62 protein-coding genes and 5 tRNA genes (2 of these 67 running past the window's edge) are annotated in these 55,666 nt (G+C 57.7%); 6 read left to right on the top strand and 61 right to left on the bottom strand.

Going from position 1 to position 55,666, the window contains the following annotated elements; all coding sequences use genetic code 11:
* Together DOLE_RS03795 and DOLE_RS03790 are read left to right on the top strand one after the other, a co-directional pair.
* Positions 1–90 carry the 3' end of a WYL domain-containing protein gene (locus DOLE_RS03795; protein WP_041280335.1) on the top strand. It extends 1,149 nt beyond the left edge of the window, so the window shows 90 of its 1,239 coding nt (coding positions 1,150–1,239); its start codon lies beyond the left edge, outside the window; its stop codon occupies positions 88–90.
* A gap of 183 nt (positions 91–273) precedes the next feature.
* Positions 274–1,317 carry a GGDEF domain-containing protein gene (locus DOLE_RS03790; protein ID WP_012174163.1) on the top strand — a complete coding sequence of 348 codons (1,044 nt, stop codon included), beginning with the start codon at positions 274–276 and terminating at the stop codon, positions 1,315–1,317.
* A gap of 43 nt (positions 1,318–1,360) precedes the next feature.
* On the opposite strand, the gene rplQ is transcribed toward DOLE_RS03790, so the two are convergent.
* From rplQ to DOLE_RS03565, 47 genes are all read right to left on the bottom strand, one after another.
* Entirely contained in the window at positions 1,361–1,987 is a 627-nt protein-coding gene (gene rplQ / locus DOLE_RS18745; protein ID WP_012174162.1) for a 50S ribosomal protein L17, read from the bottom strand.
* A gap of 8 nt (positions 1,988–1,995) precedes the next feature.
* Complete coding sequence (locus DOLE_RS03780) at positions 1,996–3,015, bottom strand: DNA-directed RNA polymerase subunit alpha (protein WP_012174161.1); 1,020 nt, start codon at positions 3,013–3,015, stop codon at positions 1,996–1,998.
* A gap of 113 nt (positions 3,016–3,128) precedes the next feature.
* Entirely contained in the window at positions 3,129–3,755 is a 627-nt protein-coding gene (gene rpsD / locus DOLE_RS03775) for a 30S ribosomal protein S4 (protein ID WP_012174160.1), read from the bottom strand.
* A 61-nt stretch (positions 3,756–3,816) separates the two neighbouring features.
* Positions 3,817–4,203, bottom strand: coding sequence for a 30S ribosomal protein S11 (rpsK, locus tag DOLE_RS03770; RefSeq protein ID WP_012174159.1), 387 nt, complete (start codon positions 4,201–4,203; stop codon positions 3,817–3,819).
* Positions 4,204–4,228: 25 nt separating this feature from the next.
* Complete coding sequence (rpsM, locus tag DOLE_RS03765) at positions 4,229–4,612, bottom strand: 30S ribosomal protein S13 (protein ID WP_012174158.1); 384 nt, start codon at positions 4,610–4,612, stop codon at positions 4,229–4,231.
* 21 nt (positions 4,613–4,633) lie between these two features.
* Positions 4,634–4,747, bottom strand: a complete 114-nt coding sequence (gene rpmJ, locus DOLE_RS17865; protein WP_083766515.1) for a 50S ribosomal protein L36 — start codon at positions 4,745–4,747, stop codon at positions 4,634–4,636.
* 58 nt (positions 4,748–4,805) lie between these two features.
* Positions 4,806–5,024, bottom strand: a complete 219-nt coding sequence (gene infA, locus DOLE_RS03760; RefSeq protein WP_012174157.1) for a translation initiation factor IF-1 — start codon at positions 5,022–5,024, stop codon at positions 4,806–4,808.
* 41 nt (positions 5,025–5,065) lie between these two features.
* Complete coding sequence (gene secY / locus DOLE_RS03755) at positions 5,066–6,355, bottom strand: preprotein translocase subunit SecY (RefSeq protein ID WP_012174156.1); 1,290 nt, start codon at positions 6,353–6,355, stop codon at positions 5,066–5,068.
* Positions 6,355–6,798, bottom strand: a complete 444-nt coding sequence (gene rplO, locus DOLE_RS03750; RefSeq protein ID WP_012174155.1) for a 50S ribosomal protein L15 — start codon at positions 6,796–6,798, stop codon at positions 6,355–6,357. Before rplO ends, secY begins: the two co-directional genes overlap by 1 nt.
* Positions 6,785–6,982 carry a 50S ribosomal protein L30 gene (gene rpmD / locus DOLE_RS03745; protein WP_041280334.1) on the bottom strand — a complete coding sequence of 66 codons (198 nt, stop codon included), beginning with the start codon at positions 6,980–6,982 and terminating at the stop codon, positions 6,785–6,787. Before rpmD ends, rplO begins: the two co-directional genes overlap by 14 nt.
* 14 nt (positions 6,983–6,996) lie before the next feature.
* Positions 6,997–7,494, bottom strand: coding sequence for a 30S ribosomal protein S5 (gene rpsE, locus DOLE_RS03740; protein ID WP_012174153.1), 498 nt, complete (start codon positions 7,492–7,494; stop codon positions 6,997–6,999).
* A 76-nt stretch (positions 7,495–7,570) separates the two neighbouring features.
* Positions 7,571–7,945: a 50S ribosomal protein L18 gene (rplR, locus tag DOLE_RS03735; RefSeq protein ID WP_012174152.1), complete on the bottom strand. Its 375-nt coding sequence runs from the start codon at positions 7,943–7,945 to the stop codon at positions 7,571–7,573.
* Between the two features lie 17 nt (positions 7,946–7,962).
* On the bottom strand, positions 7,963–8,493 hold the full coding sequence (gene rplF / locus DOLE_RS03730) for a 50S ribosomal protein L6 (protein ID WP_012174151.1): 531 nt from the start codon (positions 8,491–8,493) through the stop codon (positions 7,963–7,965).
* Positions 8,494–8,509: 16 nt separating this feature from the next.
* On the bottom strand, positions 8,510–8,908 hold the full coding sequence (gene rpsH / locus DOLE_RS03725; protein ID WP_012174150.1) for a 30S ribosomal protein S8: 399 nt from the start codon (positions 8,906–8,908) through the stop codon (positions 8,510–8,512).
* 73 nt (positions 8,909–8,981) lie between these two features.
* Complete coding sequence (locus tag DOLE_RS17860; RefSeq protein WP_456297504.1) at positions 8,982–9,152, bottom strand: type Z 30S ribosomal protein S14; 171 nt, start codon at positions 9,150–9,152, stop codon at positions 8,982–8,984.
* A gap of 75 nt (positions 9,153–9,227) precedes the next feature.
* A complete protein-coding gene (gene rplE / locus DOLE_RS03715) occupies positions 9,228–9,767 on the bottom strand; it encodes a 50S ribosomal protein L5 (protein WP_012174148.1) in 540 nt (179 codons plus the stop codon).
* Between the two features lie 29 nt (positions 9,768–9,796).
* A complete protein-coding gene (rplX, locus tag DOLE_RS03710) occupies positions 9,797–10,123 on the bottom strand; it encodes a 50S ribosomal protein L24 (protein WP_012174147.1) in 327 nt (108 codons plus the stop codon).
* 29 nt (positions 10,124–10,152) lie between these two features.
* A complete protein-coding gene (gene rplN, locus DOLE_RS03705) occupies positions 10,153–10,521 on the bottom strand; it encodes a 50S ribosomal protein L14 (protein WP_012174146.1) in 369 nt (122 codons plus the stop codon).
* 21 nt (positions 10,522–10,542) lie between these two features.
* Positions 10,543–10,800 carry a 30S ribosomal protein S17 gene (gene rpsQ / locus DOLE_RS03700; protein WP_012174145.1) on the bottom strand — a complete coding sequence of 86 codons (258 nt, stop codon included), beginning with the start codon at positions 10,798–10,800 and terminating at the stop codon, positions 10,543–10,545.
* 33 nt (positions 10,801–10,833) lie between these two features.
* The gene (rpmC, locus tag DOLE_RS03695; protein ID WP_012174144.1) at positions 10,834–11,022 is read right to left on the bottom strand and encodes a 50S ribosomal protein L29; all 189 of its coding nucleotides are present in this window, start codon (positions 11,020–11,022) and stop codon (positions 10,834–10,836) included.
* Positions 11,022–11,435, bottom strand: a complete 414-nt coding sequence (gene rplP / locus DOLE_RS03690; RefSeq protein WP_012174143.1) for a 50S ribosomal protein L16 — start codon at positions 11,433–11,435, stop codon at positions 11,022–11,024. The genes rpmC and rplP overlap by 1 nt, the downstream gene beginning before the upstream one ends.
* Before the next feature lie 24 nt (positions 11,436–11,459).
* Positions 11,460–12,110, bottom strand: coding sequence for a 30S ribosomal protein S3 (rpsC, locus tag DOLE_RS03685; RefSeq protein ID WP_012174142.1), 651 nt, complete (start codon positions 12,108–12,110; stop codon positions 11,460–11,462).
* A 15-nt stretch (positions 12,111–12,125) separates the two neighbouring features.
* Positions 12,126–12,470, bottom strand: a complete 345-nt coding sequence (rplV, locus tag DOLE_RS03680; protein WP_012174141.1) for a 50S ribosomal protein L22 — start codon at positions 12,468–12,470, stop codon at positions 12,126–12,128.
* Positions 12,471–12,526: 56 nt separating this feature from the next.
* The gene (rpsS, locus tag DOLE_RS03675; protein ID WP_012174140.1) at positions 12,527–12,805 is read right to left on the bottom strand and encodes a 30S ribosomal protein S19; all 279 of its coding nucleotides are present in this window, start codon (positions 12,803–12,805) and stop codon (positions 12,527–12,529) included.
* 46 nt (positions 12,806–12,851) lie between these two features.
* Positions 12,852–13,679, bottom strand: coding sequence for a 50S ribosomal protein L2 (gene rplB, locus DOLE_RS03670; RefSeq protein WP_012174139.1), 828 nt, complete (start codon positions 13,677–13,679; stop codon positions 12,852–12,854).
* Positions 13,680–13,691: 12 nt separating this feature from the next.
* Positions 13,692–13,979, bottom strand: a complete 288-nt coding sequence (gene rplW / locus DOLE_RS03665) for a 50S ribosomal protein L23 (protein WP_012174138.1) — start codon at positions 13,977–13,979, stop codon at positions 13,692–13,694.
* The gene (gene rplD / locus DOLE_RS03660; protein ID WP_012174137.1) at positions 13,979–14,596 is read right to left on the bottom strand and encodes a 50S ribosomal protein L4; all 618 of its coding nucleotides are present in this window, start codon (positions 14,594–14,596) and stop codon (positions 13,979–13,981) included. The genes rplW and rplD overlap by 1 nt, the downstream gene beginning before the upstream one ends.
* Positions 14,597–14,645: 49 nt before the next feature.
* The gene (rplC, locus tag DOLE_RS03655; protein WP_012174136.1) at positions 14,646–15,272 is read right to left on the bottom strand and encodes a 50S ribosomal protein L3; all 627 of its coding nucleotides are present in this window, start codon (positions 15,270–15,272) and stop codon (positions 14,646–14,648) included.
* Positions 15,273–15,300: 28 nt separating this feature from the next.
* Positions 15,301–15,606 carry a 30S ribosomal protein S10 gene (rpsJ, locus tag DOLE_RS03650; RefSeq protein ID WP_012174135.1) on the bottom strand — a complete coding sequence of 102 codons (306 nt, stop codon included), beginning with the start codon at positions 15,604–15,606 and terminating at the stop codon, positions 15,301–15,303.
* Between the two features lie 43 nt (positions 15,607–15,649).
* Positions 15,650–16,843: an elongation factor Tu gene (gene tuf / locus DOLE_RS03645; protein ID WP_012174124.1), complete on the bottom strand. Its 1,194-nt coding sequence runs from the start codon at positions 16,841–16,843 to the stop codon at positions 15,650–15,652.
* Positions 16,844–16,931: 88 nt separating this feature from the next.
* Entirely contained in the window at positions 16,932–17,402 is a 471-nt protein-coding gene (rpsG, locus tag DOLE_RS03640; RefSeq protein WP_012174134.1) for a 30S ribosomal protein S7, read from the bottom strand.
* Between the two features lie 60 nt (positions 17,403–17,462).
* Complete coding sequence (rpsL, locus tag DOLE_RS03635; protein ID WP_012174133.1) at positions 17,463–17,834, bottom strand: 30S ribosomal protein S12; 372 nt, start codon at positions 17,832–17,834, stop codon at positions 17,463–17,465.
* Positions 17,835–17,974: 140 nt separating this feature from the next.
* Positions 17,975–22,318 carry a DNA-directed RNA polymerase subunit beta' gene (gene rpoC / locus DOLE_RS03630; RefSeq protein ID WP_012174132.1) on the bottom strand — a complete coding sequence of 1,448 codons (4,344 nt, stop codon included), beginning with the start codon at positions 22,316–22,318 and terminating at the stop codon, positions 17,975–17,977.
* Positions 22,319–22,321: 3 nt separating this feature from the next.
* Positions 22,322–26,428, bottom strand: coding sequence for a DNA-directed RNA polymerase subunit beta (rpoB, locus tag DOLE_RS03625; protein WP_012174131.1), 4,107 nt, complete (start codon positions 26,426–26,428; stop codon positions 22,322–22,324).
* A 181-nt stretch (positions 26,429–26,609) separates the two neighbouring features.
* On the bottom strand, positions 26,610–26,996 hold the full coding sequence (gene rplL / locus DOLE_RS03620) for a 50S ribosomal protein L7/L12 (protein WP_012174130.1): 387 nt from the start codon (positions 26,994–26,996) through the stop codon (positions 26,610–26,612).
* Positions 26,997–27,056: 60 nt separating this feature from the next.
* Positions 27,057–27,581 carry a 50S ribosomal protein L10 gene (gene rplJ, locus DOLE_RS03615; protein WP_012174129.1) on the bottom strand — a complete coding sequence of 175 codons (525 nt, stop codon included), beginning with the start codon at positions 27,579–27,581 and terminating at the stop codon, positions 27,057–27,059.
* 231 nt (positions 27,582–27,812) lie between these two features.
* The gene (gene rplA, locus DOLE_RS03610) at positions 27,813–28,517 is read right to left on the bottom strand and encodes a 50S ribosomal protein L1 (RefSeq protein ID WP_012174128.1); all 705 of its coding nucleotides are present in this window, start codon (positions 28,515–28,517) and stop codon (positions 27,813–27,815) included.
* Positions 28,518–28,529: 12 nt separating this feature from the next.
* The gene (gene rplK, locus DOLE_RS03605; RefSeq protein ID WP_012174127.1) at positions 28,530–28,955 is read right to left on the bottom strand and encodes a 50S ribosomal protein L11; all 426 of its coding nucleotides are present in this window, start codon (positions 28,953–28,955) and stop codon (positions 28,530–28,532) included.
* Between the two features lie 17 nt (positions 28,956–28,972).
* Positions 28,973–29,503 (bottom strand): transcription termination/antitermination protein NusG, encoded by a 531-nt coding sequence (gene nusG / locus DOLE_RS03600; protein WP_012174126.1) that lies wholly within the window; start codon positions 29,501–29,503, stop codon positions 28,973–28,975.
* 17 nt (positions 29,504–29,520) lie between these two features.
* Positions 29,521–29,913, bottom strand: a complete 393-nt coding sequence (gene secE, locus DOLE_RS18545) for a preprotein translocase subunit SecE (protein ID WP_012174125.1) — start codon at positions 29,911–29,913, stop codon at positions 29,521–29,523.
* A 79-nt stretch (positions 29,914–29,992) separates the two neighbouring features.
* Positions 29,993–30,068 (bottom strand) — tRNA-Trp (locus DOLE_RS03590).
* A gap of 48 nt (positions 30,069–30,116) precedes the next feature.
* On the bottom strand, positions 30,117–30,266 hold the full coding sequence (gene rpmG / locus DOLE_RS17855; RefSeq protein WP_083766514.1) for a 50S ribosomal protein L33: 150 nt from the start codon (positions 30,264–30,266) through the stop codon (positions 30,117–30,119).
* Between the two features lie 25 nt (positions 30,267–30,291).
* A complete protein-coding gene (gene tuf / locus DOLE_RS03585; protein ID WP_012174124.1) occupies positions 30,292–31,485 on the bottom strand; it encodes an elongation factor Tu in 1,194 nt (397 codons plus the stop codon).
* 95 nt (positions 31,486–31,580) lie between these two features.
* Positions 31,581–31,658, bottom strand: a tRNA-Thr gene (locus tag DOLE_RS03580).
* Positions 31,659–31,679: 21 nt separating this feature from the next.
* Positions 31,680–31,755: transfer RNA gene (locus tag DOLE_RS03575), tRNA-Gly, on the bottom strand.
* A 3-nt stretch (positions 31,756–31,758) separates the two neighbouring features.
* Positions 31,759–31,844: transfer RNA gene (locus DOLE_RS03570), tRNA-Tyr, on the bottom strand.
* A 14-nt stretch (positions 31,845–31,858) separates the two neighbouring features.
* Positions 31,859–31,934 (bottom strand) — tRNA-Thr (locus DOLE_RS03565).
* A gap of 300 nt (positions 31,935–32,234) precedes the next feature.
* Between DOLE_RS03565 and DOLE_RS03560 the strand changes: the two genes are divergently transcribed.
* The 4 genes from DOLE_RS03560 (at position 32,235) to DOLE_RS03545 (ending at position 37,000) form a co-directional block, all read left to right on the top strand.
* A complete protein-coding gene (locus DOLE_RS03560; protein WP_012174123.1) occupies positions 32,235–34,022 on the top strand; it encodes a lytic transglycosylase domain-containing protein in 1,788 nt (595 codons plus the stop codon).
* 298 nt (positions 34,023–34,320) lie between these two features.
* Positions 34,321–35,937: a fumarate hydratase gene (locus DOLE_RS03555; RefSeq protein WP_012174122.1), complete on the top strand. Its 1,617-nt coding sequence runs from the start codon at positions 34,321–34,323 to the stop codon at positions 35,935–35,937.
* 21 nt (positions 35,938–35,958) lie between these two features.
* On the top strand, positions 35,959–36,684 hold the full coding sequence (locus tag DOLE_RS03550) for a 4-vinyl reductase (protein ID WP_012174121.1): 726 nt from the start codon (positions 35,959–35,961) through the stop codon (positions 36,682–36,684).
* Between the two features lie 61 nt (positions 36,685–36,745).
* Positions 36,746–37,000, top strand: a complete 255-nt coding sequence (locus DOLE_RS03545) for a putative signal transducing protein (protein WP_012174120.1) — start codon at positions 36,746–36,748, stop codon at positions 36,998–37,000.
* Positions 37,001–37,135: 135 nt separating this feature from the next.
* Here the strand turns inward: DOLE_RS03545 and DOLE_RS03540 are convergent, their stop codons facing one another.
* The 14 genes from DOLE_RS03540 to radC all read right to left on the bottom strand — a co-directional run.
* On the bottom strand, positions 37,136–38,512 hold the full coding sequence (locus DOLE_RS03540; protein ID WP_012174119.1) for an O-antigen ligase family protein: 1,377 nt from the start codon (positions 38,510–38,512) through the stop codon (positions 37,136–37,138).
* Positions 38,513–38,551: 39 nt separating this feature from the next.
* Positions 38,552–41,182 (bottom strand): hypothetical protein, encoded by a 2,631-nt coding sequence (locus DOLE_RS03535; RefSeq protein WP_153304346.1) that lies wholly within the window; start codon positions 41,180–41,182, stop codon positions 38,552–38,554.
* A 207-nt stretch (positions 41,183–41,389) separates the two neighbouring features.
* The gene (locus tag DOLE_RS03530; RefSeq protein WP_012174117.1) at positions 41,390–41,842 is read right to left on the bottom strand and encodes an archease; all 453 of its coding nucleotides are present in this window, start codon (positions 41,840–41,842) and stop codon (positions 41,390–41,392) included.
* Positions 41,843–41,881: 39 nt separating this feature from the next.
* Positions 41,882–42,910: a virulence RhuM family protein gene (locus DOLE_RS03525; RefSeq protein WP_012174116.1), complete on the bottom strand. Its 1,029-nt coding sequence runs from the start codon at positions 42,908–42,910 to the stop codon at positions 41,882–41,884.
* 1,657 nt (positions 42,911–44,567) lie between these two features.
* Positions 44,568–46,514 carry a molybdopterin biosynthesis protein gene (locus DOLE_RS03520; RefSeq protein ID WP_012174113.1) on the bottom strand — a complete coding sequence of 649 codons (1,947 nt, stop codon included), beginning with the start codon at positions 46,512–46,514 and terminating at the stop codon, positions 44,568–44,570.
* 91 nt (positions 46,515–46,605) lie between these two features.
* The gene (locus DOLE_RS03515; RefSeq protein ID WP_012174112.1) at positions 46,606–47,841 is read right to left on the bottom strand and encodes a molybdopterin molybdotransferase MoeA; all 1,236 of its coding nucleotides are present in this window, start codon (positions 47,839–47,841) and stop codon (positions 46,606–46,608) included.
* Positions 47,842–48,252: 411 nt separating this feature from the next.
* Entirely contained in the window at positions 48,253–49,257 is a 1,005-nt protein-coding gene (gene bioB / locus DOLE_RS03510) for a biotin synthase BioB (RefSeq protein WP_012174111.1), read from the bottom strand.
* Positions 49,251–49,883: a dethiobiotin synthase gene (gene bioD, locus DOLE_RS03505; RefSeq protein ID WP_012174110.1), complete on the bottom strand. Its 633-nt coding sequence runs from the start codon at positions 49,881–49,883 to the stop codon at positions 49,251–49,253. The genes bioB and bioD overlap by 7 nt, the downstream gene beginning before the upstream one ends.
* Positions 49,880–51,037 carry an 8-amino-7-oxononanoate synthase gene (gene bioF, locus DOLE_RS03500; protein WP_012174109.1) on the bottom strand — a complete coding sequence of 386 codons (1,158 nt, stop codon included), beginning with the start codon at positions 51,035–51,037 and terminating at the stop codon, positions 49,880–49,882. The genes bioD and bioF overlap by 4 nt, the downstream gene beginning before the upstream one ends.
* On the bottom strand, positions 51,034–52,332 hold the full coding sequence (gene bioA / locus DOLE_RS03495) for an adenosylmethionine--8-amino-7-oxononanoate transaminase (RefSeq protein WP_012174108.1): 1,299 nt from the start codon (positions 52,330–52,332) through the stop codon (positions 51,034–51,036). The genes bioF and bioA overlap by 4 nt, the downstream gene beginning before the upstream one ends.
* A 45-nt stretch (positions 52,333–52,377) precedes the next feature.
* A complete protein-coding gene (locus DOLE_RS03490; RefSeq protein WP_012174107.1) occupies positions 52,378–53,460 on the bottom strand; it encodes a hypothetical protein in 1,083 nt (360 codons plus the stop codon).
* A 133-nt stretch (positions 53,461–53,593) separates the two neighbouring features.
* Positions 53,594–54,784 (bottom strand): phosphoglycerate kinase, encoded by a 1,191-nt coding sequence (locus DOLE_RS03485; protein WP_012174106.1) that lies wholly within the window; start codon positions 54,782–54,784, stop codon positions 53,594–53,596.
* Positions 54,785–55,005: 221 nt separating this feature from the next.
* On the bottom strand, positions 55,006–55,275 hold the full coding sequence (locus DOLE_RS03480) for a hypothetical protein (protein ID WP_012174105.1): 270 nt from the start codon (positions 55,273–55,275) through the stop codon (positions 55,006–55,008).
* Positions 55,259–55,666, bottom strand: partial view of a RadC family protein gene (gene radC / locus DOLE_RS03475; RefSeq protein ID WP_012174104.1) — the 3' portion only. The gene runs 354 nt beyond the window's last position; only the last 408 of its 762 coding nucleotides appear in the window; the start codon falls outside the window, past its right edge; the stop codon is at positions 55,259–55,261. The genes DOLE_RS03480 and radC overlap by 17 nt, the downstream gene beginning before the upstream one ends.

Below are 55,666 nucleotides of genomic sequence, written 5' to 3'. Positions count from 1 at the left end.
GTGACCTGTGTGGAAGCACTCTCCGAATCCCGGCAAAAACAACAGACGTTCCGGCTGGATCGTATTGAGGCTTTAACGTTTGTCGCCTGATGGTCTTTGCGGTGCGGCCAAAACAACCACGCCTTAAGCTTCAAACCGGATTTGTTCGGATTCATACCTGGCGTGACGCCGGCCCGACCGGCTTTAATCTTGACACTCCGCAGGTTTTTCCCCATAATCAGGCAGTTTGCGGCCGAACGGCGATATCGGATAAAACGGACGGGGAGCGGGGCCATGAATGACGAGATATCCCTCTATCAGCGGTTGAGGGAAAATGAGGAGACCGCGAAAAAATTCTACGAGGTGGAAAAAAAGATCCTTTCCATTCTGCGGTTCAAGGACCTTTTCGACGCCCTGCTGGCCGAGATCAAGGGCCAGTTCAACCTTCCCTACGTCTGGCTTTCCATCATTGAAAACAGCGAGGCCCATCACCTGATTGAGTCGATCGACGACATGGACCCCGAGCTCAAGGCCAGCATCAACATCATCGACAGAAGCGCCTTTTTTGCGTTGATCGGCCAGCAGACCGAACCAATCCTGGCCAATGACGGGCTGAAGCCCTTTTTCAAGCTGCTGCCCGCGGACCGGCACTACCTGGTCAAGTCCATGGCCATTGCCCCTATCATGATGGACGGTGAGATCGTGGGCAGCCTCAACCAGGGGGACGCGGCCCAGGACCGGTTTGAGCCGGGCATGGACACCTCCCTGCTGGAACAGCTGGCCACGAAGGTGTCACTCTGCCTCTCCAACGTGGCGGCCCATGAAAAGCTCAAGTTTCTGGCCTACCATGACCCCCTCACCGGCCTGCTCAACCGCCGGGTGATGGAGACGGCCCTGGCCCGGGAGACGGCCCGGGCCGGCCGTTACAACCTGCCCCTGTCCGTTGTCTTTCTGGACCTGGACTACTTCAAGAAGGTCAACGACACCCACGGCCATGAAACCGGGGACGCCCTGCTCAAGCACCTGGCCGACCAGTTGGTGCATCAATGCCGGGGCACCGACATCGTGGCCCGGTTTGCCGGAGATGAGTTTGTGATCATTCTGCCGGAAACAGACGCCGACCATGCCACGGCCCTGATGCACCGCATTCAGGAGCACCTGGCCGCATCCCCGCTGGTGTGCGGCGAGACCCCGATTCCCGTTGTCATCACCTTTGGCGTGGCCTCCACCATGGATCCCGATCCTCCGAAAGATGACCCGGCCGCGCTCCTGAAAAAGGCTGATGAACGGCTCTACGAGAAAAAGGCGGCCCGCCAAAACAAAGAGGGCCGCGCTTAATTTCCGCGCAAGCCCTCTTATCAATCCGTTATTCTGCTAATCTCTACTCGGTTTTCGGCGGAGCCTCTTCTGAAGCCCCATCGTCTTCAACGGGCGTATCCGCCGCCGGCACTTCAGGTTCCTCCGGTGCGGCCTCTGCTTCAGGAGCAGCCGCCTCGGCTTCCGGTTCGGCAGCCTTCGCCGGCGCCGATTCCTCAGCCGCAGGGGCGGGCGTATCCGCTGCCGCCTCTTTCTCAACAGCGGGCGCTGACGGGGTCGGGGCCGGTTTTGCCGCCGTTTTGGCCGGTTTCTTCTTCTTTTTCTCCGTCGTCTCGGTCAGCGACACCAGTTCAATCAATGTGACCGGGGCCGCGTCGCCGGGGCGGGCGCCGATCTTGGTCAGCCGGGTATACCCGCCTTCCCGTGAACCAAACCGCTCAGCCGCCTCGGCAAACAGCTTGTGCACCACGTTTTTTTCCCGAACAATGGCCATGACCTGGCGCCGGGCGTGCAGGTCACCGCGCTTGGCAAGGGTGATCACATGGTCCGCCCACCGCCGCAACTCCTTGGCCTTGGCATCCGTGGTCTGTATTTTTTCGTGCTTCAGCAGAGAGGTCACCATGTTGCGGAACATCGCGTTCCTGTGACTGCCGGTTCTGCCAAGTTTTACACCACTCTTACGATGTCTCATCGGTCGATCTACTCCCCTTCCTTATTGTCTTCCGCCGGCGGCACAAACCCTTCCAGGTCCATGCCAAGGGAAAGGCCCATCTCGGCCAGCAGTTCCTTGATTTCGTTCAATGACTTTCTGCCGAAGTTTTTGGTCTTCAGCATCTCCGACTCGGTCTTCTGGACCAGTTGATAAAGCTTGTCGATTTCGGCGTTCTTCAGGCAGTTGGAGCTGCGGACGGAAAGTTCGAGCTCGTTGACGCTGCGGTACAGGTTTTCGTTGAACACCTTGCCGCCGCTGTCGTCTTTCCGGCCGGCATGCTCGGGCTCGGCGCTTTCATCAAAATTGATGAAAACATTCATCTGCTCTTTCATGATCTTGGCGGCAAAGGCCACCGCGTCCTCGGGCAGCACGCTGCCGTCGGTCCACACTTCCAGGGTCAGCTTGTCAAAATCGGTCTTCTGCTTGACCCGGGAGTTGCCCACCACGTAATTGACCCGGCGAATCGGGGAGAACATGGCATCAATGGGAATGGTGTTGACCGGCGTCTCCTCATCCTTGTTGGCCTCGGCCAGCGCGTATCCCCGGCCCACCTTTACCGTCATCTCCATCTTCAGGGTGGCGCCTTCGGAAAGGGTGGCGATGTGAGACTCCGGGTTCAGGATTTCCACCCGCCCGTCGGGGCTGGCGATGTCACCGGCGGTCACCACCCCGGGTCCCGCGGCGTCGATACGAATGGTCTTGGCCGCCGCCGTGCTGGTCTTCAGCCGCACCTCTTTGAGGTTCAGTATGATCTCGGACACATCCTCCAGTACACCTTCAACCGTGGAGTATTCATGCATCACATTGTCGATCTTCACGGACGTAATCGCGGCGCCGTGCAGCGAGGAGATGATGATGCGCCGCAACGCGTTGCCGATGGTAATGCCAAATCCCCGGCCCAACGGCTCGCAGATAAACTTTCCATAAAAAGGGGTGGCAGCCTCAACCTGAATCTTGTCCGGCTGAATCATTTCCTGCCAGTTCATATACATCAATTCATTTTCCATGATGATCTCCACAATTGGTTGTAAAGAGACATGTCGCCGTTACCGGGCCGGCCCCGCACAGAGCCCTCAAGCCGAACGGGAAACCCGCACGCGCCGGGGGACACAAAAGGGGCTTACTTGGAGTAAAGCTCAACAATAAGCTGTTCCTGAATGGGGATGGTGATATCCTCACGAACAGGCAGATTCTTTACAACACCGCGTTTGTTCTCCTTTTCCAGGGAGAGCCACTGGGGAACGCCCCGCCGTTCCACCGCCGCAAGGGACTCATCAATCACCTGCATGTTGCGACTTTTTTCTCTGACCTCGATCACGTCCCCGGGCGAAAGTACATAGGATGGAATGTCCACATTCTTGCCGTTGACCAGAAAGTGGTTGTGCCGTATCAGCTGGCGGCCCTGGGTACGGGAATTTACAAAACCGAGACGATAGACCGCATTGTCGAGCCGGGATTCCAGCAGTACCAGAAGGGTGCTGCCGGTGATGCCTTTCCGGCGGTCCGCTTCCGCGAATACTCTGCGGAACTGGCCTTCGGACAGGCCGTACATGCGCTTTACCTTCTGTTTTTCACGAAGCTGTATGCCGTAACCGGAGAATTTTGGACGCAACTGGCCGTGCTCTCCCGGCGGATATCCCCGCCGATCAAAGGCGCACTTGTCGGAAAAGCAACGGTCCCCTTTCAGAAACAGCTTCAGATTTTCACGTCGGCAAAGCCTGCACACCGATTCTCTGTATCGTCCCAAATCACTTCCTCCTTGCAAAAAGCAGTTCGCTTTTTTTCAATCTGTATATTTTTTGCCCCATTTACACCCGGCGCCGCTTGGGAGGCCGGCAGCCGTTGTGAGGAATGGGGGTTACGTCCCGAATCATGGTCACGGTAAGCCCGGCGGCCTGAAGGGCGCGTAGCGCCGATTCCCGGCCCGGCCCCGGTCCCTTGACATAGACTTCAACCGTCTGCAAGCCCTGGGCCATGGCCTTCTTCACCGCGTCCTCGGACGCCATCTGGGCGGCAAAGGGCGTGCTCTTGCGCGACCCCTTGAATCCGCGGCCCCCGGCCGACGACCAGGAGATCACGTTACCGGCCACATCGGTAACGGTCACGATGGTATTGTTAAAGGTGGACTGAATATGGACCACCCCGCTTGCAATATTCTTTCTTACCTTTTTCTTGGTCTGGACTCGTTTCGCCATTTATACCAATCCCGATTCTATGAGTTTACTTTTTCTTTGCTGCACCCTTTTTCTTCACGGCCGTCCGCTTGGGCCCTTTTCGCGTACGGGCATTGGTGCTGGTGCGCTGGCCGTGGCACGGAAGCGATTTTCGATGGCGAAGGCCCCGATAGCACCCCAGGTCCATGAGCCGCTTGATGTTCATGGAAACCTCGGTGCGCAGTTCGCCCTCCACCTTGTGCTCGTTGGTGACGGCGTTTCTGATCGCGTTGATTTCAGTCTCGGTGAGCTGGTCCACCTTGGTGTCATAGTCGATGCTCAACTTATTGAGTATCTGACGTGACGTGGAACGGCCGATGCCATATATATAGGTAAGCCCTATCTCGACCCGTTTTCGCTTTGGTAAATCTACACCCGCAATTCTTGCCAAACCCGAATCCTCCTGTTTGTCTTATCCCTGACGTTGGTTATGCCGTTTGTTGACACAAATCACCCGGATAACGCCTTTACGCCTGACAACCTTGCAGTTGCGGCATATTTTCTTGACCGACGCTCGTACCTTCATGGCTCACGCTCCTCTATTTTCAACCGGCCCATTGCCGATATATTAACGCTGCTGCACTCTACTTTTCCCTGTAGGTGATCCGCCCGCGGGTCAGATCATAGGGAGAAAGCTCAACCGTCACCTTATCTCCCGGCAGAATCTTGATAAAATGCATCCGCATTTTGCCGGAAATATGGGCCAGCACCTGGTGCTTGTTTGCCAGCTCCACCTTAAACATCGCGTTGGGCAGTGTTTCTAAAACCGTGCCCTCAACTTTTATTGCCTCTTCTTTTGCCATCTGCCTTGCAAGCCTCCATCACCGGCGCGAATTCCGCGCGCCTACCGGCGTCCCCGAATGCCCTTTTTCAGAAAACCTTCGTAACTGCGCTGGATCATGTGGGACTCCATCTGGGCCGTGGTGTCGATGGCCACGCCGACAACAATCAGCAACGCCGTGCCGCCGAAATAGAACGGCACGTTGAACTGCGAAATCAATATGGTGGGCAGCACGCACACTGCCGCTACATAGGTGGCACCGCCCAGGGTGATCCGGGTCAGCACCCGGTCGATATAATCGGCGGTCCGTTTTCCCGGCCGAATGCCTGGAATGTAGCCGCCCTGTTTTTTCATATTTTCCGCGACGTCATCCGGTTTAAAGGTGACCGCCGTGTAAAAATAACAGAAGAAAAAAATCAGGGCCACGAAAAAAACATTGTAAATCCAGTGACCCGGCATCAGCACCGCAGACATGTCCTGAACAAACGGCACATCAACAAATCCTGCCATGGTGGCCGGGAACATCATGATCGACGACGCAAAAATAGGCGGAATAACGCCAGACGTGTTGATCTTCAGGGGCAGGTGGGTACTCTGGCCCCCATACATTCTCCGTCCCACCACCCGCTTGGCGTACTGGATCGGAATCCGGCGCTGGCCCTGCTCCATGAAAATAATGACGCCCACCACCGCCACCATGAACACCAGAAGGATGAGAACCCCGAAGATGCCCATGTCTCCGGTGGAGATCATGCGGGAAGTATTAATAATAGCCGCCGGCAGACGGGCCACGATGCCGGCAAAGATGATCAGCGAAATCCCGTTGCCGATCCCCTTTTCCGTGATCTGTTCGCCCAGCCACATGATAAAGGCGGTGCCCGCGGTCAGGGTGATGACGGTCATCAGGCGAAAAGACCAGCCCGGATCAATCACCGCGCCCATCTTCTCAATGCCCACGGCCATGAGAAAACCCTGAATGATACTCAGCACCACGGTACCGTACCGGGTGTACTGGGTGAGCTTCTTCCGGCCCTGCTCGCCCTCTTTCTTCAGCTGCTCCAGGTAAGGAACGGCCACGGTGAGCAGTTCCAGAATAATGGCCGCGCTGATGTAGGGCATGATGCCCAGGGCAAAGACCGAGAGCTGCTCCAGGGCGCCGCCGGAAAACATGTTGAACATACCCAGCATGCCGCCCTTGTGGGCCTCGAAAATGCGGGCCAGGGCCTCCCTGTCGATTCCCGGCGTGGGAATCATGACACCGATACGGTAAACCGCAAGCATGGACAGGGTGAACAGGATCCGTCGCTTGAGCTCCGGAATCTTGAATATGTTCTGATAACCGCGTGCAAACATCAGGAGATCACCTCAATGGCGCCGCCGGCCGCTTCAATCTTTTCGCGGGCCGAGCGGCTGACATGGGATACCTTGACCGTGAGCGGATAGGCGATATCGCCCTTTCCCAGCAGCTTGATGCCGTCCACGCGTCCCTTTACCAGTCCTTTTGCCTTCAACGCCTCGCCGTCCACCACGCTGCCGCTTTCAAACCGGGCGAGATCGCGAATGTTGACCACGGCGATATCTTTGGCAAAAATATTAACAAACCCCCGCTTGGGCAGGCGCCGGTGCAGGGGCATCTGACCGCCCTCAAACCCCGGACGCACGCCACCGCCGGACCGGCTGTTATGGCCCTTGTTTCCTCTTCCTGCCGTGGTGCCGTTGCCGGACCCGGGGCCGCGCCCCAGGCGCTTTCTGGCCTTTGTGGACCCCGGCGCGGGAGATAAATTACTCAGATCCATCAGCACTCTCCTCTACGCGCAATAAATGCGACACCTTTCGAATCATTCCCTGGACCGTCGGCGTGTCCTGCAGACAGACCGTTCGATTCACCTTGGTCAGCCCCATGGCCCGCAGCACCTTCCGGTGCTTTTCCGGCCGCCCGATCATGCTTTTGGCCAATGTCACTTTGATAGAACCAGACATATCAACATCCTTTTCTACAGCTCTTCCACCGGTATACCCCGCCGGGCTGCGATCTGATCACGGGTCTGCAACTGCTGCAACCCCCGAATGGTGGCCTTAACTACGTTGTGCGAATTGTGGGTTCCCATGCACTTGGTTAAAATATCCGTCACACCGGCGGCCTCCAGCACGGCACGCACGGCACCGCCGGCAATCAGGCCGGTTCCTCTTGCGGCAGGCTTGAGCATGACACGTCCGGCGCCGAATCTTCCGATAATCTTAAAGGGAATGGTGCCTTCCACCAGGGGAACGGAAACCATGTCCCGCTTGGCCTTCTCAGCGCCTTTGCGGATCGCCTCGGGAACCTCGTGGGCTTTTCCCAGGCCGCAGCCCACGTTGCCGTTTCCATCGCCTACCACCACAACGGCACTGAAACGGAACTTGCGCCCGCCCTTGACCACCTTCGACACCCGCCGAATGTGGACCACGTTATCGATAAACTGGCTCTCTTCCTTATTGGTCTCTTTAAACAACTGCCTGCCTCCTCATGCATCGCTGTTTGATATGCCGGCCCGGGCATCCGCCCTGTTTTCCACCGGCATGCACGAATTAAAAATTCAGGCCGCCTTCACGGGCCCCGTCGGAAACCGCCTTGACCCGCCCGTGATATACAAATCCGCCCCTGTCGAACACCACCGAGGAGATGCCTTTGTCCTTGGCGCGCCCGGCAATCAGTTTGCCCACGAACACCGCCACCTCGGACTTGTTCTTGCCCGACAGTTCCGTATTGTTCTTCACATCCGGTTCATTACTGGATGCGGTCACAAAGGTCACGCCCTTTGTGTCGTCGATCAGCTGCGCGTATATGTGCCGCGCGCTTCTGAATATGCTCAACCGCGGCCGCTCCGGGGTACCCGCAATCTTTTTCCGGATTCTGGCCTTTCTTTTTAACCGCAACTCCTGTTTTTTGTTTGCAGCACCCATCTTTCATCCTCTACATTCTATTTAGTCTTGCCGGCCTTGCGCTGAATATGCTCATCGGTGTACTTGATGCCCCGCCCCTTGTAGGGCTCCGGCGGTCGCAACTTGCGAATGGACGCCGCCGTCTGTCCCAGCAGCTCCTTGTCGATAGAAGCAAGGGTCAGCACGTTCTTTTCCACCTTGGCGGTAACGCCGTCGGGAAGCTCAAAATTGATCGGATGGGAATATCCGATGTTCAACACCACCGTCTGGCCGTTGAGCTCCACCCGGTAGCCGATGCCGTTAATCTCCAGGCTGCGGGAGAACCCGGTGCTGACGCCCTGAACCATATTGTTGACCAGGGAACGGTAGAGGCCCTGCAGCGCCAGAACCTTTCTGTTCTCGCTGCCCGCCACTACGTGAATGTGATCCTCTTTGATCTCCAGGTCCACATCGCCCTGCACGGTCCGCGACAGGACTCCCTTGTCGCTGGACACGGTAATACACCTGTCGGTGTATGACACCTTTACCTTATCCGGAACCTGAATCGGTTTTTTTCCTATTCGCGCCATCCACTACACCCCTTGTTTACCAGACATTGCAGAGGACTTCGCCTCCCACGTTTTCCTTTATGGCCTGTTTGTCCGTCATCACCCCCCGGGAGGTGGACAGAATGGAAATGCCCAGGCCGTTGAGTACCGGTGCCATATCCTTGTTTTTCGTGTAAACCCGGCGCCCGGATTTACTGACGCGCTCGATGCCGTAAATGGCATGGGTGTTGTGCTTGTCGTATTTCAAGTAAACGCGCAGCACCCCCTGCAGATCGTCGTCGATCACTTTGTAGTTCTTGACATACCCGCTGGCCTTGAGAATATCCGCTATACGGGTCTTCAGTTTTGAATTGGGCATGTCGACGCTGGCATGCTTTGCTTTTCCGGCATTGCGTATCCGGGTCAGCATATCCGCAATCGGGTCGGTCACTTTCATGTTATCTTCTCCGTCCTTCGTTTTCTTTCTGACGGCAGGCGATCTGCCGTATTCACGCCGGATGCGCCGGCGACTACCAACTCGACTTGGTCACTCCCGGGAGCTTGCCCATGGAGGCCATGGACCGGAAGCAGATACGGCAGATGCCGAATTTTCTGATAAAGGCCCTGGGCCGACCGCATATGGGACACCGGTTGTACTTTCTTGCGCTGAACTTAGGCTCCCTGCTTGCTTTTACGACCAACGATGTTCTTGCCAAAATAGCCTCCTTGAAAATTCCATCCGGCGACGTATCCGCGCCGGCGCATACCTTCTTTGCCTAATTCTTGAACGGCATTCCCATCAGCCGCAGCAGTTCACGGGCCTCGTCATCTTTCTGCACCGATGTCACGATGGTAATGTTGAGTCCCTTTATCTTATCGATCTTGTCATACTCAATCTCGGGAAAGATAATCTGTTCCCGCACACCCAGGGTGTAGTTGCCCTGCCCGTCAAAAGCCTGGCCCGAAATTCCCCTGAAATCACGCACCCGGGGAAGCGCGATGTTCACCAGCTTGTTGAAAAAATCGTACATCCGTTCATGGCGAAGGGTGACCATGCAGCCCACGGGCATGCCCTGCCGCAGCTTGAAGGCGGCAATAGACTTTCTCGCCCGCCGGATCACCGGCTGCTGGCCGGAGATGAGCTTGAGCTCCTCCACGGCCGAATCGATGATCTTGATGTTGCTGATGGCCTCTCCCAGCCCCATGTTCAGCACGATCTTCTCGAGCTTGGGAATCTGCATCACATTTTTATATCCAAAGGTTTCCTGAAGCTTTGGTACCACCTCTGTGGTATAAAATTCCTTAAAAGACGACATTGTTTTTCTCCGCGGCGCCGGACAGCCCGTTAATCAATGAGTTCTTTGCACTTGCCGCACATGCGTACCTTGCGGCCATCTTCCAGCTCTTTCATCTTGATCCGCACAGGCGTTACGCACTTGCCGCACATCAGCATCACGTTGGAACGATCGATGGGGGCCTCTCTTTCAATGATACCACCCTGCCGATTGCTGACATTGGGCCGCGTATGGCGCTTGATCATGTTGATGTTCTCCACCACCAGCCGGTTCTTTTCCCGGTTGACGGAAAGCACTTTTCCGATCTTGCCCTTGTCCTTGCCGGCAACGACCTTGACCTTATCGTTCTTCTTGATATTCACTTTTTCTTTCTGCATGGGGTCCCTCTTCGCCAGAACAACCTTTTTTACAGCACTTCCGGTGCCAGGGAAACAATCTTCATGAACCGTTTGGCCCGAAGCTCCCTTGCCACCGGACCGAAAATACGGGTTCCCAGGGGCTCATTGTTGCCGGAGATCAGCACCGCTGAATTTTCATCAAAACGGATATAGGAGCCATCAGGCCGCTTGATCTCTTTTTTGGTGCGCACAATGACGGCCTTGAGCACATCGCCCTTTTTCACCTTCGAGTTGGGAATCGCCTCCTTGACAGAGACCACAATCACGTCTCCCACCGTGGCGTATCTTCGCCGGGAGCCGCCCAACACCTTGATACAATAGACAATTTTAGCGCCTGAGTTGTCGGCCACCTTCAGTCGTGTCTCGGTCTGGATCATCTTCGTGTCCTTCTATGTAAATTAAACAGCCTTTTCCACAACATTGACGACGCGCCAGTGCTTTGTCCGGCTGAGGGGCCGGGACTCCGTGATGATCACCTTGTCGCCCACGGCGCACTGGTTCTGCTCGTCATGGGCCGCGAACTTGGCTGTCCGGCGTACGTACTTCTTGTACTCCTGGTGCTTGACCAGCCGCTCCACCGCGACGATAACCGTCTTGTCCATCTTGTCGCTGACGACGGTCCCCTCAAACTGTCTCTTCAATCCTCTTGTCTTCATGGCGTAACTGTTCTCTTCCTCGTTGATCCGGGACTACCGGTTATAGGCGCTTAACACCGTCTTGACCCTGGCAATATCCTTCTTGGTCTTCTCCAACATGCTGGTGTTGTCCAGCTGGCCGGTTTCGTGCCGAAACCGCAGGTTGAAGTAGGCGGCCTTCAATTCGACAAGCTTCTGTTTTGCCTCGTCGGCACTCAATGCCTTGATTTCATCTGGTTTCATCAAGCCGTCTCCCTTTTTACAAACTTGGTCTTCACGGGAAGCTTGTGGGCGGCCAGGCGAAAGGCCTCGCGGGCCAGTTCATCGGGCACCCCGTCCATCTCGTAAAGGATCCGGCCCGGCCGAATCACCGCGGCCCATCCTTCAGGCGCGCCCTTGCCCTTGCCCATTCGCACTTCAGCGGGCTTCTTGGTAAACGGCTTGTCCGGGAAAATCCGTATCCAGGTCTTTCCCGCACGTTTGATATACCGGGTCATGGCGATACGAGCCGCCTCAATCTGCCGGGCGGTAATCATGCCGCACTCGGTGGCCTGCAGGCCGAATTCACCGAAACTCAAGGTGCTTCCGGCAAGGCGGGTCCCCGTTCTTCTTCCCCGCTGTTGTTTTCTGAATTTAACTTTCTTTGGACTCAGCATAATTCATTGCTCCGCGACTGCCTGTCAGTTCTTCTTTCGTTCATCCTTGAGCACTTCGCCCTTGAAAATAAACACCTTGACGCCAATACGGCCATAGGTGGTACTGGCCTCTACAAACCCGTAATCCACATCGGCCCGCAGGGTGTGAAGCGGCACCCGGCCTTCCCGGTACCACTCCCGGCGGGCCATTTCAGCGCCGCCCAGGCGGCCGGAGCAGATGATCTTGATGCCCTTGACGCCGAACCGCATGGCCGAAGAGACCCCGCGTTTCATGGCGCGCCGGAAGGCCACACGCCGTTCCAGTTGACCGGCAACGTTTTCGGCCACCAGCTGGGCCACGGTTTCGGGTTTTTTTACTTCCTGAATGTCGATGGCCAGATCCTTGCCGGCAACGACCTTCTGGCGGATTTCGTTTTTCAGCTGTTCGATCTCATTGCCCTTCTTCCCGATGACGATACCGGGCCGTGCGGCAAATATACGCAGACGAATGCGGTTCAACGACCGTTCGATCTCCACCTTGGCGATACCGGCATGGTGAAGCTTCTTCTTCACGAATTCGCGCAGTTTGAAATCTTCAAGAATAAAATCCGCATATTCCTTGTCGGCGTACCAGCGTGACTGCCAGGTTTTGACAATGCCCAGCCGCAACCCCTCAGGATTTACTTTCTGACCCAATACCGTTTCCTCCTCTTAGTTTTTGGCTGCTTTTTCAGCCAGAACAACCGTGATATGGCTTGTCCGTTTCAATATTCGGGTGGCTCTTCCCCGTGCCCTGGGCCGAAAACGCTTCAGTGTAGGCCCCTGGTCCACAAGCACGTTGAGAATGACCAGGCCGTCCACATCCATATTCTTTTCTTCGGCATTGGCCACGGCGGAGCGAAGCGCCTTCTCGACCAGTCCGGCACCCTTGTTGGGCATGAACCTGAGCGTGTTGAGCCCCTTTTCGACAGACTTCCCCTTGATGCCGTCCACCAGCATGCGAACCTTCTGGGGACCGATCCGTAAATATCTTGCTGTTGCGCTTACCTGCTCCATCTCAACCATTCCTTAACTGTTTAGTCACCGCCACTTCAGTTTCCGGCGTTTCTTTCCTACCTGACCTTGCTCTTTTTCGAACCGGCATGGCCATAAAAGGTACGGGTAGGAGAAAACTCGCCAAGCTTGTGGCCTACCATGTTTTCCGTCACGAACACGGGAATGAACTTTTTCCCGTTATGCACCGCAAAGGTCAGCCCCACCATCTCAGGGGTAACGGTAGACCGCCGGGACCAGGTCTTGATGATATGACTGCTCTTGGTGTTGCGGGCAATCACGATCTTATTTTCAAGCTTTTCATCTACAAACGGCCCTTTTTTCAACGACCTTGGCATCTTGTCCTTCTCCTTGCTCCGCTAGACGTTATTCGTGTCCGTCGCGTTATTTTGATCGTCTCTTGACAATAAACTGATCGGTTCTCTTGTTGTTGCGTGTCCTGACACCCTTGGACTGCTGGCCCCAGGGAGAACAGGGATGACGGCCGCCCGAGGACTTGCCTTCACCACCACCCATGGGATGATCCACGGGGTTCATGGCCACGCCGCGAACACGGGGCCGCTTGCCCAGCCACCGGTTTCTGCCGGCCTTGCCGATGGAAACATCGTCGTGTTCCACATTTCCCACCCGGCCGATGGTGGCCTTGCAGGTGGCCAGCACTTTGCGCATCTCGCTGGAGGGGAGCCGCAGCAGCACATAGCGGGCCTCCTTTGCCATCACCTTTGCATAGCCGCCGGCGCTGCGGACGATCTGCCCGCCCTTGCCCAGCCGCAGTTCGATATTGTGCACTTCCGTGCCCAGGGGAATGCTGGCCAGGGGCATGGCATTGCCGGGCTTGATTTCCGAAGCCTGGCCGCTCATCACAGTGTCGCCCACCTTCAGGTTCACCGGCGCCAGAATATAGCGTTTCTCACCATCAGCGTAAAAAAGCAGGGCAATCCGGGCCGACCGGTTGGGGTCATACTCGATGGCCGCCACCTTTGCGGGAATGTCATCCTTGTTGCGCTTGAAGTCGATGACCCGATAGTGCCGCTTGTGGCCGCCGCCCCGATGCCGGCAGGTGATCCGTCCATTGACATTCCGCCCACCGGTTTTCCGCAACGGTTCGATGAGACCCTTTTCGGACGGCCGGTCGGCGGTTATCTCTTCAAATGTAGAATATTCCTGGAACCTGCGCCCGGGAGAAGTCGGTTTTACTTTTCTGATACCCATTGTCTGCCTCCGCTATACACCCTCAAAAAAATCGATACGTTCCCCCGGCATCAGGGTCACTACCGCTTTTTTCCAATCTTTCCGCTTGCCGATATTCCGGCCCATGCGTTTTTTCTTTCCCTTTACGGTGGCGGTATTGACGGCGGCCACCTTGGCGTTGAACACCTGCTCCACCGCGCGCTTAATCTCCACCCGGTTGGCCCGCCGGTCGACCTCAAAGGTCACCTGGTTGGCCGTCTCCTTCTGAAGGGTCGTCTTCTCGGTGGTCACCGGACGCCGGATTAAATCATGATAAACCATTACAAAAGCCTCCCCTCTATCATCTTGATCGCCGCCTCGGGCAGAACGAGATTCTTGTATTTAAGAATGTCGTAAACATTCAGCCCCTCGCATTTGAGCACCTTTACCTTCGGCACGTTGCGGGCCGACTTTTCAAGGGTCTCACTGCCGTCGGAGATGACCAGGGCGTTGGCGGCACCCAGCGCATTGATGGCACCGACAAAGTCCTTTGTCTTGATCCTGTCGAACCGGAACTGGTCCACAACGGTCAGGGTGTTGTCCCGCAGCTTGCTGGTCAGTGCCATTTTCAGCGCCAGTTTCCTGACTTTCTTGGGCACACTGTAATCAAAGGAGCGGGGATGGGGACCGAAAACAACGCCCCCGCCTTTCAGCAGCGGCGACTTGACATCGCCCCGCCGGGCACGGCCCGTGCCCTTCTGGCGAAAAAGTTTGGCCCGGCTGCCCGCCACATCGGACCGCCCCTTGGTGGAAGCGGTTCCCGAACGCCTGCGCGCCAGCTGCATTTTTACCACCTCGTGCAGAACGCTCGACTTGACCTCCACATCGAAGATGCTGTCGGGAAGTTCTGCCTGAGAAACCGTTTCCCCGTTCATATTTTTTATATCTACAACCGCCATAATATCCTCGTCCACCGCTTGTTAAGCGACACAAAACGCCGCCTGCCAATCAGGCGTTGATTTTCCGAATCTCCACCAGTCCGTTGTTGCTGCCGGGAACCGCGCCCTTGATCAGGATCAGGTTGGTTTCCGGTTGAATATCAAATATTTTCAAATTTTTGGTCGTAATGCGTGTATTGCCGTAACGGCCGGGCAGCTTCCTGCCCTTGAATACCTTACTGGGCCAGGCGCTGGTGCCGATGGAACCGGGTACCCTGTGGCTGTGGCAGCCGTGGGTATCCTTGCCGCCGGCAAATCCGTGCCGTTTTACAACACCGGCAAAACCACGCCCCTTCATCAGTCCGGCCACATGCACCTTCTCTCCGGCTGAAAACAGTTCGGCGTTGATCACCTGGCCCAGGGTATACGCGGAAGGATCGTCCACCGCCATTTCCCTGACGTAGGCAAACCCCACACCGCCGCTCTTTTTGAAATGGCCGGCCAGCGGCTTGTTGATCTTGCTGGCCTTTTTTTCCAAAAACCCCAGCTGAAGGGCGCTGTAGCCGTCGGTTTCAACAGTCTTGATCTGGGTCACCACGCAGGGGCCGGCTTCAATCACCGTAACCGGGACATACTCTCCCTGGTCGGAAAAGACCCCTGTCATTCCTATCTTTCGTCCAATAATTCCTCTGCACATGGCCGTCTGTTTCCTTACACTGCCCTTGCTACAATTTGATGGCGACATCCACACCCGGAGACAGGTCAAGCTTCATCAACGCGTCCACCGTCTGTTGAGTCGGTTCAATAATATCCAGCAGCCGCTTATGGGTCCGCATTTCAAACTGCTCCCGGGACTTCTTGTCCACGTGGGGCGACCGCAGCACGCAGAACTTGTTGATCCGCGTGGGAAGGGGGATGGGTCCCACGATCCGGGCCCCGGTTTTCCGGGCCGTATCAACGATGTCCAGTGCCGACTGGTCCAGCAGCTTATGATCGTACGCCTTGAGCTTAATCCTGATCTTGGTATTCATAGCCTGTTTTTACTTCCCATGCAGCCCAACGGCTGGCTAGTCGTTATTCGATAATTTCACTGACAACGCCGGCGCCCACGGTACGCCCGCCCTCACGGACGGCAAACCGCAGTTCCTTTTCCATGGCGATGGGGGTGATCAGCTCACCGGTAATCGTCACGTTGTCGCCCGGCATCACCATCTCCACGTTCTCCGGCAGGCTCAGAATGCCCGTCACGTCCGTTGTACGAAAATAAAACTGCGGACGGTACCCGGTGAAAAACGGCGTATGACGCCCGCCTTCCTCTTTGCTCAGAATGTATACCTCGGCCTTGAACTTGGTGTGCGGCGTAATGCTCTTGGGCGCCGCCACTACCTGGCCCCGCTCCACTTCGTCGCGCTTGGTGCCCCGCAGCAGCAGGCCCACGTTATCGCCGGCGCGGCCTTCGTCCAGAAGCTTCCGGAACATCTCAACGCCCGTGCACACCGTCTTGGCCGTATCCCGAATACCCACCAGCTCGATCTCTTCACCCACCTTCACGATACCGCGCTCGATACGGCCCGTCACCACCGTGCCACGGCCGGAAATGCTGAACACGTCCTCAATGGGCATCAGGAAGGGCTTGTCCGTATCCCGCTCCGGAACCGGAATGTAAGAGTCCAGGGCCGCCAGCAGCTCAAATATGCACTTGGCCTCGTCGCTGGCCGGATCGTCGCTCTCCAGGGCCTTCAACGCGCTGCCCCGAATGATCGGGGTGTCGTCCCCCGGAAAATCATACTTATCCAGAAGCTCCCGAAGCTCCAGCTCCACCAGCTCGATCAGCTCCTCGTCGTCCACCATGTCGCACTTGTTCAAAAACACCACGATCTTGGGCACACCCACCTGACGCGCCAGCAGAATGTGCTCACGGGTCTGGGGCATGGGACCGTCGTCCGCGCCCACCACCAGGATCGCCCCGTCCATCTGGGCCGCGCCGGTGATCATGTTCTTAATGTAGTCCGCGTGGCCCGGGCAGTCCACATGCGCGTAATGTCGCGTATCCGACTCGTACTCCACGTGGGCCGTCGCAATGGTGATACCGCGCTCGCGCTCTTCCGGCGCCTTGTCGATCTTGTCAAACGCCACGTACTCGCCCCAGCCCTTCAGGCTGCAGTGCTTCGTGATCGCCGCGGTCAGCGTCGTCTTGCCGTGGTCGATATGGCCGATCGTACCTACGTTTACATGCGGCTTTTTTCGCTCAAACTTTGCCTTTGCCATAATGCTGCCCCCTTTTTACATGCACTCGCTGATTATAAAATGTTTAATATTTGTAATGACATATATGAAAATCTTTCGCCCCCGGCGTCTACCACCGATAGTGGGCAAAAGCCTTGTTCGCCTCCGCCATCTTATGGGTGTCTTCCCGTTTCTTGACCGAAGCGCCCCGCTGCCCGGCCGCATCCATCAGCTCACCGGCCAGTTTCACGTCCATTCCCTTTTCGGCCCGGCTCCGGGCATAGCCGATCATCCACCGGATGGCCAGGGCCAACCGCCGGGCTTCCCGGATCTCAGTGGGCACCTGATAGGTGGAACCACCCACGCGCCTGGACTTGACCTCAAGCTTGGGCTTGACATTGGCCAGGGCCTCTTCAAACACCTCCAGCGGCGCCTTGCCCGTCTTCTCGTTGATAATGTCAAACGCCTTGTAGAGTATGGACTCCGCCGTGCTTTTCTTGCCGTCGCGCATCAGCTTGTGAATAAACATGGATACCAGCTTGCTGTTGTACCGTGCATCCGGCAACACCGGTCGTACCGGGACTTCTCTTTTTCTAGGCATACCTTACACCATTGTCCTGTTTATATATGTTCGATCCGCATGGCGCCCCGCCGGGCCCCCTTATTTGGGTCTCTTTGTGCCGTACTTGGACCGGCCCTGCTTCCTGTCACTGACGCCCAGGGTGTCCAGGGTACCCCGTACGATGTGGTACCGAACGCCCGGAAGGTCCTTTACGCGGCCGCCGCGAACCAGCACCACCGAGTGCTCCTGAAGGTTGTGGCCGATACCCGGGATATAGGCAGTGACCTCAATACCGGTGGTCAACCGCACCCTGGCCACTTTACGCAAAGCCGAGTTCGGCTTCTTCGGCGTGGTGGTATACACCCGCACGCATACCCCCCGCTTCTGGGGAGCCCCCTTCAGTGCCGGGGTGGTTGTCTTCTTGGTTGCCCGCTTTCTTCCGTTGCGTACCAGCTGATTAATCGTAGGCATGTTTCCTGTTTCAACTCCCTTTTTTTGCAAACGCTCGGTTTAATGATTGCAAATCCGATAAAACAAAGAACGTTATAATTATTTTTTCGCTCTGTCAAGCATTTTGTCTGTGTTTAACACGATTTTTCGCACCGGCCGCCCTACTTTTCCGCGGCCTTTCGATACTCCACAAACCCGGTACCCGCCGGAATCAGGCGGCCCATGATGACGTTCTCCTTAAGCCCCCTCAGATAATCGGTCTTTCCGGCAATACTGGCATCGGTAAGGACCTTGGTGGTCTCCTGGAAAGAAGCCGCGGAGATAAAGCTCTCCGTGGCCAGAGACGCCTTGGTGATACCCAGAATCAGGGGCTCGCCCACGGCGGGCTTTCCGCCATTGGCTATCACCTCCCGGTTGGTATCTTCAAACCGCTGCCGGTCCACCTGCTCGTCATCAATGAATTCCGTGTCGCCGATCTCCTTGATCTTAACCCGCCGCATCATCTGGCGAACAATGACCTCAATATGCTTGTCGTTGATGGTGACGCCCTGGAGCCGGTACACCTCCTGCACCTCGTCCACCAGGTAACGGGCCAGGGCCACGTCACCCCGGATGTTCATGACGTCCTGGGGATTGGCCGACCCGGCCACGATCTCTTCACCGGCCCGAATATAGTCGCCGTCGTACACATTGATGTGCTTGCCCCGGGGAATCAGGTATTCCCTGGGTTCGCCGCCGTCCACCGGGGCCACGGTCACCTTCTGCTTGCCCTTCTTGGTGGTGGCCTTGGCAATGGAGATATACCCGTTGATCTCGCTCAGAATGGCCGCCTCCTTGGGCTTGCGCACTTCAAAGAGCTCGGCCACCCGGGGCAGACCACCGGTAATGTCCTTGGTCTTGGTGGTGGCCCGGGGCAGCTTGGCGATCACGTCGCCGGCCCGAATGGTGTCGTTTTCCTCCACCAGCAGGACCGCGCCCACGGGCAGGGGATACCGGGCCTTACTCTTTCCGTCAGGCAGCGTGGCGGTCTTGTTCTCGTCGTCCTTGATGGAGATACGGGGCCGCACGTCATGGGTCCGGCTCTCATCAATAATGGTCTGGCTCGACTTGCCGGTCACCGGGTCCACCATCTCCTGCATGGTCTTGCCCTTAACGATGTCGCCGAACTTCACCGTGCCGGCCACTTCCGCCACGATTGGCGTGGTAAAGGGGTCCCAGGCGGCCAGCACGTCACCGGCCTGGATATCCTGGCCGTCCTTCACAACTATGGTAGCGCCGTAAATGACCGGGCACTTTTCCACTTCCCGGCCCGCCTTGTTGACGATGGTGAATTCACCACCCCGGCGGTTCATGACCACCAGCTTCTTCTCGGCGTTTTCCACCAGCTTTAAATCCCCCAGCCGGACAAAGCCGTCCACCCGGGCCCGAATTTCAGCCCGCTCCACCTTCCGGCTGGCGGTACCGCCGATGTGGAAGGTTCTCATGGTGAGCTGGGTGCCGGGCTCGCCGATGGACTGGGCCGCCAGAATGCCGACGGCCTGGCCGTGTTCCACCAGCTTGCCGTGGGCAAAATCCCGGCCATAGCACTTGGCGCAGATGCCGGTTTCACTCTTACATGTCAGCACCGAACGGATCCAGATCTTGGTGAGGCCCGAATTTTCAATAACGGAAAGATGCCGCTCGGAGATCTCCTCACCGCCCCTGACAATCACTTCGTCGGTAAAGGGGTCGCGGATATCCTCCAGGGCGATGCGGCCGATGACCCGGTCCACCAGGCGTTCGATGATCTCGCCGCCCTCCACCAGGGCCTCCACCTCCACGCCCATCATGGCGCCGCAGTCATCCTCGGTGATGATGCAGTCCTGGGCCACGTCGGCCAGCCGGCGGGTAAGGTACCCGGAGTTGGCTGTCTTTAAGGCCGTGTCCGCCAGGCCTTTCCGCGCGCCGTGGGTGGAGATAAAGTACTGAAGCACGCTGAGGCCTTCCCGGAAGTTGGCCACGATGGGGGTTTCGATAATCTCACCGGAAGGTTTGGCCATCAGACCGCGCATGCCGGCCAGCTGCCGCATCTGGTCCTTGCTGCCCCGGGCCCCGGAGTCGGCCATCATAAAGACCGGGTTAAAGCGCCCGGTAGGCGTTCCGGCGTCGGTCCGCATGGCCTCCATCATCTCGTTGGCGATGTCGTCGGTGGCCTTGGACCAGATATCCACGACCTTGTTGTATTTCTCACCCTGGGTAATCAGGCCCTCCTTGTACTGGTTGGCGATCTCCTCGACCTTCTTTTCAGCGGCCTTGATAATGTCCCACTTTTTTTCCGGCACCACCATGGCGTCGATGGAGATGGAAAGCCCGCCCAGGGTTGAATACTTGTAACCGATGTCCTTGAGCCGGTCGGCCAGAATCACCGTGGATTTCAGGCCGGTGTTTCGATAGGCCCCGTCCACCAGTTCCCGAATGGCCTTTTTGCCCAGGGGCCGGTTGACCATCTCAAAGGGAATCTCGCTCCGGTAGCCGGCCAGTTTGAACAGGCGATAGCCATCGCTGATTCCAATGATATCGCTGCATTCACCTTCCTTCAGGGAGAACAGGTAATCGGCGTCCGCCTCGGAAAGACCGAACTCCGTGATCATGTCCTCTTTTTTCATGGCCCGCTCGTAGTCCACGCCGCTTTCATCGCCATGTTTCTTCTGCATGTCCACAAAGGACGCCCCCCGTTTGATCTCTGCCAGTACACTGTTGGCCTCTTTCTTGGCCGAAAAGTGAATGGTCTTGAACACCGGCACGATCTGCTGGGGAATCACCTCCCACACCAGGACACGGCCCACCGAGGTGTCATAAAGCTTACCGTTGATACGAACGGAGATGGCGGCATGAAGACCCACGGTCCCTGAATCAAAGGCCGCCACCACCTCTTCGGGGCCGGAAAACACGACGCCCTCTCCCTTGGTTCCCTCAATGGTCTTGGTCATGTAATAGGTACCCAGCACGATGTCCTGGGTGGGAACGATGATGGGGCTGCCGTTGGCCGGGGAGAGAATATTGTTGGTGGCCAGCATCAACACCCGGGCCTCGATCTGGGCTTCCACGGAGAGTGGAATGTGAACGGCCATCTGGTCGCCGTCGAAGTCCGCGTTAAAGGCCGTACAGACCAGGGGATGCAGCTGAATGGCCTTGCCCTCGATGAGTACCGGCTCAAAGGCCTGAATGCCCAGCCGGTGAAGGGTAGGGGCCCGGTTGAGCATCACCGGATACTCCTTGACCACCTCTTCCAGGGTGTCCCACACCTCCGGGACCTCCCGCTCCACCATCTTCTTGGCGCTCTTGACGGTGGATACATAGCCTTTCTGCTCCAGGCGATAATAGATAAACGGCTTGAACAGCTCCAGGGCCATCTGCTTGGGAAGGCCGCACTGGTGCAACCGCAGGTTGGGGCCGATGGTAATGACCGTACGTCCGGAATAGTCAACCCGCTTGCCCAGCAGGTTCTGCCGGAACCGGCCCTGCTTGCCTTTCAGGGTATCGGTGAGCGACTTTAAGGGCCGCTTGTTGCTGCCGGTGACGGCCCGGCCGTGGCGGCCGTTGTCGAACAGCACATCCACCGCTTCCTGCAGCATGCGCTTTTCGTTTCGAATGATGATGTCCGGGGCCTTGAGCTCCATGAGTCGCTTGAGCCGGTTGTTCCGGTTGATCACGCGGCGGTAGAGGTCGTTCAGGTCCGAAGTGGCAAACCGTCCGCCCTCCAGGGGCACCAGGGGCCGCAGGTCCGGCGGCAGCACCGGCACCACCTCGATAATCATCCATGAGGGGGAGACCCCGGACTTGGCAAACGCGTCAACGATCCGCAGCCGCTTGGCCAGTTTTTTCCGCTTGGCCTCCACCGAAGTGGCTTTCAGGTCTTCCCGCAGCTGCGTGCTGAGCACCTCCAGGTCCACCTTGTCCAGCAGGGCCTTGATGGCTTCCGCGCCGATGGCGGCCTCAAAGTCCGAACCATACTTGGCCCGGGCCTCCTGGTAGGCCTCCTCGGACAGCAGCTGCATGGGGGAGAGGTCCGTGTTTTTGGGGTCGATGACGATATAGCTGTCAAAATAGAGCACCCGCTCCAGCTCTTTTAAGGTCAGGTCCAACACGTTGCCGATCTTGCTGGGCAGACTCTTGAGAAACCATATGTGAGAAACCGGAGACGCCAGCTTGATGTGGGCCATGCGCTCCCGCCGTACCTTGGACTGGATCACCTCCACCCCGCATTTTTCGCAGGTGACGCCCCGGTGCTTCATGCGCTTATACTTGCCACAGTTGCACTCAAAGTCCTTGGTCGGGCCGAAAATCTTGGCGCAGAAGAGCCCGTCCCGCTCGGGCCGAAAGGTCCGATAGTTGATGGTTTCGGGCTTGGTGATCTCGCCGAAGGACCATTGCAGAATCTGCTCCGACGAGGCCAGGGCGATTTTAACACCTGAAAAACGCCGGGGGTTTATCGGTTTTGCAAAAAAATCGTATACAGTTTCCAATCGTTACTCCTTATCTTGCTGTTCAATAAGGGTTACATCCAGCCCAAGCGCCTTCATCTCCTTGGTCAGAACCTTGAAAGACTCGGGAATCCCCGGGTCCAGGACGTTCTGGCCCTTGACGATCTTCTCGTACATGCGGGTCCGGCCGGCGATGTCGTCGGACTTGACCGTAAGGAACTCCTGCAGCGCGTACGCCGCGCCATAGGCCTCCATGGCCCACACTTCCATTTCGCCCAGACGCTGGCCGCCGAACTGGGCCTTGCCGCCCAGGGGCTGCTGGGTGACCAGTGAATAGGGGCCGATAGACCGGGCGTGCAGCTTGTCGTCCACCAGATGGTGGAGCTTGAGCATGTACATGGTGCCCACGGTGATCCGCTCGTCAAAAGGCTGGCCGGTACGGCCGTCGTAAAGGATCGCCTGTCCGGTCTCGTCTGCGCCGCCCTCCTTGAGCAGGGCCTTGATCTCCGCCTCCTTGGCACCGTCAAAAACCGGAGTCTCCATGTGAACACCGTCTTTGTATTCAGACGCGAACTCGCAGAGACGGGCCGAACTCATGGCCTCGATCTCGGCGGCCGGTATCTCCTTATTGAAAACGGCGGACAGCTTTTTCTTTAAGTCCTTGTATTTCTTTTCTTCCAGCATCGTGCTGATCTGATCGCCAAGGACCCTGGCCGCCCGGCCCAGATGAATCTCCAGAATCTGTCCAACGTTCATACGGGACGGCACACCCAGAGGGTTTAACACCATGTCCACCGTGGTTCCGTCTTCAAAGTAGGGCAGGTCTTCCTGGGGCAGAATACGCGACACCACGCCCTTATTGCCGTGGCGTCCGGCCATCTTGTCACCTGTGGAGAGCACCCGTTTCATGGCCACGTACACCTTGACCATCTTGATCACGCCGGGGGGCAGCTCCTCGCCGGCACCGTAGCGGCTGATCCTGGCCTCGAACTCTTCCCGGCAGGCATCAACCTGGGTCCGATACCACTCAAATACCCGGTGGGCCTGCTCCGTGACACTGTCGGAGGTCACGGCGAGCTTTTCAAACTGGGAGGTGGGGACCTCGTCAAACAGGGCGGCCGTGATCTTGTCGCCCTTGGCAAGAATCGTCTTTTTGCCCTTCTTGACCGGCGTATCACACTTCTGTCCCGTCAGCAGGGCCTTGAGCCGTTCCCGGGTCACCTCTTCGATGACCGCAATCTCGTCGTCCCGGTTCTTCTCCAGCACACGGATCTCTTCTTCCTCGATCATGCGGGTGCGGGTGTCCTTTTCCACGCCCCGACGGGTGAAGACCTTGGCATCGATGACCGTGCCGCTGACGCCGGGGGGCACCCGAAGGGAGGTGTCTTTCACATTGCCGCCCTTTTCGCCGAAGATGGCGCGCAGCAGTTTCTCTTCCGGGGAGAGCTGCGTCTCGCCCTTGGGCGTTATTTTGCCCACCAGAACATCGCCGGGCTTGACCTCGGCGCCCAGGCGGACGATGCCGCTCTCATCCAGGTCCACCAGGCTCTCTTCGCCCACATTGGGAATGTCGCAGGTGATCTCTTCCTTGCCCAGCTTGGTGTCCCGGGCCACCACCTCGAACTCTTCAATGTGAATCGAGGTAAACACGCCGTCCCGCACCAGGGTTTCCCCCACCAGGATGGAATCTTCAAAGTTGTACCCGCCCCATGGCATGAAGGCCACGGTCACGTTCTTGCCCAGGGCCAGCTCGCCCTTTTCCGTGGCCGGGCCGTCAGCCAGCACGTCGCCGGGCGCCACCCGCTGCCCCTTCTTGACGATGGGCCGGTGGTTGAAACAGGTGTTCTGGTTGGAGCGAATGAACTTGGACAGGTTGTAGACGGTTACCGGTTTGGCTTCCGGGTCCTTGTCGTCGGTGTCGTGACGGACCACGATGCGGCCGGAGTCCACGTAAACGACCTCGCCGGGCCGGCGGGCCACCACGGCCACACCCGAATCCCGGGCCACCACCTTTTCCACACCCGTGCCCACCAGGGGCGCGCTGGTCCTGGCCAGGGGCACGGACTGTCGCTGCATGTTGGACCCCATCAGGGCCCGGTTGGCGTCGTCGTTTTCAAGAAAGGGGATCAGGGAGGCCGAGACGCTGACCAGCTGGTTGGGCGACACATCCATGAGCTCCACGTCACTGGCCTTGATCATGCTGAACTCGCCGGCCACCCGGGCAATGACCACCGGGTTGACATACCGGCCGTCCTTGCCGATGGGGGCGTTGGCCTGGGCAATGGGATGCTCCCCTTCTTCAAAGGCGGGCAGCATTTTAATCTCTTTGGAAACTTTGGTGTCTTTGACCACGCGGTACGGCGTCTCGATAAAACCATAGCCGTTGACACGCGCATAGGTGCTCAGCGAAACGATCAGGCCGATGTTGGGGCCTTCCGGCGTTTCAATGGGACAGATGCGGCCGTAATGGGAGGGATGCACGTCCCGGACCTCGAATCCGGCCCGTTCCCGGGTCAGGCCGCCGGGGCCCAGGGCGGAGAGCCGCCGCTTGTGGGTGGTCTCGGACAACGGGTTGGTCTGGTCCATGAACTGGGAGAGCTGGCTGGTACCGAAGAATTCCCGCACCACCGCGGAGACCGGCTTGGGATTGATCAGGTCGTGGGGCATGAGCGCGTCCACTTCCTGAAGGCTCATGCGCTCCTTGATGGCCCGCTCCATGCGCACCAGGCCGATGCGGTACTGGTTTTCCAGCAGCTCGCCCACGGCCCGCACCCGGCGGTTGCCCAGATGGTCGATGTCGTCCACCGGCCCCTGGGTGTTTTTCAGGTGAATCAGGGTTTTTACGGCCAGCAGCAGGTCTTCCCGCCGCAGGGTCCGCAGGCTCACCGGCGCGTTGGCGCCCAGCCGGTGGTTGAGTTTCAGCCGGCCCACGGCTGAAAGATCGTAGTAGTCAGGCTTGAAAAAAAGATGATCAATAAAATCCTGGGCCACTTCCGGCGTGGCCGGGTTGCCCGGTCGAATACGCCGGTAGATATCGATCAGGGCCTCTTCCTTGGTGTTCACCTTGTCCAGCAGCAGGGTTTTGACAATGGAATCGGTGCTGCCGGCGCCGTCGATAAACAGAATCTGGAGTTCCTCAATACCCAGCTCGCCGATGCGCTCAAACACCTCTTCGCTGATAAAATCACCGGCATCGGCCAGCATTTCGCCGGTAGAGGAATCGGCCAATGGCGCGGCCAGAACGGCTCCCACCACGTCTTCAGGGCGAATGGGCACCATGTCAATGCCCGCGGACTTCATGTTTTTCAACACGGTCTTGTTGAAGATCCGGCCCTTGTCCACGATCAGGTCGCCGGTTTCGGGATGCTTGATACGGACCGTGGCCCGCTGGCCGCGCAGCGAATCTTCACTGAAGGCTTTGAACACCTTCTTCTTGCGGACAAAAACGCGCTCCTTGGTGTAAAAATAATCAAGAATGTCCTTTACCGTGTAGCCCAGGGCCTTGAACAGGATGGTGCCCGGGAACTTTCGCCGCCGGTCGATGCGCATGTGGACGATGTCCTTGGGGTCGATCTCGATATCGATCCAGGACCCCCGCACCGGAATGATGCGGGAACTGTAGACCACCTTGCCGGAAGAGTGGGTCTTTCCCTGGTCGTGATCAAAGAAAATGCCCGACGACCGGTGCAGCTGGCTCACCACCACCCGCTCGGTACCGTTGATGATAAAGGTGCCGTTGTCCGTCATCAGCGGAATGGCGCCGAAATAGATCTCCTGTTCCTTGATGTCCCGAATGCTGGATGTCCCCGATGTCTCATCCATGTCATAGACCACCAGCCGGACCCGTATGCGCACGGGAATCTCGTAGGTCATGCCCCGCTGAATGCATTCAGCCACCGAATGTTTAACGCCGCCGAAGGAGTAGGAGACAAATTCGAGGGAGGCGCTTTTGGTAAAATCCTTGATGGGAAATACCGACTGAAAGATCGCCTGCAACCCGATCTTTTCACGCTTTTCCGGCGGAACCCCCTGCTGCAGGAATCGTCCGTAGGACTCTTTCTGCATACCGATCAGATCGGGAATTTCCACGATCTTGTCCAGCTTGCCGAATTGCTTTCTAATGCGCCTGTTCAACATAGATTCGCCTGACATGGCATCTCCGAAAAATGTTTTTTACGGGGTTCGGGGGTGAGGCCCAACCACACCGCATGCCTCGCATCATGCTTTTCCGAACTCCAGAATTGTCCTGCATGGCATGACAGCCGACCCACTTTCGTCATGAAATACGAAAATGGGTCGAGCCGCCTTACCGTCATCGGCCGATGAGCACCGATTATTTGATCTCCACCTGGGCGCCGGCGCCTTCCAGCTGGGCCTTGAGTTTTTCCGCTTCGTCCTTGGGAACCCCTTCCTTGACGGGCTTGGGGGCCTCTTCCACCAGGGCCTTGGCCTCTTTGAGGCCCAGACCGGTGATGGCCCGGACTTCCTTGATGACCTGAATCTTCTTGTCACCGGAGGTGAGCAGCACCACGTCAAACTCGGTCTTTTCTTCAGCAGCTCCGGCATCGCCGCCGGCAGGCATGCCGCCGGCCATCATGGCAACGGGCGCGGCCGCGGAAACGCCGAACTTCTCTTCCAGTTCGGTAATCAGTTCCGACAGCTCCAGTACGGTCATATTTGCGATAAAATCGATTACATCCTGCTTGGTAATGTCAGCCATTGATCCTTCCTCCAACTTGATAATATAGAAAAATTGATAAAATGTGTTTCACCGGTCTGTTTATGCGGCCTCTTTCTGTTCCTTGATGGCGGCCAGCGCATAAACAAGCTTGGCGGGAATACCGTTGAGCACCCTGACAAAAGACGTGGGCACCGCGTTCATCGTTCCGAGCAGCTTGGCCAGCAGCTCTTCGCGTGACGGCAGCTTGGAAAGCGCGGTAATCCTGTCGCGGTCCATCAGCTTGCCGGCCATGACGCCGGCCTTGACCGCCAGCTTGTCGTTGGTCTTGGCAAACTCGCACAGCACCTTGGCCACCGCCACCGGATCGTCATAGCCCAGGGCGACCGCCGTGGGACCCGTAAAATGGTCCTGAGCCGCGGCCATGTCCGTCTCCTGGACGGCCCGGCGCAGCAGGGTGTTTTTCACCACCCGGTATTCAACACCGACCTCCTTGAGCTTACGCCGCAGGTCATTAACCTGCTCCACGGTGAGGCCTTTGTAATCCGTTAGAATTAAAATGGCGGCCTTCTGAAAAGATCCGCGCAGTTCCTCTACCAGGGCTTGTTTCTGAGTAAGATTCAGCAAAGTGGAATACACCTCCTTTCTGTTTCCGAAAAAGACCGGAGGCGACACATTCAGCAGTAACTAAAAGTGTGGTCACTCTGTCTCGGCAGGCCGGTAAACCGGATTAAGCATGCACGGGCATGCGCCTGCGGTCTTTGACAGAAAATAATGCACGCCGTCTGAACGGTTTCAAACAGCGCAGTTAAAATATCCTACGCAAAGAGGGTCGAGCCGTCGCCGGCAAGATCCCTGTTATTTTACCGCGTCCTTTACCAGTAGCGGGTCCAGCCGGACACCGGCGCCCATGGAGGTGGATACGGCAAGGCTTCTCATGTAGGCCCCCTTGCTGGTGGCCGGCTTCATGGCGACCAGCATCCTGAGCAGGGCCAGCATGTTATCCTGCAGCTTCTCGGTGCCGAAGGAGGCCTTTCCCAGCGGCGCGTGAACAATGCCGGCCTTGTCGACCCGAAAGTCGATCTTGCCGGCCTTCAGGTCATTCACGGCCCTGGCCACGTCAAAGGTAACCGTTCCGGTCTTGGCGTTGGGCATCAGGCCCCGGGGGCCCAGCAGCTTGCCGATCTTGCCCACGGCGCCCATCATGTCCGGTGTGGCCACGGCCTTGTCAAAACCGAACCAGCCGTTCTTGATGTCCTCAATCAACTCGTCGTTGCCCACGAAATCAGCGCCGGCGTCCAGGGCCTCCTTTTCCTTCTCGCCCTTGGCAAACACCAGAATTTTGATCTCCTTGCCCGTGCCGTGGGGCAGCACCACGGACCCGCGGACCATCTGGTCGGCATGACGGGGATCTACACCCAGGCGGACGGCAATATCCACGCTTTCATCAAAACCGGCAAAACGCGCCTGAAGCGCCGTGTCTATCCCTTCGGAAATGTCGTACTTGCGATCAGCGTCGACTTTCTGCTGGGCGGCGACAATTTTTTTCCCTTTCTTGGCCATCTGTGCTCTCTCCTATTGTACAATCTCGATGCCCATGCTTCGGGCGGTCCCTTGAATAATCCTGCAGGCGGCGTCCAGGTCCGTGGCATTCAGGTCAGGCATCTTCAACCTGGCGATCTCTTCCACATCCTGCATGGACACCTTGCCGATCTTGTCCTTGTTGGGTACGGCGGAGCCCTTGGCGATCTTGGCCGCCTTTTTCAGCAGAATGGCAGCCGGCGGGGTCTTGGTGATAAACGAAAAAGATTTGTCCGCATACACCGTGATGACCACGGGAATGATCATCCCTTCCTGGTCCGCCGTCCGGGCGTTAAACGCCTTGCAGAAATCCATGATGTTGACGCCGTGCTGACCCAGGGCCGGGCCGATAGGCGGTGACGGGTTGGCCTTGCCGGCCGTGACCTGCAACTTTATCTGTCCTGTAACTTTTTTTGCCATTGTCTACTCCAAACCTGTTATAGTTTCGCAACCTGCATGAAATCCAGTTCAACCGGCGTGGAACGCCCGAAGATGCTCACCAGGACCCGCAGCTTTCCCTTCTCTTGGTTCACGGTCTCCACCAGGCCACTGAAGGTGGCAAAGGGACCTTCGGTCACCCGCACCTCATCACCCACCTCAAAAGAGTACTTGGGCTGGGGTTTCAGCTTGCCCGCCTCGATCCGCTCCAGGATCTTGTCCGCCTCCTGGTCGGTGATCGGCGCCGGCTTGTTCTTGCCGCCCAGAAAACCGGTCACCTTGGCCGTGTTGGCCACCACGTGCCATGTTTCGTCGTCAAGTTCCATCTGGACAAGGATATATCCGGGATAAAACTTACGCGACGACTCCTTTTTCTTGCCCTTGACCAGCTCGACCACCTGCTCGGTGGGCACGATCACCTCGCCGAACTTCTCGGCGCAGCCGGACGATGCGATACGGTCCTCCAGGGACTTCTGGACCTTGTTTTCAAAGCCGGAATAAACGTGCACCACATACCATTTTAACGCCACGATACCGTCCTCATCATCTAATTGAGAATCACCTGAATCAACCGGCCCAGGACCAGGTCCGCCAATCCCAGGAACACGCTGATGATCATCACCAGCAGCAATACCACCGCCGTGGAGCCAATGGTCTGCTGGCGCGTCGGCCAGGTGACCTTCTTCAGCTCAACCTTCACTTCCCGAAGGAACTGAACGGCCCGGCCCATGCGGCCGGTTTCCATCATGCCGCCGATCTTTTTGGCAACGCCCGACGAGCCGATCTGCCCCTTGCCGGTTTTCACGGTAACACCGGAAACCAGCTTGGCGCCAACGGCGGGCTTGCTCTGGGAACCGTCGGCTGTGGCGTTACCGGAAGCGTCGACATCGGTCTTTTTCTTCTTTTTCAGCGGATCCTTTTTCTTCAGTATGCGCCCCATGATCCCTCTTTTTCATAACATGAAAAGCACACCGTCTGGTCGCCTCAGATCGTGTGCGCTTTTTCGTTTAAAAAACAGTTGGCAGGCCAGGAGGGATTTGAACCCCCAACCCCCGGATTTGGAGTCCGACGCTCTGCCGTTAGAGCTACTGGCCTGCACTGTGCAGACAATGCCGCGGCCCGCGTAAAGAGCCTGCGCTCAACCTACTTTGTCTCTTTATGCATCGTGTGCTCGCGGCAGAACCTGCAATACTTCTTGAGCTCCAACTTGTCCGGTGTCGTCCGTTTGTTCTTTGTCGTCGAGTAGTTGCGCCTTTTACACTGGCTACACGCAAGTGATATGATGACTCTCACTGATCAACTCCCTTATATGCTGCTTCTATTCGATAATTTCACTGACAACGCCGGCGCCCACGGTACGCCCGCCCTCACGGACGGCAAACCGCAGTTCCTTTTCCATGGCGATGGGGGTGATCAGCTCACCGGTAATCGTCACGTTGTCGCCCGGCATCACCATCTCCACGTTCTCCGGCAGGCTCAGAATGCCCGTCACGTCCGTTGTACGAAAATAAAACTGCGGACGGTACCCGGTGAAAAACGGCGTATGACGCCCGCCTTCCTCTTTGCTCAGAATGTATACCTCGGCCTTGAACTTGGTGTGCGGCGTAATGCTCTTGGGCGCCGCCACTACCTGGCCCCGCTCCACTTCGTCGCGCTTGGTGCCCCGCAGCAGCAGGCCCACGTTATCGCCGGCGCGGCCTTCGTCCAGAAGCTTCCGGAACATCTCAACGCCCGTGCACACCGTCTTGGCCGTATCCCGAATACCCACCAGCTCGATCTCTTCACCCACCTTCACGATACCGCGCTCGATACGGCCCGTCACCACCGTGCCACGGCCGGAAATGCTGAACACGTCCTCAATGGGCATCAGGAAGGGCTTGTCCGTATCCCGCTCCGGAACCGGAATGTAAGAGTCCAGGGCCGCCAGCAGCTCAAATATGCACTTGGCCTCGTCGCTGGCCGGATCGTCGCTCTCCAGGGCCTTCAACGCGCTGCCCCGAATGATCGGGGTGTCGTCCCCCGGAAAATCATACTTATCCAGAAGCTCCCGAAGCTCCAGCTCCACCAGCTCGATCAGCTCCTCGTCGTCCACCATGTCGCACTTGTTCAAAAACACCACGATCTTGGGCACACCCACCTGACGCGCCAGCAGAATGTGCTCACGGGTCTGGGGCATGGGACCGTCGTCCGCGCCCACCACCAGGATCGCCCCGTCCATCTGGGCCGCGCCGGTGATCATGTTCTTAATGTAGTCCGCGTGGCCCGGGCAGTCCACATGCGCGTAATGTCGCGTATCCGACTCGTACTCCACGTGGGCCGTCGCAATGGTGATACCGCGCTCGCGCTCTTCCGGCGCCTTGTCGATCTTGTCAAACGCCACGTACTCGCCCCAGCCCTTCAGGCTGCAGTGCTTCGTGATCGCCGCGGTCAGCGTCGTCTTGCCGTGGTCGATATGGCCGATCGTACCTACGTTTACATGCGGCTTTTTTCGCTCAAACTTTGCCTTTGCCATAATGCTGCCCCCTATCTGGTTAAACGCTTTTTGATTCTGATCCTAATTTATTTCTCTAATTTCAGCGCCTCGGCCTTCCACCGACGGGTTGCGGCTGGAGCCCACGACCGGAATTGAACCGGTGAAACCTCTTCCTTACCAAGGAAGCGCTCTACCTACTGAGCTACGTGGGCATTGCCACACCAAAAGCCTTTTGGAGCGGGAGACGAGGCTCGAACTCGCGACATCCAGCTTGGAAGGCTGATGCTCTACCAACTGAGCTACTCCCGCAAATGGTGGTGGGGGGAGGATTTGAACCTCCGAAGGTGTATACCGACAGATTTACAGTCTGTTCCCTTTGGCCACTCGGGAACCCCACCGCACACATCCCCTCTGGAGCCAGCGGAGGGACTCGAACCCCCGACCAACTGATTACAAATCAGCCGCTCTACCTGCTGAGCTACGCTGGCACAACCGGCTAGGTTTGCGCCATTTATTAAATCTGAAAATCCTATTGGATAAATTCCCGGTTGTCAAGTGTTTTTTGGCAGATAATTTGCAGACACCCCAACGCGCCTGCACCGATGTTTCGCCCGTCCATTCCACTCTTTTCCGGGCCGTTTTCCCGGAAGGGGCCGCTTACGGGCATGACCACCTATTTTTCTTGACATTCCGGCCCGCGAAAACTAGATAATATAATGAAAAAATAAAAGGCTTGCAAACAAAAAACACAAAAGAAGATTCAAACTTCCTTTAAGGATTGCAATTTTATGCCCAGACCCGTTTTTAAAAGCGTTGTATTCATTCTGATTCTGACCCTGACAGGCACGGGGTGTCTGTCAACTTTATCTGAAAAAACAGGGGGTTTCCCGTTTACACGAAAAACCCCGGTCGTCTGCGAAGCCGACACCGCCGAGGCGGTGGACGGTCCGGTGGACGTCACCCTGTCCGCCGAGGCCCCGGACCAGATCCTGGAGGCCACGGAACCGGCCGGCGAAGTCAATGAGACCCAGAAAGCCATGGACGAGGCACTGGACCTCTGCAAGGTTTCCCAGGACTTCTGGCAGAAGGGGGAGTTTGACAACGCCATTCAGGCCCTGGACCAGGCATACGCCCTGATGCTCAAAGGGGATGTCGAGAGCGACGTCCAGCTCTTGCAGCAGAAGGAGGATATCCGGTTTCTGATCTCAAAACGGATCCTGGAGATCTACACCTCCCGCACCACCGTGGTCAACGGAGCCCACAACGCCATTCCCGTGACCATCAACCGGGAAGTGCAAAAAGAGATCGACCTGTTTACCACCGGCCCGGAGCGGTCTTTTTTTATCGCCTCCTACCAGCGTTCGGGAAAATACCGGCCCCATATTCTCAAAAAACTGGCCGAGGCCGGGCTGCCCGCCGAACTCTCATGGCTGCCCCTGATCGAAAGCGGCTTCAAAACCAACGCCCTGTCCAAGGCCCGTGCCCTGGGGCTGTGGCAGTTCATCCCCTCCACGGGATACAAATTCGGCCTGGAGCGCAACCTTTACGTGGACCAGCGGCTGGACCCGGAACGGGCCACCGACGCCGCCATTGATTACCTCACGGCCCTGCACAGAATTTTCGGCGACTGGGCAACGGCCCTGGCCGCCTACAACTGCGGCGAAGGAAAAGTGCTTCAGGTGATCCGGGACCAGCGGGTGAATTACCTGGACAACTTCTGGGACCTCTACCACCGGCTGCCCCGGGAAACGGCCCGTTACGTGCCCCGGTTCCTGGCCACCCTGCACATCGTTTCCAACCTGGAAAAATACGGTATGGACACGGTGGTGCCGGAAGATCCGATCTCCTACGAAGTGGTGGAAACCGCCCGCCAGGTCCATTTGAAAAAAATCGCCGAGGCAACCGGCATCGCCTACGACCTGCTCAACGAGCTGAACCCGGAGCTGCGCCAGAACATCCTGCCGCCCAGTGCCTACCCCCTGCGGGTGCCCGCGGAAAAATCGGAAGCAGTGGTGGCCAGTATCAACTCTCTGCCCGTCACCGAACCGGCCCAGACCCAGTTTGCCTACCACCGGGTCCGGTCCGGCGAGACCCTGTCCACCATTGCCCGGCGATACCGCACCTCGGTCTCCAACATCGCCCGGGCCAACAATATTTACAAACGCAACTTCATCGTGGCCGGCAAAATTCTCAAGATTCCCCTTTCCAGCAACTGGGTGGCCACCAAGACCCAGAAATTTGAAAAGGCCTCGGAAATACCGGCGAGCCACCGGGTGCGAAGCGGTGAGTCGCTCTGGATTCTTGCCAACCGTTACAGCACCACGGTCAACGCTATTCAGCGGTTAAACGGCCTGTCCGGGACCAGCCTGCGCGTGGGCCAGGTCCTGAAAATCCCCGGCGGTGGCGCGGCCCCGGCAACCGCGGCCGGCGACGGTAAAACCTACACGGTACGGGCCGGCGACAGCCCCTTTACCATTGCCAGAAGCCACAACATTCCCTTAAACCGCTTTCTTCAGATCAACAACCTGAGTACGCGAAGCACCATCTATCCGGGCCAGCAGGTCTGCCTGGAGTAGCCGGCGTGCATCCTGCCAGTGCGCTCAAACAACTTGTGGAATATTTAAAATAACGGTTCACCTCCCTATTAGTGGTAGTAAAGACTTGCATGATTTTCAGTGCAGCCGATGGTTTTAAAGGATTCAAGGATTCAAGTGGTCAAGTAAAAAACGATAAACAGGGACTTGATGAGTTCCCGAACGTTCGGTTTATGGGTTGAAATTCGGACATCATTCACCAATGATTCAATTCCCTTGGACCCTCGAACCCTTCGCACCCACTAAATTGGAGAAGATCCAAAATAATAAGGACCGTATCATGGAGCCCTCTTTTTCTTTTCAGGAGATGTTTCCCACCGGGCCGGACACCACCGCATACCGGCTGCTGACCGCGGACCATGTGGCAACCGCCGCCTTTGAAAAAACACCGGTGATCAAGGTCGACCGGGCCGGTGTTGTGCTGCTGGCCGAAACCGCCTTTCGGGAAGTTTCCCATCTATTGCGGCCCTCCCATTTGAAACAGACGGCAGCCATTTTAACCGACCCGGAAAGCTCGGCCAACGACCGCTACGTGGCCCTGGAGATGATAAAAAATGCCGTTGTCGCTTCGGGTTACGTGTTTCCCATCTGCCAGGACACGGGCACGGCCACAGTGATGGGCAAAAAGGGCCAGCAGGTGTGGACCGGGTTTTCCGACGAGGCGGCCTTGAGCGAAGGCATCTTCAACGCCTACCGGAAGCTGAACCTGCGCTACTCCCAGGTGGCCCCCCTGACCCTGTACGACGAGGCCAACACAAAAACCAACCTCCCGGCCCAGATCGACCTTTACGCCGTTGAAGGCGACGCCTACCGGTTCCTTTTTATCGCCAAGGGCGGGGGCTCGGCCAACAAGACCTTTTTGTTTCAGAAGACAAAGGCTGTTTTAAATTCCGAGGCCCTTCTGGCCTTTTTAAAGACCGAAATCGCCCACTTGGGCACGGCCGCCTGCCCGCCCTACCACCTGGCCGTGGTCATCGGCGGCACATCCGCCGAGGCGGTCTTAAAAACCGTCAAGCTGGCGTCCGCCGGCTACCTGGACACCCTGCCGGACAAGGGCAGCCCCTCCGGCCACGCCTTTCGGGACAGGGATCTGGAAAAAGAACTTTTCAAAATTTCCCGGGGTCTAAACCTGGGAGCCCAGTTCGGCGGCAAATACCTCTGCCACGACGTAAAGGTGATCCGCATGCCCCGGCACGGGGCCTCCTGCCCAGTCGGCATGGGCTTAAGCTGCAGCGCGGACCGCAACCTCAAGGCAAAAATCACCAAAGAGGGCATCTTTGTCGAGCAGTTGGAAACCGATCCGGCCCAATACCTTCCCACACCCCAGGCCAAAGAAAGCGATGCCGTGCGCCTCGACCTGGACCGGCCTCTTTCCGAGGTGAGAAACGACCTCTCCCGCCTTGCCGTGGGCACCCGCCTGCTGTTAAACGGCCCTGTCATCGTGGCCAGAGACATTGCCCACGCACGGGTCAAGGAGATGCTTGACGCGGGCAAGCCCCTGCCGTCCTACATGACCGACTACATGATTCTCTACGCCGGCCCGGCCAAGACCCCGGAAGGGTATCCCTCCGGCAGCCTGGGTCCCACCACCTCGGCCCGCATGGACCCCTATGTCACGGCTTTTCAACCCCACGGCGGCGCCCTGGTGACCCTGGGCAAGGGCAACCGGTCCCAGGCCGTGATCGACGCCTGCAAAACCAACGGCGGCTTCTACCTTGGCACCATCGGCGGTGTTGCCGCCATTCTGGGAAAAGAATGCATCACCGGCATCGAGGTGATCGACTTTCCGGAACTGGGCATGGAGGCGGTACAGCGCGTCACGGTAAAGGATTTCCCCGCCTTTCTCATCACCGATGACAAGGGAAACGATTTTTTCAAAAACCTGGCAGCAGGCTGATACCAACAAACAGGAACGCGCATGGACAAACGGCTTCAGATCAAACTGCTGCTGGGTCTTATCGGGTTTCTTGAACGCCACCCCCTGCTGGTCAGGCTGTTTTTAAAACCGTTTGCCAACGCCCCGTTTCTTTCCCGAAAACTCATGGTCCTGCCCCGGGCTTACATGGGCGCCACTGCCTTTGATATTCACGACGTGGACCTGCCCGCCGGCCGCATCGGCATCGGCGGCGTGGAAGAGATCATGGCCGGGGCCAAGATCATTCACCTGCTGCACACCACCCTGGCCGACCACCTGGATGAAAAAGAGAAGGCAGCAGCCCTGTACAACATGGGTGTGGCCCTCTGCACGTGGGAGGTCACCTGTGCCCTGGAGGGCGGCCGGTGGGCCCCCTCGTTTTTGGTGCCCCTGATCGCCAACAGCCAGATCCTGGACCAGGTGCGCACCGACCCGCTCATGGCGAAGTTTTTCACCAAAACCATGAACATGATGTCCCGCCTGATCACCGACGAAGGGGGCTGGGGCCACCTGGATTTTGACTTTAGCGCCGCGCCCATGCAGGTCTTTTTATCCAACTCCCAGGAGGCCCGGTGGCTGGGCCCCTCCCCCACCCCGGTCTGCCACTTCTACGCCGGCATCGTGGCCGGTTACGCCGGCACCATCTCGGGCAAAACCATCCGCGTCAAAGAGGTGGCCTGCAGCGCCATGGGCGCGGAAAAATGCGTGTTTCATCTGTTTGAAGAGTGACCACTTTATAAAAGCGCAATATCCGCGTTGCGCGGCCATCAAAAATGTGGGGAATCAAACCATGAAAGATTTAATGAAGCCTGAGAATGCAGCAGAAGCCAGTGTCCTCCAGGCGGTGTTGGCGGAACATGGGATACCTGCGGAAATAAAATCGTTTCACGACACCGCCTATGATGGCCTTTTCCAGTCTCAATATGGGTGGGGCGTCATCCGTGTTTCTGAGGCGGACTTTCCGGAAGCACAAAAAATAATTGAAGAGTGGCGCAGTGCCGCGCCTGAAGAACTCCCATGGAACGACAAGCCGGCTGACGCCTGACCAAAGCGGGTAACTTATTGTTATCAAAGAAAAAGCTGTTGTTGTGAATTGACAATTGACAATTAACAATTGTCTATTGACCATTTACGATGAGCGGGTCCGAATGGTCAATGGTTAATGTTCAACGGTTAATTGTCAATGGTGGACAGGGGGGATGCTCTCGGCCTGCAACACTGCATACCGGCCGGCCAGGGCCGGAATGACGGCCACGAAGACCAGCACGGCGGGGCAGCGAAACGGCAGGTCGATCAGGCTGTGCAGGCCGGCAAAAAACACGCCGATCAGGGGGACGGACAGAAACAGGGGGACCTTTTTTCTTTGCCGGACAATGGGCGCGAAAAGCCCGGCCAGCACGGCAATCATGCATCCGGCACCGGCAAGGCCGAATTCAGACAGAAACTGCACCGGGTCGTTATGAACAAATGCCCGGCCGGGCAAATGACGCCGGGGGGCCTCACCCGGCTTGATGTACAGGGGGGCAAAATACTGGTAGCTGTTGCCCCCGGCACCCAGCAGGGGATAGTCCAAAAAAATGCGCCAGGCGCTTTTCACCTGCCAGGCCCGGTCGGTCCACTGCCCGGCCAGGGTGCCGTCGGCCGCGGCCAGCCATGTTTTGGCGCTTTGGGCCGCCCTTGTCGCCGGCCCGGCATCCGGCCCCACGGCCCCGACCCACACACTTGCCAGCAAAATAATCGTCAGAACCAATGCAAGGCCCCTCTTTTTCGCAGTCATTCGAAAGGACTGCCGTACCACCCACACCAGCAGGGCTGCAACCACCGTTATCCAGATCATCAGAATGGCGGCCCGGCACGACGTGGCATGCACGGCAACAAGGCAGGGCACCAGCAGAAGCGCCCACGCAAGGGCCGCTTTGGGCCGGCGGCGTTGCCGGTAATACAACGCCCATCCCGCGGTCCAGAAAAACAGGACCATGAAAAAGGTGCCGGCATGGTTGACATAGCCAAAGGCGGCAAAAAACGGGCCTTCCATGGGAATCAGCCCGTAAACCGATTGTGCGTCAAAAGCCCGCTGAACCAGGCCGATGGCCACCAGAAGATGGGCGTTTACCGGGATCAGCCAGGCCAGCCGTTTTAACAAGTCCGGCCGGGCCGGGCCGTAACGGACAGCCAGTATAACGGCCGCGGCCGCCAGGAACCAGATCAACACCATCCGGCCGTCTTCAGGCGTGACCGCACCCGGCAGAAACGGCACCGGCGGCAGGGTGTAGGCCCATTGTCCGGATGAACCGGGCACTGGATAACGACCGGCATTGAGCCACTGAACAGCGGCCAGCATCAGCAGCACGGCCCAGCCGTAAAGAACCTGATCTTTTGCCGGACGGGGCGCGGCCGGCACCGGGCGAACCCTGAAATTGGCCCAGGTCATGAACAGCAACAGCACGGCAAAAGCGGCCAGGGGCGGCAGCCATGCCGGGGGGGTACCGCCCCTGGCCCAGGCCGGATAGGCAACTGTCAGAAAAACGAGAAATGTTATGCGGCTGTCGTTGAACATACCATTTATTTTTCGTTGCTGCTGCGGTTCGCCGGACGGTTAATCATAGATACCGCCATAGGGAGAAAACACCATGGGCGCTTCCTGGGGCTCGTCATTCTCTTTGCCGGTGTCCGGCTTTTCGGGTTCATCCGTTACAGGCGTTTTGTCCGGTGTTTCCGGCCCGGGTTTGTCTGCTTTGGCCGGTTCGGGTTTGGGGGGCTGGACCGGTTCAATAATAAAGGCCAGAACTTCCCGGGCTCCATTGCCGGCGGCATCCGTGGCCATCACATCCACCACGTGGCGCCCCGGCTCACTGAACGTGGCTGCCCCGCTGTAAGCGCCGCTGTTGTCCGGCCCGGCAACAGGAAACGCGCCGGACGGGTTATAGTTAAAACTGTGAAAGGCGTGGACCGTCACCGGCTTGTCCGTGTTGTCGGTCACCTTTGCCCGTACGGTCACGGGCGTGGTATATACCGCCCCGTCCCTTGCCCCGGAAAAAACAATGACCGGTGGCTGAGTGTCGGTTTCCGGCGGCAGTTTGACCTGCCGGACCGACCCCAGAAAGTCCCGGTTGCCTGAATCGGGGGCAAGGCCGTCGCCGTAGTACGTCAGGGTAACCATGGCCGTGGTGTCCGGCGGGCCCTGCCACCGGAGGACCGGCTGCGGAACCTGGGCCAGGTCCATCAGCCGGTTGGCGCCACCCCCGTCAAAACTTCCGGCCGACGCTTCGGCACGCATGGCGCCCACGCCCACCGGATCGCCTGAACGGGTGCTGACCACGGCCGAGACAGACCAGAGATTGTTGTCCCTGTCCAGGGGCGTGACAACCGTGTCAATCGCTGTTTCCACGGGCAGCACAATGGGCACGGAAATGGCGGCCCGGCTGGGCTGGTACTGAATATCGGCGTCCGGGTCCGGCTGATAAACAGCCGCCACTGTCACCCGGGCGTCCAGGTTGTCAGGCTGGTGCCAGACCACGGACTGCTTTTCACCGGCCATGGCAAGCGACACCCGGCCGGTGCCGGTCTGAAGAAACCGGCCGGCAGCGGCCGTGATCTCCAGCTGACCGGTGGCCGGCGCCTGTCCGTCAACGCTTTTTACCGTAATGGTGATGGTGGAGTCCAGGCCCGCCGGATCGGGCTTGACCGCGCTCAGGCTCACCGAGGTGGGTATCTCCAGGGACTGGGGCAGTTGAAAGGTCTGTTGGCAGGGCCGTACCAGGCGGCCGTCGGCAAACACATGGCCGCTGTATGTCGCGACCAGGGACACCGGCAGCGCCTGTGTTTCCGGTACCTGCCACAGGGTGGTGCCGCCCCGGGCCGGCAGGGTGATCTGCCCGGCCTGGCCGTTGCCGCCCGTAAATGTGCCGCCTTCGGCGGTCAGGGTCACTGTTCCCTCGGTCAAGGACTGGCCCCGGTCGTCCTGCACCGTGGGTTTCAGACGCCAGCGCCGGTTGTTTTCAATCCGGGTTTTGGCGATATCCAGCCGGGAGTCGGTAACGGTATAGACAATATTGATCCGGTTGGGCAGGTAGCGGTCAAAACCGGTCAATGTCACCTGGCGGGTCACGGCCGCGTTTCCCGGCAGGGGCGGGTCCGGCCGAAAGGCGGCCCGCAGCACGGCATTTTGAGCGCCGCTTTGGGTCAGGGCCGACACCAGGTCACAGGTTTTGACGGAAAGCAGATAAACGCCGTTGGCATTGGTGGTAACCGCCGACGCGCCGGGCAGATCCACGGTCACGCCGGGCAGGGGCGCGCCCCCGTCTGTCTGCACCACGCCCTGGAACTTCAAGGCGTGGTCCATGTATTCCCTGAACGAATCGTAAGCATACTGGACCTCGAAGCGGACCTTCTGCAGGGCCTTTTCCCGCTGGACCCGAAAATAGTTTTTCAGCGTGGGCAGGATTTCGGCCAGGTAGGCCTCCCGGATCTGCTGTTTGGCTTCGGGCAGGGGTTCGGCATGGGCATGGCCGGAAGCTTCGTAGGAGTGGCGCCACACATCATTCCAGAAGGTCATCAGCCCCTCGGTAAGGGCCTTTTCAAAATCGCCCTGGTAGGTCTCAAAAATCAGCTTTTCCCACTTGGCCATGTCTTCTACCCGGTGGCCGTACTGGTCGTCATAATATGCCTTGTACACGCGGTACCAGTATTCAGTGTTGCCGGCAATGGCCGTGGTGCCCAGGGTGGTCAGGGAATAGTCGATCAGGCTGATGCCGATGGCTGAGATCTTTACCGCCCTGGATACCATGTGCTGCGGCAGGGCCCCCACCGCCCAGAAGGCACCGGACTTGGCCAGCTTCATCTGGGCCATGGGGTCCTGGTTTTCCAGGTCCACCCAGAACTGGGCCAGGGCCAGAAATCCCCCGAAATGGGTCAGCAGGCCGTCCATCTGGTCAAACCCCGGTATCTCCAGAAGCGTGGGCAGCCCGATGCCCAGGCCGGCCATGGGCGAAAACTCGGCTGTGGTAAGAAACTGCCAGCCCAGGTCGGCATACCCCGGTTCAGCAGCCCCGGCCGGATTGTAGAACCCGTCAATGGCGGCCGACGACTGCCGGGCCGGGGCAAACCGGCTGATCTCCTCCATGGTAAAATAGTGTTCCGGCAGGCAGAAATTCCCGGCACGGGATACCGCCGGCAGCAGCAGCATACCGGCAAAAAGCATGATCGTGGCACGTCTTATGATTTTCACGGCACCTCCCATAGGTAAAAACTGAAAACCGGCATAAGGATTCGGCAGCAACCGGACTGTCCTGAAGAGTATAACTGATTGACTATAAGGATTGAACCGTTTTCTGACACGGCAAAGGAATGGGTATCGGGAAGATCTCTAAAATAAGACCTGATCCCTTTTCCATGAAAATTCGGAGTGTCAATCCGGATTTTCATGGTAAATGGATTACACGTCAAACACCACCCGCGCCACCCAGCCGTCTTCCACCGGCTCAACGGTCAGGTCATGGTAGGTCACGGCCTTGATGTCGGTTTTCAGACAATGGCGATCCGCATCGTATCTGTCGCTGCGCACACGGGCCACCAGCCGGGTTTCACTGATCTCCACGATTTGGGCCGACACCACCAGCCGCCCCTTTACCGTCCAGAAACAAAGCAACGCCCGCAGCCAGTTAAACATCAGGTCAGCAAGGTCTTCGCCTTCAACCGTCATCTCTCCTTCCTCGCCGCCGGAAAGGCCGGCAGAATCGGCCAGCATGTCAAACAGGGCAAACCCGGCATTTTCAAACAGCATGGCCAGGTCATGGCCGAAAATCTCCACACGCAGATCAGCGGTATGGTCCAGGTAGCGGTAGACCGGGGGCTCTGAAGAATTTTTTGGGGATGAGGGTTGTGTCATGAGTGTGAGATGTTGAACTCCGGATGTCTTTTGAACGATTTATTTCTTATGTCGCTTTTCAAGAAGCCTTTTTTCGATTTCTTCCAGCTCCTTTAAATCTTCCTTATCCGCAGCCCGGGCCTCGGCTGTTTTTCTTTTTTTATCAAACGCTTCGTATCGGTCTTCAGCGATTTTTCTGGCGACTTCCGCCTTCACTGCTCCCGCATGGGTCAGCAACTCCTGCTCATTGAATTTCAGAAAGGCATCGAGTTTGCCCGACCACTGTTCCATGGTCACGGTTTTTCTCTGCCGGGCCTGCCTTTCGGCATAATCCAGATACATGGTCACGATCTCATTCAGGTCTTTTATCTCATCTGCCTTCAGGTAATTCTTGGCAATACCCACATCAAATTTTCTGACTGTGGAACCCCGCCATGAGGTCAGTCCCATATTGGGTTTGTCCGGATTGCTGCGGGATTCGATAATTTCGGCGGCGGTTTTGCCGGTAATGGCCCAGAGCATTTTATTTTGCACCTTCTTGAAAAAAATCTGCGCCTGTTCCGAGTGTTTATCGTAATCTATAGAAGTAGCGTAAATATCACGGATTTTCTGGTAGAACCGCTTTTCCGATGCCCTGATGTCACGGATACGTTCCAGCCATTCATCAAAGTAGTCCCACCGGTCCGCCTGTTTCAGGCGGTCATCATTCATGGCAAAACCTTTGATGATGTACTCTTTTAAGATATGGGTCGCCCAGATTCTGAACTGAGTCGCTCTTTTGGAATTGACCCGGTAACCCACGGCGATAATGGCATCAAGATTGTAGAAGTCCCTGGTCCGGGTCACCTGCCGGCTGCCTTCCTGTTGAACTGTTTCCATTTTGGAAACAGTTGCCTCCTTTTGCAGTTCCCCCTCTTCAAATATATTGTTTAGGTGTTTGGATATGGCGGGAACATTGACGGCAAACAGTTCCGCCATTTTTGCCTGGGTCAGCCAGATGGTTTCATCCTGAAAAACCGTGTCTATCTTTATCTTGCCATCCTCGGTCTGATAAAAGACAATTTCGGAGGTGCCGGATGATTGCGTCACGCTGTTTTCCCTTCCACGATCTTGAGATCTTCCTTAATCAGGCTGCCCTCAAGTTCATAGCTCATCGTTTCAAACAGAAAAATGCCACCCAATTTGCTGTTTTTATTCAATCCCCTCAATTCCTCTTGCCCTTTGGGCACGGGCAACGAGTTGCCCGTGTCACCCGTGGTTAAGTATCGTTGGATAAGAATAGTCTATTTATTCTCGGCTGAATAAACCATATACCGATAAAGTATAGCCATGCAAACATTAGCGTTCCGACGTAATCTTGAACCTTAACTTTTCGTTTTTTTCCCACTGTTATAATAAGTTTCGATATAAAATACAGGCTGTAAATCATAGTAACAAAATCAACTAAATGAAATGGCATCAATATTTCGAATGGAATTATTCCAAAAATAAAACAAAAAGAGTAAACAAAATTATAAGTCATACAAAACCTAAAGCGCTTTATAGGTGGCTTTACAAACTCTGAATATCGCTCATGAATCAATGATCCAATACTATACAGCCAGGACAAATAAACCCATATGCCAAGCAAAATCATTGTTTTTAGGTAAAATAAAGGAATGGAAGAATCTTGAGGCATTGAAAGAATAAAAAACGACAGAACATAGGGTAATAATAAAATAACGAAAATTTCCCAGGCTGGTGCTTTCACAAAGAATAACAATTTAGTCCTCTTCGCTCGATTTTTTTAACGTCGCTGCTCTCCGGCGCGAGGAACGAGCGTCGGAGAGCAGCAGCTTGTTAAATGTTAGCCTTTTATAAAGTATGTGTTACTTTTTTTCTGGGTGTCTATCATAAAAACCGTCAAGAAGTTCAATTTGACCATTACAGTGGGGGCATTTATTCTGTTTAAGTTGGTGCTTAAATGATACCTTAAAACAAGAACTACAAATGAAATTATTTGGATTTCCTTTCTTAATTCTATAGCCAATAAAAAGCATCAACAATCCACCTGGAATGTGAAGAAACCAAAAAACATAGGGTTCTCCATTGATCCAGTCTAAACATTCATCGATGCCTATAAGTAAAAGTAGACTTCCCCCGATGAAAGAAAATATCGCCATATTATTAGTATTTTTTAGTATTTTTATTATATTGTTTCGAAAACACATTTAACATAGATTGTGTGTCGTGACGTAAAACGCCTGCCTCCCCTCATTCCCAAAAACTCTATATTTTATGATACTGAGATGTCAACAGAAAAGGGGGCTATTTATTATACGTCGTGACGCGAGTTTCCCGTGTTACCCGTTGCTGTAAAGATGGACAGACAGGCGTTTTATGCCCCATTGCAGCGTAGCCGAAGCGAGAATGATTTTTCGGGAAGAGCGGAAATGTTGTTTGAGTGCCGCTGCAAGCGGCGCGAGTTCATTTCCGCGCCGAAAAATTATTTGAGCGAGGGAAGCCACGCCTGCGGCGTGGCCAAGCTGCCTGGGGCGATTCTTTTGGTACTTTTCTTTTAAAGAAAAGTACACGGATAAGGAGGAATAAGAATGGACGTTGGTGTGCGGGAAAGATTGCTTCGCTGCGCTCGCAATGACGCATGGAAGTTAAGCCGTCAGGATGCGATCAGCCGGTATCGATTTCGATCCCGATAGCGATAGCGATTTCGATAACAGCAGGCAAGTTGGGGATAACGGAGAAGGCGTCAGCCCAGATCAATCACCTTGCCGGTGTTGTGGGTGCCGTAGCCGCCCAGGGTGTTGACCCGTTCGGCAAAGGCCGGGCTTTGAATCACTTTGAGCAGGGTGGCGATGCCGGGCAGGTCAAAGAACCGGGCCGGAATGACCAGGTCGTATTCTTCGGAGACCACGGGAATAAAATCAAGGCCCAGGGCGCGGGCCGCGGCCAGAATGCCCAGGCCGGTGTCGGCCACACCGCTGGCCACGGCAATGGCCACGGACATGTGGGTATATTCGTCATTGGCGTAACCGTCAATGGCCCCGGGGTCGATGCCCAGCTCTTTGAGCTTGAAGTCCAGCAGGATCCGGGTGCCGGAACCGGCCTGGCGGTTAATAAAGGTGACCCCGGTTCGGGCGATGTCAGCGATGCCGGAAATGTTTTTGGGGTTGCCCGGCACCACCATCAGGCCCTGTTCCCGGGAGACCAGCTTGACCAGTTTGACGGGCATGCCGGCCAGGTGTTTTTGAATGTAGGAAATATTATATTCACCGGTCTTTTCGTCCAGCAGGTGGCTGCCGGCCACGTGGCAACGGCCCCTGGCAACGGCCATGAGCCCGCCCATGCTGCCCACGTGGGTGGAGGCCAGCTTGAAGCCCAGGCCCCGGGCCGCGATCATGTCGGAAAGCACGTCCAGGGTGTTGTCGTGGCTGCCCACCACCACCACGGTCTGCTCGATGTCGGACAGGGGCCGCAGCAGCTCGGCGGTGACGGCCTGGGCCTCGGCCATGCCCTCGGTGGATGCCGGCACTCTCACAAAGGCGTCGGCATCGGCCAGGGAGGTGACCGATCCGGCCCCCCGGGGCAACTGGGTGGCAATAACAATGTCGTCCACCTTGCCCAGCTTGACCCGCAGAAACTCCTCCACGCCCAGCTTTGAAGCGGTCTTTTTTGCCAGGATGGCGGAAACGGTTTTTCGCACCGGCACGGGCAGGCCCTGCATCCGGCACAGCAACGGCCGGACCAGCTCTTCAAAACAGACCACGGCGGACACGGGATAGCCGGGCATGCCGAACACCGGCACCGTTGAAACAGCACCGATGATCAGGGGCTTTCCCGGCATGATGGTCAGGCCGTGAACAAACACCTCCCCAAGGCGGTCGATCACGATCCATGAATAGTCTTTGGCCCCGGCTGATGAGCCGCCGACCAGCATCACCGCCTGGTAATCGCCGTCGTCAACGGCCTTTTTCAGGGCTTGGGCAATGGTGTCCGGATCATCGGGCAAAATGGGGTGGCGCACCGGTTCGGCGCCGCAGGCACGGACCAGGGCCCCCAGCATGTAGGAGTTGGATTCCAGAATCTTTCCCGGCGCAAGGCCGGCCGGGTCTGTTTTGTCTTCCCAGTCCACCAGCTCACTGCCGGTGGGAAGGATCAGCACGCGGGGCTTTTTGCGCACGGACACCGATGTCACGCCGGCGGCCAGCAAAGCGCCCACGCAATAGGGGGTGACCACATGGTTGGTGGGAAAGAGCAGTTCCGTGGCCACGATGTCTTCCCCGGCCTTTCGCACATACTGCCAGGGAAAGGACGGGGCCAGGATCTCCACCGTGGCGTCGTCAATCACGTGAACGTCCTCGATCATGATCACGGCATTGGTGCCGGCGGGCAGCAGGTTGCCGGTGTTGACAAAAAAGGCTTCCCTGCCCACGGCCAGGGTTTTGGGAGTGGTCTCGCCGGCGCCGAAGGTCTGCTCGGCTTTTACCGCAATGCCGTCCATGGCGGACAGGTGATGGGCCGGAGAAGAGCGCAGGGCCGGCACGCCGCGGGCCAAAACCCGGCCCACGGCATTTGGCGTGGGAACGGTTTCGGCGGCGGCGGTTTTCATAAGGGCCGCAAATTTTTCAAACAGAAGGGTCCGGGCCTCGGTGAGGCTTTTTTTCTTTAAGTATATGTTGGTTGAATAGTCTGGCATTTGATATCTTCCTGCACTTTTGCCTGAAACAATTTTCAATATATCAGGATAGCGCCTTTTTTGTTTTTCCACATCGAAACGAAAAAAACGGTCAAAACAGGACCACGCCCACGGTTTCGCCGGCATTGAGGCCTTCGGTGTCGGCGTCGATCTCAATGACGCCGTCGGCCCAGGTCATGGTGTTGAGCAGGCCTGATTTCCCAAAAACCGGCTGGGCCCACAGAACATCCTCCTTTTCCACCAGCTTGACCCGGACATAGTCGATGCGGCCATAAACCGACGGCACATTGCGCCAGAGCCGGGCCGCAACCCGCCGGCCGGGCCGGGTCGACACCGCTGCCGCGCCGCCGACATGCTCCACAAAAGGCCGGACGATCATCATGAACACCACCATGGCCGATGCCACCTGTCCGGGCAGGCCCCATACGGCTTTCTGTTCCACTTCGGCCAGAATGGTGGGCTTGCCCGGCCGCATGCCGATGCCGTGGACCAAAACGCGGGCCCCGGCCAGGTCCTCCATGGCGGCAATGGTAAAATCCCGGGCCCCCACGGAACTGCCGCCGGACAGCAGCACCATGTCGCAGTCCGCCAGGGCCGTTGTCATGACGTTTCGAAGGGCATCCCTGTCGTCGGACACCAGGTCATACAACACCGGCAAGCCTCCGGCCTGGGTCACCAGGCCGGCCAGGGTGTGGGTGTTCACGTCGCGAATGCATCCGGGGGGTGGCGTTTCTTCCACGGCCACCACCTCGTCTCCGGTGGGGATAACAGCCACCACCGGCTTTTTGTAAACCGGCACGGACACGATGCCCAGGGCCGCCAGCACCCCCAGCTCCTGGCTGCGCAGCCGGGTTCCTCTGGCAATGACACGGTCTGCTTTTTTAAAATCCTCGTCTGCGGCCACCATGTGGGCACCGGGGGCCACCGGTTTGTGCACCTCCACCGTGGTCTCGTCCACCATCTGGGTAAACTCCCTGGGCACCACGCTGTCCGCGCCGCGGGGCAGCATGCCGCCGGTGGCAATGGCCGCAGCCTCTTCCGGCCCCACGGCAAGGTCCGGCACCCGGCCCATGACAACAGCGCCTTTGAGTACCAGGTAAACGGGATTGAGTTCCGAGGCGCCAAAGGTGGAAGCGGCCCGCACGGCAAACCCGTCCATCACGGCCCGGTCAAATCCCGGAATGTTTTCGCCGGCGCAAATATTCTCGCACACCACCCGTCCCAGGGCCCGGTCAAGGGGAACCTGTTCGGTTGCCACGGGGGAAAACCGCTCGATATGGGAAAACACCGTCTCCGGTGTCACCACGCTGAAAAATTCTTCTTTCATTCAAAACCTACTGCCGGTTCAGTCGTCCGGCATGATGTAAAAATATGTAAAGCGTCATTGCGATCCCGCCAGGGCGGGACAGGGCCGCGAAGCAATCTTGTACATATGCGGAGGAGATTGCTTCGTCGCTACGCAATGACGGGGGGAGCGCTGCGCTCCTTGATGGGCGAACACAAAGGTTCGCCCCTACACCCTTTTACTCTTGCTCTTATTCTTAACCTTAATTCGCAATGGCCTTATTGTCCGGCTTCAGCATTATACAGACCCGCCAACTTTTCAACCTTATTCGTACCGGTCCGTTATCCTCAAAAACAGGAATTTAAACAGTCAATATGTTCAAAAAGGGCTCCCATCGAAATCGAAATCGGGATCGGGATCGAAACTCATGTGCCGCCTTGATTTCAGCGCCCGTCAACCCGCTTTTTCCCTTGGCGTCATGCCCAAAGTTGCCAGCAGGGCCAGGTCATCGGCCAGGTTTCTTCCGCTGGTGGTCAGGTAGTCGCCGGTCATGATGCCGCTGGCCCCGGCGTAAAACACCAGGGGGTGAAGATCTCCCAGGTTATGCACCCGCCCGCCGCAGACAATAATCTCTTTGTCCGGCAGCACATGGCGCAGAAAAGCGATAATCCTGAGGCACCGCAGCGGGGTCAGGCGGCTCGCCTTTTCCATGGCCGTGCCCTTGATGGGCACCAGAAAGTTGACCGGAACGGAATCCACATCCAGGTCACGCAGGGCAAAGGCCAGTTCCGCCACCTGGTCATCGGTTTCGCCCAGGCCGAAGATACCGCCGCAGCAGACCGACAGGCCGGCGGCCTTTGCCGCTTTCACGGTTTGGACCCGTTCTTCGTAGGTATGGGTGGTGCAGACGTTTGCAAACAAACTTTCCGCGCTCTCCAGGTTGTGGTGATACCGGGTGACGCCGGCATCCCGAAGCATGGCCAGCTGCCCGGGGTCCAGAATGCCCAGGGAGGCGCAGGTGGAAACAGCGGTGGTGTCGATGGCGGCCAGTGCCCGGCTGACGGTTGAAACCTCGGCGGAAGAAAGGCCCCGGCCGCTGGTGACAACAGAGTAACGGTTTACCGGCGTGGATTCCAGACGGCGGCCCGGCTCGGCCAGGTCGATTTCGGAGATCAGGGGATAGGCGTCAATATCGGCTTTGGCCCGGACAGACTGGGAACAGAAAGCGCAATCCTCCGAGCACCGGCCCGACTTGCCGTTGCGAATCACGCAGAGATGCACCGATGTGCCGAAAAAATGCTCCCGCAGCAGGTCGGCGCCGGGAAAAAGCAAAAACGTCCGGTCATCCGGCATGCGGATCAGCGACAGCAGGGTGTCGTCGTCCGGGGTTTCTCCGGCCTGTATCCGCCGGGCAGTGTCGGTCAGCTGTATGGGGTGAAGCATTGTCTGGGTCACCATGAAAACCTTTCAAAACAGGCCTTCAGGGAGGCCTGAGTAATATCCGGCATGGGCTCGATTTGGCCGATCACGGCCACCTTGCCGTAATGCTCCACGGCCTTTCGGTTTTCCGGGTTTGGCGCGCCGTTGATCACCACGCCGAACACCGGAATGCCGGACTGTTTCAGGCGATCCACGGTCAGCAGGGTGTGGTTGATCATGCCCAGACGGCTCTGGGCCACCACCAGCACCGGGGCCCCGATGCGGACCATCAGGTCCAGCATCAGCCGAGTGTCGTCAAGGGGCACCATCACGCCCCCTGCCCCTTCCATGATCAGGGGGGTGTCCGGGTCTGCCGGCGGCACCGCGATGCCGTCAACATCGATCTTCCGGCCCTCCATTTGCGCGGCCAGGTGGGGCGACACCGGGGCGTCAAACACACAGGCCTCGGGCCGGAAATGGCTGTCATCCAGGCCGGTGACCCGGCGGACAAAGGCCGTGTCCGTGCCCTCGACTGCGCCGCTTTGCACCGGCTTCCAGTAAACCCCTTTCAGGCCCGCCATCAGGGCCGCGCACACCACAGTCTTACCCACGCCGGTGTCGGTGCCGGTGACAAAGAGCCGCAAAGGAAAATCGCCGCGTTTCATGGCCGCCTCCATGCGCCAAAGGCATCGGCCAGACGGTCCACATCGGCGCGGGTATGAAGGGCGGAAAGTGAAACGCGGATTCGGGACTGGGCCTCGGGTACGGACGGGGGCCGAATGGCCACTGCCAGAAACCCCCGGCCTTCCAGGAACCGGGAAAGATCAAGGGCCGCCTGTTCCGACCCCACGATCACGGGAAGAATCTGGGAAGAGGATGCCCCGGTGTCAAACCCGAAAGTGGCCAGGCGGACGCGAAGATGGGCCGCGTTGTCCAGCAGGGTTTGCCGCTCGGCATCCATGGCCGGCACCAGGTCCAGGGCCGCATCAATAGAACCCAGCACCGCCGGGGGCAGGCCGGTGGAATAGATGAACCCGGCGCACCGGTTGACAAAAAAATCGCGCAGGGCCGACGAACAGGCCACATAGGCACCGAAGCTGCCGCACCCCTTGCCAAAGGTGCCCATGACCACGTCAACGGGTTTTCCGCAGGTCAGGCCCATGCCCTGTTCCCCGAACACGCCGGTGGCATGGGCCTCGTCCACCATGAGCAGGGCGTCGTGGGCCTGCGCCAGGCCGGCAAGGGCGTCCATGTCGCAGCAGTCGCCGTCCATGCTGAACACCGACTCGGTAACGATCAGCCTGCGGGAAAACCCCCTGTTTGCGGTTTCAACCAGCAGTTTTTCCAGGTGGGCCGGGTCGTTGTGGTCAAAAAGGGTGACCGCGCACCTTGCCAGCCGGCACCCCATGATAATGCTGTTGTGGTTGAGACGGTCTGACAGGATCAACGAATCTCTGTCGCACAGGGCCGGCAGCAGGGTGGTGTTGGCCTGGTAGCCGGAGTTCAGCACCAGGGCGGCCGGTGTCTGCTTGAGCCGGGCCAGTTTTTCTTCCACCCGGTCAAAGCAGGTATAGTTGCCGCAGACCAGGCGGGAGGCGGTGGCGCCGGCACCCCATTGGGCGGCAAACGCCTGAGCCCGTTCGACAAGAAGCGGGTGGCACGACAGGCCCAGGTAATCGTTGGAGCAGACATTGAGCAGCCGGGCCCCGTTGATTGTCACCGCGGCCCCGTCTGCCGGCGCAACGGGCCGAAGGGTACGAAGCCTGCTGGCGGCCCGACGCTTTTCAAGTTCTGCTTCAACAAAATCAAGCTTGCTCATGATTGTAAATCCGGTAGAAGGGCCACCACTTCGCAAATGGCCGTGGTAAGCCGGGAGAGTGCTTCAGGCGTGATGATGTAAGGCGGCATGATATAGATCAGGCGGCCGAAAGGCCGGACCCACACGCCCCGCTCCACAAACAGGGTCTGGGCCCGGGCCGTGTCCACCGGCTCTTTTGTCTCCACCACGCCGATGCCGCCCAGGCACCGCACCTCACGGACGCCCGGCATATCGGCGCACGGCCCAAGCCCCTGTTTCATCCGCGCCTCCATTCCCGTTACCGCCGCCTGCCAGTCAAAGGTGTGCAACAGGTCGATGGCGGCAACAGCCGTGGCGCAGGCCAGGGGGTTGCCCATGAAGGTGGGGCCGTGCATGAAAAGGCCGGGATCGCCTGAAGAGATGCCGCGTGCCACCTTTTCAGAGGCCAGGGTGGCGGCCAGGGTCATGTACCCGCCGGTTAAGGCCTTGCCCACGCACAGAATGTCCGGCGATATACCGGCATGCTCGCAGGCAAACAGTTTTCCGGTGCGGCCGAACCCGGTGGCGATCTCGTCGCAGATCAGCAGCACCTCGTATTGATCGCACAACTGCCGGGCCATGGCCAGGTACGCCGGGGAATAAAAGCGCATGCCCCCGGCCCCCTGCACCACCGGTTCCAGGACCAGGGCCGCGATCTCCCGGTGGTGGGCCGCCAGCAGCTGCTCCAGGTTTTGCACGTCCCTGTCGTCCAGGGGACCTTCAAACGGAGACCGGGGCATATCGGCAAAGAGCTGGGCCGGCAGAATGCCGGAAAACAGGTGGTGCATGCCGGTGACCGGATCGCACACCGACATGGCGCCCAGGGTGTCGCCGTGATACCCGGAACGGATGGCTGCCAGCCGCTGTTTTTCCGGCCGGCCCACGGAAGACCAGTACTGAATGGCCATCTTGATGGCCACTTCAACGGACACCGAACCGGAATCGCACAGAAACACCGCGTCAAGGCCGGGCGGGCAGATGCCCAGCAGCCGCCGGCACAGCTCCACGGCGGGCCGGTGAGTCAGGCCCCCGAACATCACGTGGGCCATCTGTTCAAGCTGGCCGGTGACGGCCCGGTTGAGTACCGGATGATTATAGCCGAAAACGGCGGTCCACCACGAGGCCATGCCGTCAATCAGTTCCCGGCCGTCTTCAAGAAAAAGGGTGCATCCTTCGGCCCGTTTTACCGGGTAGACCGGCAGGGGGTTGCCAATGGAGGTGTAGGGGTGCCAGATGTGGGCCCTGTCGAAGTCTAGCATGGATTGTGTGTGGTGCATGGAACTTCCTGCCCGGGCCGGCGCGGTCCGGGCGATGGCAGACGGTTATGAATTGTTGGATTCCGTGTAGATCAGATTGATGGGCAGAGGGGAGCACTTTCTTCTGCCGGCCTTAAAGTCCTTGGGCAGAATGTGCTGACTTTCCACGGTCAGCCACGGGGCCGCCGGGTTCAGGGTACGCAGCTTGCCGTCGGCCGGCTCCCTGGCCGGGTCGGTGAACATGTAAAACACCTGAAGGATACAGACGCTGGACCGGCCCTCGGCGGCAATCACATAATTGTCGGTAAAGTCCTTGAGGGTCATGTTGTTGGTATTGGCTAGGTTGGTGACGACGGATTTGGAGAGCTTCACCAGGGCGGTCTTGTAAATCCCCCGTTCCGACATGCGGGTGACATACCGGGCCTCGCTGCTGGCCACGTACACAGTGCTGATGCAGGGCAGCCGTTTTAAGAACTGGGCCGCCACCAGGGCAGCGGTTCTTCTGCCCCCCACCATGAAGGGAAAGCCGTAATATTCAAACAGCTTTTTCTGAAGGCTCTCGGCGTATTCATCCCCTTTTTCATACAGGTCTTTTGAAATGTAGCGCAGGTAGCGGGCCAGGTCTTCGGCGGCCTCGTCAATGGGCCAGTCGATGCGCACGTGAAAATGGGTGACCCCATAACGGCTGGTGGAAGTCGTGGCCGGGTCCCGCTGAATCAGCAGGGCGTAATCCAGGGACATCAGGTCTTTTAAAAAATTAAAAAACCGGGCCGAATCAAGGTATTTCTGGGTCCTGTCAAAACTGTCCAGCGGCAGGGAGTTGGAGCCGATCAGGTTGGTCTTGGTGGTCTTGTTGATGTCAAAAAAGCGGATATACTTCTTGTAGTTTTCAGGAATGCTGTCTTCCACAAACATCACCAGAAAAGAGTTCTGGCTTTCGTATTCGGTCTTGGGAATCTGGGCCCTGGGCTTGAACTCCCGTTTTTCAGGAAAGGGGTAGGGTTCGTTTTTTTTCTTAAAGTTTTTATACGAATCAATCAGGGCGCACTCCACGATAAACTGGTCCAGATCGTCCCTGAGCAACTCGTAATAGGAGCGCCGCAGCCGGTGCTCACTGCTCAACTCTTCCCGTACCCGCCAGTGGAACATGTGCCCTCCTGTCCTCAACAGCTTCATTTTTTTGGGTATTCTAGCGCATCCCACCGGAAGCTGTCAACAGAATAAACCTCCTTTTTTTAAAAAATCGCCAAAATATGGGGGTTGAGGGCCACCGAACCGGTTTTTACGCCGGCTGGTTTCGCTCCAGGGCCGCCACGCCGGGCAGGGTTTTTCCCTCCATCAGCTCAAGAAAGGCCCCGCCGCCGGTTGAAATATAAGAAATCCGGTCGGCCACGCCCGCCTCATGCACCGCGGAAACCGTGTCGCCGCCGCCCACCACGGTGAACGCCTTCGAATCGGCCACGGCCGCGGCCACGGCCTTTGTGCCGGCGGCAAAGGCCTCCATCTCGAAGATGCCCATGGGCCCGTTCCATACAATGGTTTTGGCGTCTTTTAAGGCATCACCGAACAGACGGCTGGTCTCCGGCCCGATATCCAGGGCCATGGCATCCGCCGGAATCCGGTCCACCGAAACAGCCTGCCGGTCGGCATCGGGATCGATTTTTTCAGCCACAATCACATCCACCGGCAGAAAAAGTTCAACCTTTTTTTCCGCTGCCTGCCGAATGACAGACCTGGCCTCTCCGATCAGCTCCTGCTCGATCTTCGATTTCCCCACATTCACCCCTTTGGCCGCCAGAAAAGTATTGGCCATGGCCCCGCCGATAATCAACCGGTCGACCTCCTGAAGCAGATGCTGCAGTGCCGGCAGCTTGGAAGAAACCTTGGCCCCACCCACAATGGCCACAAAGGGCCGGGCCGGATTTTCCAGGGCCTTGCCAAAGGCGCCCAGTTCCTTTTCCATCAGGAAACCGGGCGCGCACACCGGCGCATACTTTGTCACGGCATCCACTGATGCATTGGCCCGGTGGGACACGGCAAAGGCGTCATCCACATATACATCGCAGAGCGCGGCAAGCGCCCTGGCAAAAGCGTCGTCGTCGTTCGCTTCACCGGGATGAAAACGAAGGTTTTCCAGCATCAGAACATCGCCCGGCGCCATGCGGGCGATGCGGGAAACCACATCCGGCCCCACGCAGGTGTTGGCCATTTCCACCGGCCGGTCCAGCAGTTCGCCCAGCCGCCTGGCTGTGGGCGCAAGGCTGAAGACCGGATCGGGCTTTCCCTTGGGCCGGCCCAGGTGGGAGCAGACAATAACCTTTGCGCCGGCACCCACCAGGTATTCAATGGTGGGCACCGCGGACTGTATGCGCGTGTCGTCGGTGATTTGCTGCTGATCGTCCAGGGGAACATTAAAGTCGACCCTCACCAGCACCCGCTTTCCCGCCACATCAATGGTTTTCAGTGATTTCATGAAACACCTCCTGTGTTTATACGGACTTACTCCTCTATAATCTTGCTCGTACTCTTGTACTCAACTTACGTCATTGCGAGCGGAGCGAAGCAATCTTGTACAAATGCGTAGGAGATTGCTTCGTCGCGTTGCTCCTCGCAATGACGGGGAGGCGCGTTGTTCCTCGCAATGACGACGGTTTCGGTTAGACGTGTCGTTTTATTTTGGAAATATAATTCCCCTTACTCCTTTTCCTGCTCTTTCCGCTTCAACGCCTTGCGCTTCGACCAGCGTTCGAAAAACCCCATGTTGCCGGAGGCGTAAGCCCGGTCGACTTTTTCCTCATCCAGTTTAAGGCCGTCCCTGCTCTGACTGGCGGCCCGCAGGCACTCGGTTTTCCAGGCGCAGGCCATGCAGGTGTCCGGGGTAACGCGCAGCCCGTCTTCTCCCATGGGAAAAACTATGTCCAGCCGGCCGAAACATTCCGGCGCCTGTTTAGAATTGTCCGGCATCGTTCTTCTCGCTGACAAGCCGGCCGGCCTCAAGGGACTCGGCCTCCTGGTGAAATTTTGCCATGTACCCGTTATCGGCAAAACTGAAGTGACCCCGCTCGCCCACGATAATGTGCTCATGCACGGTGATGCCCATGGTCTTGCACGCCATCACCAGCTTGCGGGTGATGGCAATGTCCTGACGGGAGGGTTCGGGCTCGCCGGAGGGATGGTTGTGGCAGCAGATCAGGGCCGCGGCATGGTGAGCCAGGGCCCGGGCCACCACCTCCCGGGGATAGACCGGGCTTTCGGTAAGGCTGCCCTCGGACAGGGTCTCCACGACGATCACCCGGTTTTTGGCGTCCATAAAAATCGCGGCAAAGGTTTCCCGGTGCCGGTCCCGAAGGGTGTG

It is taken from the genome of Desulfosudis oleivorans Hxd3 (assembly GCF_000018405.1).
Classification (GTDB): Bacteria; Desulfobacterota; Desulfobacteria; order Desulfobacterales; family Desulfosudaceae; genus Desulfosudis; species Desulfosudis oleivorans.
This window is presented reverse-complemented; position numbering and strand designations above follow the sequence as displayed.

Excerpts from the sequence above, each read along its gene's own strand:
- rpsJ (WP_012174135.1), bottom strand. The coding sequence starts at position 15,606 with ATGAATACCAAGATCAGGATTAAGCTCAAGGCGTACGATCATAAGCTG.
- DOLE_RS03480 (WP_012174105.1), bottom strand. The coding sequence starts at position 55,275 with ATGCCGGACAATTCTAAACAGGCGCCGGAATGTTTCGGCCGGCTGGAC.
- DOLE_RS03530 (WP_012174117.1), bottom strand. The coding sequence starts at position 41,842 with ATGACACAACCCTCATCCCCAAAAAATTCTTCAGAGCCCCCGGTCTAC.
- bioB (WP_012174111.1), bottom strand. The coding sequence starts at position 49,257 with ATGGTGACCCAGACAATGCTTCACCCCATACAGCTGACCGACACTGCC.
- tuf (WP_012174124.1), bottom strand. The coding sequence starts at position 31,485 with ATGGCAAAGGCAAAGTTTGAGCGAAAAAAGCCGCATGTAAACGTAGGT.
- rplK (WP_012174127.1), bottom strand. The coding sequence starts at position 28,955 with ATGGCAAAAAAAGTTACAGGACAGATAAAGTTGCAGGTCACGGCCGGC.
- rpsK (WP_012174159.1), bottom strand. The coding sequence starts at position 4,203 with ATGGCGAAACGAGTCCAGACCAAGAAAAAGGTAAGAAAGAATATTGCA.
- DOLE_RS03555 (WP_012174122.1), top strand. The coding sequence starts at position 34,321 with ATGGAGCCCTCTTTTTCTTTTCAGGAGATGTTTCCCACCGGGCCGGAC.
- DOLE_RS03485 (WP_012174106.1), bottom strand. The coding sequence starts at position 54,784 with ATGAAATCACTGAAAACCATTGATGTGGCGGGAAAGCGGGTGCTGGTG.
- rplW (WP_012174138.1), bottom strand. The coding sequence starts at position 13,979 with ATGGTTTATCATGATTTAATCCGGCGTCCGGTGACCACCGAGAAGACG.
- DOLE_RS03545 (WP_012174120.1), top strand. The coding sequence starts at position 36,746 with ATGAAAGATTTAATGAAGCCTGAGAATGCAGCAGAAGCCAGTGTCCTC.
- DOLE_RS03540 (WP_012174119.1), bottom strand. The coding sequence starts at position 38,512 with ATGTTCAACGACAGCCGCATAACATTTCTCGTTTTTCTGACAGTTGCC.
- rpmD (WP_041280334.1), bottom strand. The coding sequence starts at position 6,982 with ATGTCTGGTTCTATCAAAGTGACATTGGCCAAAAGCATGATCGGGCGG.
- bioD (WP_012174110.1), bottom strand. The coding sequence starts at position 49,883 with ATGAAACGCGGCGATTTTCCTTTGCGGCTCTTTGTCACCGGCACCGAC.
- rpsS (WP_012174140.1), bottom strand. The coding sequence starts at position 12,805 with ATGCCAAGGTCGTTGAAAAAAGGGCCGTTTGTAGATGAAAAGCTTGAA.
- rplP (WP_012174143.1), bottom strand. The coding sequence starts at position 11,435 with ATGCTGAGTCCAAAGAAAGTTAAATTCAGAAAACAACAGCGGGGAAGA.
- rplC (WP_012174136.1), bottom strand. The coding sequence starts at position 15,272 with ATGTGCAGAGGAATTATTGGACGAAAGATAGGAATGACAGGGGTCTTT.
- rplL (WP_012174130.1), bottom strand. The coding sequence starts at position 26,996 with ATGGCTGACATTACCAAGCAGGATGTAATCGATTTTATCGCAAATATG.
- rpoB (WP_012174131.1), bottom strand. The coding sequence starts at position 26,428 with ATGTCAGGCGAATCTATGTTGAACAGGCGCATTAGAAAGCAATTCGGC.
- rplB (WP_012174139.1), bottom strand. The coding sequence starts at position 13,679 with ATGGGTATCAGAAAAGTAAAACCGACTTCTCCCGGGCGCAGGTTCCAG.
- rplO (WP_012174155.1), bottom strand. The coding sequence starts at position 6,798 with ATGGATCTGAGTAATTTATCTCCCGCGCCGGGGTCCACAAAGGCCAGA.
- rplE (WP_012174148.1), bottom strand. The coding sequence starts at position 9,767 with ATGTCGTCTTTTAAGGAATTTTATACCACAGAGGTGGTACCAAAGCTT.
- bioF (WP_012174109.1), bottom strand. The coding sequence starts at position 51,037 with ATGAGCAAGCTTGATTTTGTTGAAGCAGAACTTGAAAAGCGTCGGGCC.
- rplX (WP_012174147.1), bottom strand. The coding sequence starts at position 10,123 with ATGCAGAAAGAAAAAGTGAATATCAAGAAGAACGATAAGGTCAAGGTC.
- rpsL (WP_012174133.1), bottom strand. The coding sequence starts at position 17,834 with ATGCCTACGATTAATCAGCTGGTACGCAACGGAAGAAAGCGGGCAACC.
- rpsH (WP_012174150.1), bottom strand. The coding sequence starts at position 8,908 with ATGAAAGTGACCGACCCGATTGCGGATATGCTGACCCGGATACGCAAT.
- rpsQ (WP_012174145.1), bottom strand. The coding sequence starts at position 10,800 with ATGAAGACAAGAGGATTGAAGAGACAGTTTGAGGGGACCGTCGTCAGC.
- DOLE_RS03550 (WP_012174121.1), top strand. The coding sequence starts at position 35,959 with ATGGACAAACGGCTTCAGATCAAACTGCTGCTGGGTCTTATCGGGTTT.
- rplA (WP_012174128.1), bottom strand. The coding sequence starts at position 28,517 with ATGGCCAAGAAAGGGAAAAAAATTGTCGCCGCCCAGCAGAAAGTCGAC.
- rplV (WP_012174141.1), bottom strand. The coding sequence starts at position 12,470 with ATGGAGCAGGTAAGCGCAACAGCAAGATATTTACGGATCGGTCCCCAG.
- bioA (WP_012174108.1), bottom strand. The coding sequence starts at position 52,332 with ATGCACCACACACAATCCATGCTAGACTTCGACAGGGCCCACATCTGG.
- rplQ (WP_012174162.1), bottom strand. The coding sequence starts at position 1,987 with ATGAGACATCGTAAGAGTGGTGTAAAACTTGGCAGAACCGGCAGTCAC.
- DOLE_RS03490 (WP_012174107.1), bottom strand. The coding sequence starts at position 53,460 with ATGTTCCACTGGCGGGTACGGGAAGAGTTGAGCAGTGAGCACCGGCTG.
- rpmJ (WP_083766515.1), bottom strand. The coding sequence starts at position 4,747 with ATGAAGGTACGAGCGTCGGTCAAGAAAATATGCCGCAACTGCAAGGTT.
- DOLE_RS03780 (WP_012174161.1), bottom strand. The coding sequence starts at position 3,015 with ATGGAAAATGAATTGATGTATATGAACTGGCAGGAAATGATTCAGCCG.
- secE (WP_012174125.1), bottom strand. The coding sequence starts at position 29,913 with ATGGGGCGCATACTGAAGAAAAAGGATCCGCTGAAAAAGAAGAAAAAG.
- rplD (WP_012174137.1), bottom strand. The coding sequence starts at position 14,596 with ATGGCGGTTGTAGATATAAAAAATATGAACGGGGAAACGGTTTCTCAG.
- infA (WP_012174157.1), bottom strand. The coding sequence starts at position 5,024 with ATGGCAAAAGAAGAGGCAATAAAAGTTGAGGGCACGGTTTTAGAAACA.
- rplN (WP_012174146.1), bottom strand. The coding sequence starts at position 10,521 with ATGATCCAGACCGAGACACGACTGAAGGTGGCCGACAACTCAGGCGCT.
- DOLE_RS03520 (WP_012174113.1), bottom strand. The coding sequence starts at position 46,514 with ATGCCAGACTATTCAACCAACATATACTTAAAGAAAAAAAGCCTCACC.
- rplF (WP_012174151.1), bottom strand. The coding sequence starts at position 8,493 with ATGGCGCGAATAGGAAAAAAACCGATTCAGGTTCCGGATAAGGTAAAG.
- secY (WP_012174156.1), bottom strand. The coding sequence starts at position 6,355 with ATGTTTGCACGCGGTTATCAGAACATATTCAAGATTCCGGAGCTCAAG.
- DOLE_RS03560 (WP_012174123.1), top strand. The coding sequence starts at position 32,235 with ATGCCCAGACCCGTTTTTAAAAGCGTTGTATTCATTCTGATTCTGACC.
- rpsG (WP_012174134.1), bottom strand. The coding sequence starts at position 17,402 with ATGCCTAGAAAAAGAGAAGTCCCGGTACGACCGGTGTTGCCGGATGCA.
- tuf (WP_012174124.1), bottom strand. The coding sequence starts at position 16,843 with ATGGCAAAGGCAAAGTTTGAGCGAAAAAAGCCGCATGTAAACGTAGGT.
- rpmC (WP_012174144.1), bottom strand. The coding sequence starts at position 11,022 with ATGAAACCAGATGAAATCAAGGCATTGAGTGCCGACGAGGCAAAACAG.
- rplR (WP_012174152.1), bottom strand. The coding sequence starts at position 7,945 with ATGGGTGCTGCAAACAAAAAACAGGAGTTGCGGTTAAAAAGAAAGGCC.
- DOLE_RS03515 (WP_012174112.1), bottom strand. The coding sequence starts at position 47,841 with ATGAAAGAAGAATTTTTCAGCGTGGTGACACCGGAGACGGTGTTTTCC.
- DOLE_RS03790 (WP_012174163.1), top strand. The coding sequence starts at position 274 with ATGAATGACGAGATATCCCTCTATCAGCGGTTGAGGGAAAATGAGGAG.